This is a genomic window from Acetobacter sacchari, assembly GCF_017377715.1.
In the GTDB taxonomy this organism is placed as follows: Bacteria; Pseudomonadota; Alphaproteobacteria; order Acetobacterales; family Acetobacteraceae; genus Acetobacter; species Acetobacter sacchari.
Genome location: NZ_JAFVMF010000011.1, coordinates 1 through 57,671, shown reverse-complemented (window position 1 = coordinate 57,671; position 57,671 = coordinate 1). Strand labels below are relative to the sequence as shown.

Sequence of the window (57,671 nt, the reverse complement as noted above, 5' to 3'; positions counted from 1 at the left end):
CGTTCGGTCTCCCCGTCTTTCTTCGATCCAAAACTGATGACAGGCAGAAGATCTTCCACCTGGCTGAACATGCGCTTCTCGATCACGTCGCGGATTTTTTCATAAGAAGTCCACGACGGGTTCTTCCCCCCATTCGACGCCCGCGCGCGAAGCGAAAACTTCACGACTTCATTACGAAAATCCTTCGGGTTGGCGATTCCCGCAGGTTTTTCAATCTTCGTCAGCTCTGCATTAAGAAGATCACGATTGAGCATCTGCCCGGTGTCCGGGTCCTTGAAATCCTGATCTTCTATCCACGCGTCGGCATAGTCGAGATACCGGTCAAAAAGGTTCTGTCCGTAGTCGTTGTAGCTTTCCAGATAGGCCTTCTGGATTTCGTTGCCGAGAAACTCCGCGTAGCGGCCGGCCAGTTCCGATTTGAGCGTCGCGAGATAATTCGCCTCCACCTCCGCCGGAAACTGCTCCCGTCTGACCGCGTGCTCCAGCACGTACATCAGATGCACCGGGTCGGCCGATATTTCGGTCGAGTCATGATTGAACGTTGCGGAGAGCACCTTGTAGGCGAAGCGCGTCGAAATGCCGTCCATGCCTTCGTCGACGCCAGCGGAATCCCGATACTCCTGCATCGTGCGGGCCTTGGGATCCGTCTCGCGGATGTTTTCTCCGTCATAGACGCGCATCTTCGCATATTGTGTGGAGTTCGGATGAGTTTTCAGGCGCGAGAGAACCGCGAACCGCGCGAGCATATCGAGCGTGTTCGGCGCGAGAGGAGACTCACTAAGCGCAGACGACGTGATCAGCTTCTCGTAAATCTTCGACTCTTCCGTCACGCGCAGGCAGTAGGGCACCTTGATGACGCACACACGGTCAAGAAACGCCTCGTTCGTGCGGTTGTTGCGGAAAGTCTGCCACTCCGCCTCATTCGAGTGCGCAAGGATAACGCCTGTGAAGGGGATGGAGCCGATATTCTCTGTGCCTACATAGTTCCCCTCCTGCGTCGCCGTCAGCAGAGGATGAAGCATCTTGATCGGCGCCTTGAACATCTCCACGAATTCAAGGACGCCCTGATTGGCGCGGTTGAGTCCCCCGGAAAAGCTGTAGGCGTCGGGATCGTTCTGGCTGAAATGCTCCAGCTGCCGGATATCGACTTTGCCGACCAATGCCGAGACGTCCTGATTGTTGTCGTCCCCCGGCTCGGTCTTGGCTATGCCGATCTGTTTCAGCTTGGACGGATGCAGCTTTACGACCGTGAAACGCGAAAGGTCGCCGTCGAACTCCTCAAGCCGTTTCAACGCCCAAGGACTGGCGATTCCCGTCAGCACCCGCCGGGGAATGCCATAATCCCGCTCAAGCGCCTCTCCCATCGAGAACGGGTCGAACAGGCCCAGCGGACTCTCGAACACCGGGCTGAGATGCCTGCCAGCTTTCAGGATGTAGATGGGTTCGCGCTCCATCAGGGTCTTGACCCGTTCGCCCAAAGACGACTTGCCGCCCCCGACCGGGCCAAGCAGATAGAGAATCTGCTTCCGTTCCTCCAGCCCCTGCGCTGCGTGGCGGAAGAAGCCGACAATCTGCTCGATTGTCTCCTCCATGCCGTAAAAATCTTCGAAAGCCGGGTACACGCGAACCGTGCGGTTCATAAAGATGCGGGACAGACGCACGTCGCGGGAAGTGTCGACCATCTCCGGTTCGCCGATTGCCTTGAGCATGCGCTCGGCGGCGCTGGCGTAGCAGGAGGGATCGTCGCGGCAGAGTTCCAGATAATCTGAAAGGCTCATTTCAGTCTCGCGATGGCGGTCGCGCATCGCAGTGGCGAGAGAGAAAACGTTCGACACAGAAGCCATCAATATCGATCTCCGCGAGGGCGGATGACACCGTTCATGTCATCACGCCGAATAAGAACGGTGGTCCAGAATCTCCTGTCCTGCGCGCGAGCCGCCGCGGCGCAACCTGTCCTGTCGTGCTGTTCGTTCGGAGCGAGCCAGACGGGCTTTCCTCCGCTCGGCCTTCGGCGCGCTTGGCGCCTACGCCTGCCTGTCTCTCCCTTTCCATGTTCGCCATGAAGACATTATGAAAAGCGTTCGGACGGTCTTGTCTTTATGAACAAAAACAGGCAAACGATCCGGTTCGATCTGACCTTTGTGTGGTCACGGTATCGAAACCCCGTCGCCATTTTCAAGAAAAATCGCGAACTCTCCTTGCGGGTAGCAAGATAATTCGACACAAGCCTCGAGTATTCGGCTTAAGATTCAAAGGCTTGATAATTATTCGTCCAGTCCGCGCTCTTGGGGGACGAAAATCCTACGAGTCGCGGAACATGTGAGCGGACTAAACGGGAGTCGGCAAGTCTGGCCGCCGCTTTCAAGCTCCGCGTATCGTTCGAGTCCTCATGGCTACGGTGTCTAAATCAGGCTCTCGGGTTAAACGCCATCATTCCGCATCGGAACTTGGCGAGGGCGAGGGCGACAGCGCGCCGCCTTCCACAGAGAAGGTCATCCCATCGAAAGCAGCTTCGATTCCGCTGGGCAGTTCGCGCTGCATCCACGCCCAATCCATGGCCGTTCCAAGATGCGTAAGAATCGTACGCCGGGGGCGAATACGCCCTGCCCATTCCACTACTCGCTCCAGCCAGCCATGAGCGGAGTGCGGCTTGAGTTGGAAGCAGTCCACCATCCAGGTGTCGACGTCTTCAAGAAGCGTCAGAACATCATCCGTAAAAGAAGCGACATCAGTGCAGTAAGCAAACGAGCCGCAGCGGAAGCCCAGTGAGTTCAGCTTTCCATGATCCTGCTCGAACACGGTCAGCGAAAGTCCTGCTATGTCCAGAACCTGCCCGGCCATGATTGGCCGCGCCACGACGCCCGGCCGGAAGAAATCTTTTGTGGTCCATGGCCGGAACGCGTAATCGAACCGCGTCCGCACCTCTTCCAGCGTCTCCGAAGTTCCAAATGCCTCGATCGCCCGGCCAGCGGCCCAATTAAGCGGCCTTACGTCGTCCAGACCCGCAATATGATCAGCGTGGGCGTGCGTGTAGAAAATTGCGTCGATGCCGCCAATCCCGGTCGCCAGCAACTGAGCCCGCAAATCCGGGCCGGTATCGACCAGTATGCGTCGTCCATCCGGACCGGCCAGGACAATGGATGATCTCGTCCTCCGGTTCCGCGGTTCCGCAGGATCGCAGGAACCCCACTCACCACGCCCGTCCGGCCCTCCGATCTGCGGCACGCCAGACGAGCCGCCGCACCCAAGAACCGTGATGCTCAACTGTGCGCTCACCGAGCCACCCGTCCGTCAGTCACGCATACGTCCTCTTCGCAAAAGTTGGTGGCGCCGCTTTTAAGGTGCCGGTCGTCGGGCTTTGGTGAAGAGGCGATGAAAATTCGCAGTCGTGACGTCCGCGAAAGCCGCAGGCTCAAGCCCGACCGTATCCGCCACCGTCGCGGCGGTGAAGGCGACATAAGATGGCTCATTGCGTTTCCCACGCTTCGGCGCGGGCGCAAGATACGGAGAATCCGTCTCCACCAGCAGGCGATCGTGCGGCACGATACGCGCGATGTCGCGCAGTTCTGAAGACTTCGGGAATGTCGCGATCCCTGAGAAGCTCAGATAGCCGCCAAGCGCGAGCGCCCTGCGCGCCAGATCCGGCCCGGACGCGAAGCAATGCAACAAGAACGGAAAAGCGCCACGCGTCTCCGTCTCGTCCTCCAGAACCGCTGCGACGTCGTCATCAGCCTGACGCGCGTGAATGACCAGCGGCAGGCCGGTCAGACGCGCAGCGTGGATATGCGCCCGGAAACTCGCTTGCTGAAGCGGGCGGATCTCCGGTGCCCCATGAAAATAATCCAGCCCGCTCTCCCCGATCGCCACGACTTCAGGCGCATCGGCGAGTTCCGCTATCCGCGCGGCCTCTGGCGTCTCTTCTTCGTCCACGTGGTCCGGGTGCGTGCCGATCGAGCACCAGATCGCGAGGTCAGGTCGGGAGTGACGGGTCAGCGCCTTCTGCTCATGTTGGCGAGACAGCCGCGTGCCGATCGTCACCATGCCGTCCAGCCCGGCTTCCCGTGCGCGATCGAGCAGCAGAGGCAGTTCCTCGTTCGAAAAATGATCGAGGTGACAATGCGAGTCTATTAAGCCCACCGCATGATCCGCTCCCGGAGCCGTCATTGGGCAGTTCCTGCTTCAGGCTCGATGAAGCGCGGGAAAATGCCCTCGGGCTTCGGAAGGACGCGACCTCCCGGAAGCGGCGTATCCAGCGCAGTAAGTGTCCTCTCATCTGTCGTGACGCCAAGCTGCGTCAGCATCTTGTCCATACTGCCCGGCATATATGGCTGCAGTACGGTCGCGATGACTCGCAGGGCGTCGGCCAGAACGCGAAGGACCGCTTCCATTTTCACCGGGTCGGTCTTCTTGAGAGCCCACGGCGCCTGATGGTCGATGTAGGCGTTGCAGGCCCGGATCAGCTTCCACGTTTCCTCGAGCGCGTCCGTCAGGGCGATGCGGCCGATCTGCTCCGCCATCACCGACGGCAAGAGCGAGGCCTGTCCGAACAGATGCGTATCGGCTTCGGTAAGCGGACCGCGTTCCGGCAGGACGCCGCCGCAATTGCGCGCGATCAGCGACAGCGTCCGCTGCGCCAGATTGCCAAGGTCGTTAGCGAGTTCAACGTTCATTCTGGATATCAGGGAACGTCTGGAAAGGTCTGAATCTCCACCGAAAGGCACTTCGCGAATCAGGAAGAACCGCACTGCATCGAGACCGAACTCCGCGACGAAATCACGCGGGTCGATCACGTTGCCCACGGACTTGCTCATCTTCTCGCCCTCGACCGTCCACCAGCCGTTCGAGAACACCATCGACGGCAGATCGATCCCGGCGGCCATCAGGAAGGCGGGCCAGTAAACCGTATGGAAACGGGCGATGTCCTTGCCGACCATATGCAGGTTCGCGGGCCAGAAAGCCATGCGGGGCGCCGACGTATCGGGAAACCCCAGGGCAGTCAGGTAATTGGCGAGAGCGTCGAACCACACATACATGACGTGGTCTTCGTCGCCCGGCACCGGCACACCCCATTTGAAGCTGGTGCGGCTGATCGACAGGTCGCGAAGGCCCTGCTTCACGAAGCTTACGATCTCGTTCTTTCGTCCGACGGGACCGATGAATTGCGGATGCTTTTCGTACAGCTCCAGCAGTCGGTCCTGATACGCTGACAGCCGGAAGAAATAGGATGGTTCGCGCATCCATTCGACCGGCGCGCCAGATGGGGCGACCTTCGTTCCATCAGGTCGCGTGACCAGCTCGTCTTCGCCGTAAAATGCCTCGTCGCGCAGGGCGTACCAGCCCTCATACGCTCCAAGATAGATATCTCCGCCGGCGGCGACTTTCTCCCACAACGCCTGCGCCCCCGCCTTGTGGCGGGGCTCCGTCGTACGAATGAAGTCGTCGTAAGAAATTCCCATGACGTCCGCGACCGCGCGGAACTCGGCTGCGAAGCGGTCCGTGAACGCCTGCGGATCCTCACCGGCGGCCAGAGCAGCCTGCTCGACCTTCTGACCGTGCTCGTCCGTGCCAGTCAGGAAGAACACGTCCTTGCCGGAAAGACGATTGAAGCGCGCGACGATGTCGGCGGCGATCGACGTATAGGCGTGACCGATATGGGGTGCGCCATTCACATAGTAGATCGGGGTGGTCACATAGAAACGGCCGCTCATGTCTGCTCTTGGCTTCCCGGTTGCTCTGGTCGAGGGGTTGCGTGCGAGGCAAGACTTGACGATTCGCCGGTCCTGCCGCGTGCTTGTCGATAGAAGTCACCCATACCGGATGCGGACGTCTCTCGCGAGGGCCGACGGCGTGTTCTCCACGCAATCGCCATCTTCAGACAACGGTTTGACGGTCATGTCGGCGGATTATCGCCGCATTCCATTCGCCGTAGACGACACAGGCTCACGACGACCGTCCAGTCGCTCGCCACGACCTGATGCTAACGCCCGCCAGCGACCGACAGCGCTTCAATGACCGCTTCCTGCTTGTCTAGATTGAAGCGTTCTGTTTCCGATCGGATGCGGCCCACATTCGTCCAGCGTTCAGCCAGCGCTGCGCTCTCCTCCAGTCGTCCGGCCTGCCGCGTCGCCGACGCCAGCGCGTTCGCCAGAAGCGTGAAGAAAAGCGGGAATCCGACGTCGCTGCGGGATATTCCCTCCGCAAGGTCAAGCATCCGCGCGACACTCATGCCTGCCAAAGCTTCCTGCGCAACGCCTGCCAACGCCCCGCCTTTGTCAGCAAGCAACGCAATCGCGCGCCCCGGCGATCCCTGCGCCAGCGGGAGCACGCGCTCGATCTCCGACGGCTCCGCATCGCTCGCCTCACGCATCAGAACGGCGCGCACCGACGCCTCGTCCAACGGCGGCACGGTCAACGTCCGGCACCGGCTGCGAATAGTGGGCAGGAGGCGGCCCGGCGTCGCACAAGTCAGAAGCAGAATCGCCCGATTGGGCGGTTCCTCAAGCACCTTAAGCAGTGCATTCGCCGCGTTGCGGTTCATCGCATCGACGTTGTCGACCAGCACCACCCGCCACCCGCCCTCAGCGGCCGTCCGATGGAGAAAGGCGCCAATCGGACGAATCTCATCCGCGACGATTTCACCGCGAAAACGCTGCTTTTTCTCGTCGTAACTGCGGCCGATGGCCAGAAGGTCCGGGTGGGAGCCCGCCGTCACCTGCCTGCCTGCCGAAGAAGCCTCGTCTTCGCCGTTGAGCAAAATTCGAGCCATGCGAAAAGCCAGCGCAGCCTTGCCGATACCCTCTGGTCCGGTGAGCAGCCATGCATGATGCAGCCTGCCGGTCGTAAACGCATTTCTGAAGGCAGCAAGGCTGGCCTGGTGTCCCGTCAGGGACAAGGAGGCTCTTCGCGCCTTGTCGAGCGGACGCTCTTCCGTCGCTATCGGAGCCGCCGCGCTCGCGGCCTTAGAGCGTGAACCTCGGGGCGCGGCCATCGCTACCGCGCCTTCAGGAAAGATTCGATCCGACTGGCGACGGCGGCGGTGATCGTCTCCGGGCTGTCAACATCGGAGGATACACGAAGAAAACGCCCCGGCTCCGACGAAGCAACTGCGGCGAACCCTTCCGCCACCCGCAGGTGAAAAGACGGGTCAGCCTGCTCGTAACGATCGAGAGCAGCCACACCGCCGGTTATGGCCGCCGTACGGGCCTCTATCCGGCGACGCCCTATGGCCGGAGCGACTTCAAACAGGATAGTGAGATCCGGGGCGAGCCCCACCTCGCGGCTCAGCCGCGTGATAAGGGCGAGAACGGCCGGGTCGGCGTGCCCTTGTCCATATCCCTGGTAAGCCATCGTGGAGTCGAAAAAACGATCGCACAGAACGATCCGTCCTGCCTCGATCGCCGGACGGATCACATTGTCGACGTGGTCGCAACGGGCTGCAAAGTGAGCCATGATTTCAGCTCGCAACGAAAACGTTACGCCGCCGAACAACAGCAGTTCTCGCAACGCCTCCGCCGCAGGCGAGCCGCCGGGCTCCCGGGTCGTCAGTACGTCATACCCCATGCGGGTCAAAACCGGTGCCAAAGCGCGCAGTTGCGTAGACTTGCCCGCGCCTTCGCCTCCTTCCAGCGTGATGAAAACGCCCCGCGTCATTGCTGCTCCATTGCCCACCACACCACCGAGGGGAGGTTCGTTCAGTTATTGTCGCCGCCTTTGAAGAGCGATCGAGTGAACTGAAGGTAAATATTAATAAATTTGTTTAAAAACAACTCACTAAATGCGATTGTCAACAAAACACATTAATGAATGTGTCGCCAAAGAAAAAACCGACTGCAAATGAGGTGTGTTCAAGTCATTTCACAAGGCGTTATTTTTTATTTCAAAAACAACGCCATGCACAATCACACCTCGGCTGAATCTCCTCAGTGTCCGCCCAGCCCCAGGCGATAAGCGACACGCCCGCCAAACCCGAGCTTCCCCGTACCCTCACTTGCGATCAGTGGAACAGAGAGAGACGTCGCCGCTGGCGGCTGGGGAGCGATCGGCGCCACGCCACCCGCAGATGGCGCCGGGGTCGGCGCTGGCGGAACTGCCGCTGGCGCGCCTGCGATCGTCACGGTCAGGCGTCCAATCTCCTGTCCCGCCGCAACCGGCGCGATCAACGGGGATGAATAATCCACGCCGACCTGAACGCGAGATTGCCAGCCATGAGGCAGAACCATGGTGACGTCACGCGCCACAGCGACCGGCACGGTTCTCGCTTCGCCCATCCAGACCGGCGCCTGATCTACGATCTGCCCCTTACGGACGATCGTAGCGGTCTCAAAATTCGCGAACGCCCACGACAAGAGGCGTTCTCCCTCATGTGCGCGCTCATTCGAAGAAGCCATGCCGTTCAACGCCATGACGACGCGACGGTCGCCACGAAGTGAGGACGCGCAAAGCCCAAAGCCGCCAGCGTCGGTGTGTCCGGTCTTCAACCCGTCGGCCAGGCCCTTGTCGACAAGAACGTTACGGTTGCCCTGGCTTATCTTGTTGAACTTAAAATCTTTTTCAGAAAAATAATGGTAATACTGCGGAAAATCCCTGATCAGATGCGTCGCAATAGTGGAAACGTCTCTCGCGGACATGTAGTGGCCCTCCGCAGGCCAGCCGGTCGAGTTCATGAAGTGGCTGTTGGTCATGCCCAGCTTCGCGGCGGTGTCGTTCATCAGCGCGACGAACTGCTCCTCCGACCCCGAAATACCCTCAGCCAGCACGATGCACGCGTCGTTGCCCGACTGGATGAGCATTCCCTGAATCAGTTCCTCGACCGCCACGCTTTCGCCGAGCGGCACGAACATCTTCGAGCCCTGCATGCGCCAGGCGCGCTCGCTGACTGGCAGGGACTGGTCAAGCTTCAGCCTGCCGGACTGCAGCATTCCGAACACGACATAGGCGGTCATCATCTTGGTGAGGGACGACGGCGGCATCCGGTCGTCCGCCGCCTTCTCCATCAACACGATGCCGGAATTGAAGTCGACGATGCACACCCAGCGGGCGACGGTGTCCACCGGTCCGATCGGCGTTGTCGCGGGCGCGCCGCCAGTTGCAACGACGGCGCCGGAGTCTTCGGTCGCCTTCGACGCTGCGGGCTTATGCGTCGCATGACCGCCACGACGCGGGTGCGCGGCCAAAGCCGCGTCAAGGTTTCCAGAGAGGCCGGAAACGCCACCGGCAAGGGCGGCTGCGCCGCTGGCGAGAAGTATGCGTCGGGTCTGCACGTTCAAATCCTATTCGACGACGATATGAGCGCCGGTTAACCCGATCGCCAGTGCGCGGTCCAGAGCAGCGTCCGCCTCGTCCACCCCGTTGAAAGGGCCGACGCGCACCGTCCAGGCCGGACCGCTTCCGACTGGACTGGGCCACACGGTTCCCCCAGCCCGAATCGCCTCCATCGAGGCGTAACGTCGCTGGGTGAAACGTCCAGTCTCTACCCATAATCCACCCGGACGCGGAAATCCCTGTCGGTATGACACAGGGAACCGAGGCAAGGCGATTTCGCCCGTCAAAGCGGCGCCAGACGCGCCTGTCCTCGGGTCGACACGCACGACGCCGTGTGCTGACGTCCCGGGCGGCGGCAGGTCTTGCCGCGTTACTGTCGCAACCGGCGCCGCCTGCAGCGCAAGCATGGGGCCGCCAGGGAGAGTTTCGGCGTATCCTCTGCTTGACGCCTCGATCTCCTCGACCTCCACGCGCGCGGGTCCGGCGCCCATGCCCAGCGCCGCCGCCGCGCGAGGCGTGAGCGAGATAAGCCGCCCCCGTCTTGCCGGACCACGATCATCGAGGCGCACGTCGATCTCACGCCCATTTTCCAGATTGCGGACAGTGACGTCCACGGGCAGTTGTAGCGTCGGGTGCGATCCCGCCATCACCTGCGGATCGTAGACCTCGCCGTCGGCGGTTGTCCCGACAGGGCGGGCGCCAGCGTCCACCACGGCGAGTCCCGTTTCACGATAGGAAAACTCTTCTCGCGGGTACCGCCAAAGGCCGTCCGCCTGATAGGCGGCGCCGACGACGTAGTGAGGATGCGCGGTCGGCGGCGACGAGACCTGGCGGCAGGAGACCAGACCAAGCGCCGACGCCCCAAGGGCGCCGCTCAACCTCAGGCTCCACGCTCCTCGCCTTGCGGCATGTCGCGGCGCACCGGGCGCCCGCCGCAAAGCGTGAGCGGAAATCATGTCGTCATCAGGCCCATCAGACCGACGCCGAGCGCATAGTAGTCCGAGGGGTTGTAGCGGCGGATCACATCGAAATTGTGATAGACCATGAACGCCTCGCCGCCCGGCCCGTCAGGCCGCACGACAGCGCCAATAACGTCTTCATGCGAAAAACGACCACCGTCCTGACGCCGCACTCCGGCCGCCATCCATTGAGCCAGCGAGCGCTTATGCTCGCGCCCGATTTCCGCTTGCTGCAACGTGTCCGGCGCCTGAATCGCCTGCCCCCACGGCTCGCCCGACAGCCAGCCACAGCGTGAGAGGTAGTTTGCGATAGACGACAAAACGTCAGGCACGCTCGTCCAGATATTTGCAGGACCGGCGCCATCGAAAGAATGGGCGTAGCTCAGATAGGCGCTGGGCATGAATTGCGGCTGCCCCATCGCCCCCGCGTAACTTCCGACCATGCCGGATGGCGGGATGCCACGCTCGTTCAGTATTTTCAGCGCCTTGAGCAGCTCGGACCGAAAAAACGCGGCGCGGCGCCCGTCGAAAGCAAGCGTCGCAAGAGCGTCGATGACGTTGAAATGACCGGTCAGCTTGCCGTAGTAGGATTCGAGACCCCAAATTCCCATAATGGGCGTCTCCTCCACGCTGAAGCGCGAGGAAACCTGCCCGATCAGCGACCGGTTTGTCGCGTAGGCCGCTTTTCCGGCGTCTATTTTGCCGGTGCTGAGCACTTTGGCGCGGTACTGCGCCCAGGTAAGCGTGAACTCCGGCTGGTGACGATCGAGTTCCAGCACCTTCGCATTCGGTCGTTGCGTCAGCGACAGAGCTTCGGTCATCAGCGATGACGACAGGCCCATGCCGACCGCCTGACTGTGGACCCCGGCAAGAAATGCTTCGTAGGCGCCCGCCCCGCCGGACGCCACTGCGCGATGAGCAACTGCCCGCGCCGAAACCGGGCGGGGCGCAACAGACAGAGCCGCCACGCCGCCCAGCAGGGCGCGCGAAACAGCCCGCCGTCCGGTTTGCTTGCGTGTTCCGGTTTGCTCAGACGCGATGACAGGTTCGGGCGTGGACATCGTCAGTTCTCTTCCGGACGAAGGCTGCGGCGTTCACAGACGCCATACATGATGAAATGAACGAACGGATTGAGTTGCGCTGCGAGCACATCGGGATTCGCTTCAAGATAAGCGTTGCAATCAAAGTGCGGGTTTGGGTTCCGTCCTTCCCGCCAGCCGCATTCCATGAAATGCGTCGCGGGATCGACTCCAGCGGCCGCGACATCAGGGTAGTTCGCCGCGTACCATTCCCGGTCGAAGTAGAACAATGCAGTGGGCGTTCCGTCACGGTTCACGTCGGGCACAGGCGAACCGTCACCCGCGGCAGGCGCAACTCGCTTGCCGCCGAATGCGGCTGGAACGCCTTTTCCGCGCGCCGGCTTCGGTTTCGGATCGAGTTTTGTGGTTGACGGCTTCTGCTTGAGGGCCTGGGCGGCGGAAGCGCGTGTAGAGGAGCGCGAAGAGGTCCTGGATGTAGCGGATTTCAAAACATGATCCTGTCGCTGCATTGCTCAGCGCGCCACCATGCAAGGAGCGCGCACCCGCTCTGTGTCCTCAAATTTATGGCGGAAGCGCGGCGGCGCAGCAAGGGAGCGCGCGGATCATGCGAGGGATCGGCCTTGCGCGCTGCTCAGGCGCCCCGGCGACGATTGGCCAGTGAACGCCCGATCGTGCAAAGAGCGCGCATGTCGCTTCCTTCCCTTTCGTCCTGGCTGGCCGTTTCTGTCCACGACCCTGCGCTGCAGGCCGTGGCGATTCTTCTGGCGACTTTTGTTCTTGAGGACGGTGCGACCTTGCTCACGGCGATCGCCGTTGGCGACGGCCTTATCGCATGGCCGCTCGCTCTTTCAGCGCTATACACAGGAATCATCATCGGCGACGCCGGTCTGTACGGTCTTGGTCGCCTGGCGGCATTCTGGCCGCGCGCACGACGTTGGGCACCTGCGGAAAAGACTCGCCAGATGACAGTAATCACCGATGACTCACGCGGGTGGTCGGCCCAGATCAAAAAGCGATTCGCGCCCACCGCGCCGGAAGGCGGCGCTCTCTGGTGGCGCGGAGCGGCATTGTTCCGCGTGGTGTTCATCTGCCGATTCATTCCCGGGACGCGTCTTCCCGTCTACACGGCGTCCGGGTTCTTCGGCGCAGGGTTCATCATCTTCATGCTGGCGACCGCGATCGCCACGCTGTTTTGGACAAGCGCGCTGTTTGCGCTATCGCTTCACGTCGGCAGACCCCTACTCGACGCACTGGGGCCATGGCGTTGGCTCGGCGTCATTGGTTTTCTTGCCGCGATTGTTTTTGTCGGTCGGCATATTTCTGGCGGCGGAAAACACGCCTGACGGCGAGAACGTCGACGGATCGAAACACGATACGGATTTGCTCATGACCTTTATGCCCCGCGCGCCCCGTGATTTCGCAGCCTCCTCAAACGTTCCCGATTATGGCGTTCTGGCCACCCGCGCGTTTCAGGGCGAAGCGTCGCCGGAACAAGAGAGCCGTTCAGGGGCGGCTCGCGAAACCGGCGGACCGGTCAGCTTTTTCGAGTTCTGGCCCGGATGGCTGTTTTATACGCCCATCGTCGCCTACTGGATCATGATGGGTTTGCGTTATCGCGATTTTGGCCTGCCCACAGCAGCCAATCCGCGGATCGCGACTGGCGGGCTGTGCGGCGAGAGCAAGACATCCATTCTGGACATGGCCGGCCCGGTCGCACGTCCATGGATCGCACCCTACATCATTTTCGACACGGATTCTGAGGACCTAAAGCGCGCTGAGGCCGCTCTGACGTCGGCGTCCCTCAGCTTGCCCGTGGTGGTGAAACCCGACATCGGCTGCAACGGAACCGGGGTCAAGCTCGTGCGAACGCGGGAGGCGTTGGCCGATGCGTTGGCTGCTTTTCCTCGCGGAGTGCGCCTGATCATCCAGCGGTTGATTCCTTACGAGCACGAAGCCGGGCTGTTCTATATTCGACATCCTGACGAGCCGACCGGCCGCATCAGCTCCATCACCTACAAGGACGTGCCGTTTCTCACAGGCGACGGCGTTTCAACGGTCGAACAGTTACTGCTCTCCGATCCGCGCACCCGCCTGGTGCCGCATCTTTACCGCGAACGCCTGTCCGAGCGCCTGACTGAGGTGTTGCCTCAGGGCGCGGGGCTTCCCCTGGTGTTCACCGGCAATCACTGCAAGGGATCTGTGTTCCGCAACGGCGCAACCGACATCACGCCCGCGCTCGTGGCCGCGCTCGACCAGATCATGACCGATATTCCGGACTTTCACTTCGGGCGTGTAGACGTGAAATTTGAGTCAGTAGAGGCTCTCCGCCGGGGCGAGGGCTTCGAAATTATCGAGATCAACGGGGTCGGTTCAGAAGCGACGCATATATGGGACGCCGCCACCACGTTGCGGGAGGCCTACGCCACGCAGTTTCATCACTACGGCGAGAGCTTTCGGATTGGCGCGAAGAAGAAACGAGCCGGCTGGAAATCCTGCTCGGTGAGGGAAGGTGTAAGATTGTGGCGCGAGCAGCGTCGCCTGATGCGTTCCTACCCGCTCAACGATTGATTGTATTTAACTGACTTTATTGAATGATATTTTTAAAAATGGCCCACTATTTAACGCGTCAAGAGACTCTCTACAGTTTGGCACGACATGCTCGTTTTGCCTTGACCGGATCTTGGTCCGCCTAAATTTTCCTATCAAAAAAAATTCAGGTAACGTCTTGATTTTCAATCATTTTAAATATCTTCGATTTGATAATCAAAAGTGCATCAAATATCAGCTTTGGTCCCCAAGGAAGGCCGCATAGCAAATCCAGGCAGTATCAGCTTCGCGTCGTATCAAACAAACGGCGATGCAAAACAGTATTTTCAATAAATTAGTTCGTTAGGTGATTTCTCTTAGAAATCAGTTCACTTCATTTTCAGCTTAATCCGGCAAGCCGCCGTTACCAAAAATGTAATTACTCACCTGCTGCTCAAGACTCATGGGCTCACGTGTATTGGCGAGCACGTCTCCGGCCTTGGTCAACACGGAGGAAGCGCCCGGTTCAATGATCAGGGCGTTGTCGCCCGACATCGTGGCGCTGCCCACCGAGAGCGTGCTGTCAGTCGGGAAATGCAAACGGTCGTCAACCTCGAACGCCACCTCCGCCATTGCGCTGGCGGGATTGAGGCGAATCGTATCGACGCGGCCTACAGGAACGCCAGAGATCATCACATCCGCCCCGGGGGCGAGACCATTCGCCGAAATGAAGCGCGCAGAAAGAGGATAACGTTTTGCGCCGAAGCCAGTCTGCAGGCCATGCGCATAGAAGGCGAATCCAGCGGTAAGTGCGATCACTGCCGTGCTAAACAGCAGCGGACCGCCTTTTCTGCGTATCGCCATGAGATGTTGTCCCCTCGTCAAACCGACGCCAGCGCGTCTCAGGGCGGAGTAAGCGTGAGCGTCCCCTTCGCCGTCAAGCGCCGCGCCACCCAGAATCGGCCCGCCGACAGGTATCGCTCTCTTTAAGGGCAGTCTAAGACTTATGCCCGGCGGTCCTGCACGGAAGCGCCCCGGCGCGTCGACGCCGTGCCCATGAGACCCTCACAAACCGGATTGCCGCATGACGCTGATACAGGCCCTCGTGATCGCTATTCTCCAGGGGGCTACCGAGCTCTTCCCTGTCAGCAGTCTTGGGCATGCGGTTCTGCTTCCCGCGCTTCTTCACTGGCCCTTCAACGAAAACGACGAGACGTTCCTCCCGTTCCTCGTGATGCTCCATCTGGGGACCTCTGTCGCGCTGTTCGTGTTCTTCTGGCGTGACTGGGCCGCTATTTTCCGCGGCCTTTTCGGGTTCGACAACGCGCAGCGACGGGTGGAGAGCCTCAAGATCATCATGTTGCTGGTCATCGCCACGATTCCGGCGATTATCGTGGGCGGCCTTTTCGATCATCTTCTGAAGCATCTGTTCGGCGCGCCGCTGGCGGCGGCCAGCTTCCTGATACTGAACGGATTGTTGCTGTTGTCCGTCGAACGCCTGCGTGGCCGGATTGGCGCGGATATTTCCGACCGCCCGATCGCAAGCCTGACCTCGCGCGACGCGCTGATCATCGGCTGTTTCCAATGTCTGGCCCTGTTCCCCGGCCTCTCCCGCTCAGGCGCGACGATCGCGGGCGGCCTGCTGCGCGGCCTGCATCATGACGTGGCGGCGCGTTTCTCATTCCTGATGGCGGAGCCGGTCATCCTGGCGGCGACGGCGCATCAGGTGATGAAGATGCGTCACATGACCATCAGCCACGAGCAGATCCAGATCGGTCTGATCGCGGCGGTCGTCTCCGGAATCACCGCACTGATCAGCACCGCCGCGCTGATGCGGTATTTCCGCAACCATGACAACTGGGCGCTCGCGCCGTTCGCCTACTACTGCATCGCGGTCGGTCTGGGCGCGCTGGCGATACTCGGCGGCGCGCTGTAAGACCTGCCACGCCGCGCAACGGCGACGTTTTCGCCCCGCCCGCTTCCGAGCATGGCGTCGGACAGTGTCGTTCTTCGTTTGCACGTTTGTTCCTGTAGGATAACGTTCCGATGGGGCGCGGCGGCGACGTCGTGCGGACGGGGCTGACTCCAGTTCCCGTGATTGATGCGACCGCCACCCTGTAAAGCGGCGCTCTCGCGCATAGATGGAGACAAGTCGACGACCATGCCCAGCCCACAGCCCGGCCTGCGGTCCGACAGCGCGCCCGCCTCGCCGACCGACAAGAGTTTTTTCGCCCGGGGCGCGCTCCGGAAGTCGGTCGAGACGATTGAAAAGGAGAACGAGAGTCACGGCCTTCGCCGCAGCCTCGGCCCCGTGCAACTCACCATGCTTGGCGTCGGTTCGACCATCGGGGCGGGCATCTACGTGATGACCGGCACCGCTGCCGCCAATTACGCCGGACCGGCCATTCTCCTGTCTTTCGTAATCGCGGGCCTAGCCTGCCTGTTTACGGCGCTTTCCTACGGCGAACTGGCTTCGGCCATGCCGGTCTCAGGATCCGCCTACAGCTACGCCTATGTCTCGCTGGGCGAACGCGCGGCGTGGTGGGTCGGCTGGCTGCTGCTGCTTGAATACGGCATCTCCTGCGCCGGCGTGGCCTCAGGCTTTTCCGGCTATGCGGTCAGCCTGCTCAGCGATCTGGGCGTCCATGTGCCGGCCGCCCTGCATACAACACTCATCCAGACGACGATGACCCCCGCGGGAATGCACGCCGTAGTTGGGCCGCACATCGATGTTGTCGGCGCAGGCGTGGTTCTGTTCGTCACAGTGTTTCTGGTGATGGGGGTCGAGGAATCGGTGCGCATCAACACCGCGATCGTCATCCTGAAGGTCGGCGTATTGCTGATTTTTATGGTCGTTGGTCTGCGCGCCATCCATCCGGCTTACTGGACGCCGTTCATCCCGCCTTCGGAAGGGTCGTTCCACTACGGAATTCCCGGTATTTTCCGTGCTGCGTCCATCATCTTCTTCGCATATGTCGGCTTCGAAGCCGTTTCAACGGCATCCTCGGAAGCGCGAAACCCGCGTCGGGACATTCCGATCGGCGTGATCGGCTCTCTGCTGATCTGCACTGTCGTCTATATCTGCGTCGCCGCCGTGCTGATCGGGGTCGTGCCATGGAGAACGCTGGACGTCGCAGACCCGCTGGCTCTCGCTGTCGACGCGATCGGCTGGCCGTGGCTGGCGCTTTTGGTGAAAGTCGGCGCGGTGATCGGACTGTGCTCTGTCCTGTTCGGACTGCTGTATGGCCAGAGCCGGATTTTCTTCACAATCGCCCGTGACGGACTGCTGCCTCCCGCATTCTGTATTCTGCATCCCCGCTTCCGCACACCGTGGAAGGGCGCGATCATTCTCGGCGCGACCGTGGCGCTTGCGACGGCTTTTCTTCCGATCGACATCATCAGCGATCTGGTGAGCATAGGCACGGCGTCCGCCTTTGGCGTGGTGTGCCTGACCGTCATCTGGGACCGTAACGCACGTCCCGATGCGATTCGGCCCTTTCGGGTGCCGTTGGGCGGCGTCCGGATTCGCGGCGTGTGGATCGGCATTGCGCCGGCTCTGGGGATCGCTTTTTGCCTGATCATGGTCGGGCCGCTGTTCATCGACGTGGTGAGGGATCTGCTCGCCGGGAATCCGACGCCTGCGATTCTCCTTGCCTGTTATTTCGCATTGGGCGCCGGAATTTACCGCTATTACGGGCTGAAACACTCGCATCTTCGGGCTTCGACGACATCATGAACCCTCTGCGCCTTGACTTGGCTGGGCCACGCGGATAGTTCACCCACCACCGGCGCGATGGCGGCGTAGCTCAGCGGTAGAGCAGGGGAATCATAATCCCTTGGTCGGCGGTTCAAATCCGTCCGCCGCTACCATCGGCCGGGAATTTCTCCAGTTAAAAACGACTATTTAAGTGCATGCCTGACCGTTACGGCTTGACGGCTGAGCGTCTCATCCCTTTGCTCGATGAGCCAGGGTGATCAATTGCTGGAACTGGCGGCGGGCGCGGCAGGCGTCGTAACAACGCGCAGCAGGCGGTCCCATGTCATCACGGTCTCCCCTCGCCATCGTCACCATGACCTACAATGAGGGCGACCTAGTCTCCGTCTGGCGTCGTCATTACGCGACGCAGGTCGGGGACGCCCAGTGTTACGTCATCGATCACGGATCGACCGATGGAAGCGCTTCCGATCTAGGAGACGTGAATATCGTGCGCATCCCCCGGTCTCCGCAGGATGACAAGATGAGAGCAGGATTCCTCTCCTGCTTCTGCGCCTCTTTGCTGTGTTGGTACGACGCGGTGATCTACGTCGATATTGACGAGTTTCTGGTGGCGGATCCCGCGCGTCACAACTCGCTGCTCGGCTATGCCGCGTCCGTGGAACAAGATGGCGTCAGAACCGCCATAGGCTTTGACGTTATTCACCCGTCCAGCGAAGAGCCGACAATGGACTGGAGCCGTCCGGTCAGCGAACAGCGTCGGTGGCTGCGGTTTTCAAGCGCCATGTGCAAACCCGTTCTGATCCGCCGACCTGTGTCATGGGCGCCGGGCTTCCACTGCATCGACACGCCCCCGCGTTTCGACGACCTCTACCTCTTTCACCTTCGTTACGCCGACCGCGACGCCGGGTTGCAGCGTCTGGCCCGCACGCGCACGCAGCCATGGAAACGACAGGACGCCGGGATGCACCAGCGCATGGCGGACGATCACTGGGACGCCATGCTTTCCGGCATGGCGGGGCTGGAACGTCGTGACGACATTGTTCTGGGAGAGAACGATCCAGCCCTGCGCGAATGGCTTGCGCGCGTGATCGAAAGCGCAGAGTCCCGAACTGAAGAACTTTACAAGATTGATCTCCACCTTTCTGGCGACGCTCTCTGGCGGCTGCCGGACCGGTTTGTCGGGACGTTTTAGGATACCATCCGATCGGATGAAATGGACGGGGCGGATCGATTTCCCCGCAACGAAGAGGCGGTTCCGCCCGCTTGCGGGATGAACCCGCCATCACAATCTGCCTTAATTGCGACAGAGGCCTCGGACGCCATTAAAGAGCACTGCGGGCAACGGTACCCAACGGAACCAGCTCTCCTACGACACCCCTCCGGCGGTTTCCTCCAACGCCTCTCGCATCTCCTCGACAAGAGCTTCAAGCGCCGGGGGCAGCCATCGGGCTTCCCGGACATAGACGCCCAGATCAGTCAGCGCGTTTGCATCGTCGAGCGGCACATGCACTAGCCCGGTATCGCCCGGCTCCAGCGCCAGAGGCGACTGGAACGCGATACCTGCGCCTGCCGCCGCCATGCGGTTCATCAACTCAATCGAGCCAGTTTCAAGCACCACGTCCAGCTTGTCCCGGTATGGCCTGAGAAGCGGCTGCAGAACCCATTGCAGCGAAAGAGAGCGTGACGGAAGGATCAGGCGATGTGTGACGCATTCCGCCATCGTCACCGCCGCCTTTCCCGCGATCGGGTGACCAACGGGGGCAAGGACGCCCAGCGGGAAATTGACTCTCGCGACCGGCATGAGATCGTTCGTCGGCGGCATCGAGAACGCCACCCCCAGATCGGTTCGCCCCTGCGCGAGCGCGTCGGCAATCATGTCAGGCGCTCCGGGTTCGACATGAAGGTTGACGCCAGGATGACGCGTCATCATGCGCTGCAGCACACGCACGAGCAGACCGCCCATAACCCCGGACACGGCCATGATCCTGATGCTCCCTGCCCTCGCACCCCTGAGCGCCGCAAGCCGCTCGTCGGTACGCGTGGCGTCCTGAACCACCGTGACGATGTGGCGGGCGACAAGTTCCCCTGCCGCCGTCAGGGCCATGCCGCCCGGCAGCCTATCGAACAACGGCGCGCCGATCTCGGCTTCCATCTGCCCCAATTGTCGCGTCAGCGCCGATGGCGTCACGTTCAGCTGACGGGCCGCCTCCCGGATGGAGCCATGCTGACGTACTGCGTCGAAATACAGCAGCGCCCGGTCATGAAGCCGCAGCACGCGTCCAAGACGCCAATCCATTACGACGTTCTCTCCAAGGGCCTGGCGTGCAGCAGACGTTCGACGATTTCGGCGGCGACAAGGGCCGCGATCACTTCAGGCCTCTTGTCGCGCACTCCGCGATCACCGATCGGGCAGATCAACGTTGCGATCCGCTCGTCAGGCAAACCAATTTCACGAAAGCTGCTTTCAAACCTGCGGCGCTTCGTCGTCGATCCGATCATGCCGACATAAGCGAAATCTCCACGCTCAAGTAGCGCCACGACGACCAACGCATCCAGAGCGTGGCTGTGCGTGAGAACGAGGGCGCCAGAACCTGAAGGCGCGTCGGCGACGATTCTTTCCCAGTCGCCAGTGTCCTCGATCTCCACGCCTTGAGGAATAGTTCCGAATTCCTCAGGCCGTGAGTCCGCCCAGATCAGGCGCAGAGGCAGCGCCGACAATGATGACGCCAGCGCACGACCGACGTGGCCCGCCCCGAAAAGGATCAACGTGGGACGCTTCGCACGTTCCTGCAGCAGCGAGCGTTCGAGCGCGGCGAAGCCGTTCGCGTCGAGCCTTTCAATGCGCAGATCGACGCGCCCACCGCAACACTGTCCTATTTCCGGCCCCAGAGGCACGGACAAGGTCTTTGTTCGCACGTCGCATGAAAGCGCCTCTCGCGCCGCGCAGGTCGCCCGCCACTCCAACTCGCCGCCCCCGATTGTACCACTGGCGGCATCCGCGTTCACTAGCATGAAGGCCCCGGCCTCGCGTGGTGAGGAGCCCTGCGCCCGCGTGATCGTCACACAGGCGACAGGACGGCCATCGTCCCGCCAGCGGCGCAAGGCTTCGACCTTCTCATCCATCTGCGGGCGCGGAGGCCACGCGGGAACCCGCCGCCTGCCGCAATCTGGCGACGCAACGCAGAATCGTCTCCGGCGTCGCGGGCGCGTCGAGACGCGGACATGTGCGGTAGTCGTCGATGCTGGCCAGTGCGTCCGAGATCGCGTGCAGGACCGAAAAACCGTGCACGAACGGCGGTTCTCCGACAGCCTTGGAGCGAAAGATCGTCTCCTCGCGATTTGGCGCTTCGTCGAGCAGGCGGACGTTGAAAACGCGAGGGCGATCGGAACAGCCGGGGATCTTGTAAGTGCTTGGCGCGTGCGTCCGCAGGCGACCAGACGAGTCCCAGACCAGTTCCTCGGTCGTCAGCCAGCCCGCGCCCTGCACAAACGCGCCCTCGACCTGTCCTATGTCTATGGCCGGATTGAGCGATCGACCCGCGTCGTGAAGGATATCGACCCGCTCGATCCGCATTTCTCCGGTCAGCAGGTCCACGGCGACTTCCGAGCAGGCGGCGCCATAGGCGAAGTAGAGAAAAGGACGGCCGCGGCCAGTGTCCTGATCCCAATGAATTTTCGGCGTTTTGTAAAAACCGCTGGAGGACAGGGACACCCGTGCGAAGTAAGCCGCTTTCACGAGTTCTGAAAACGGTATGGTGCGATCGCCCACGCTGACGCCGTCGGCGCCGAACGTGACGGCGTCTTCGGCGACTTTCCATTTTTCAGCGGCGAACGCGACCAGCCGCGTCTTGATCCGCGTGACCGCATCAAGCACCGCCATGCCGTTGAGGTCCGCGCCCGACGACGCCGCCGTGGCGGAGGTGTTCGGAACCTTGCCGGTGTTGGTCGCGGTGATGCGCACGCGCGACGCGTCGAGCGCCAGTTCGCGCATGACGACCTGCGTCATCTTCGTATGGAGCCCCTGCCCCATCTCGCACCCGCCATGGTTCACCTGCACGGAGCCATCCGTGTAGATATGCACCAGCGCGCCGGCCTGATTGTAATGCGTGGCGGTGAACGCGATGCCAAACTTGACCGGCGTCAGTGCGAGTCCACGCCTGATGAAACGGCTGTCGGCATTGAAGCGCCGGGCCGCCTGTTTTCTTTCAAAATACTCGCTGTCTTTTGCAAGCGATTTCATGATGTCGGCTGCGATCGAGTCCTCGACCTGCATATGATAAGGCGTAACGTCGCGCGGCGTGCCGGACGCATAGACGTTGCGCAGACGCACTTCGAGCGGATCAAGGCCGGTGGCGTAAGCGATTTCCTCAATCACCCGCTCCGCGCCGCCAATGCCCTGCGGCCCGCCGAAGCCGCGATAGGCGGTGTTCGACTGCGTGTTGGTGCGCAGCGGCAGGGAGCGCAGCCGCACATCGGGATAGTAATAGGCGTTGTCTGCATGAAACAGCGCACGATCCGTCACCGGCCCTGACAGATCAGCCGACCAGCCGCAACGCGCGGCCAGTGTCATGTCGACGGCGCGTATCCGTCCGTCGTCGTCAAAACCGACGTCGTATTCAATGTGAAAATCGTGCCGCTTGCCGGTCGACATCATGTCGTCGTCCCGGTCGAGGCGCATCTTGGCAGGCCTGCCAGTCAGAGACGCCGCCAGCGCCGCGAGGCATGCGACGGCGTTAGCCTGCGTCTCCTTCCCTCCAAAACCCCCGCCCATTCGGCGGACCTCGACCGTCACCAGCGCGCTCGGCAAATCGAGGACGTGGGTGATCATCACCTGTGTTTCAGTCGGGTGCTGGGTGGAGGACCAGACACGCATCTCCCCGTCTTCGCCGGGGATCGCCATTGCGGCCTGCCCTTCAAGGTAGAAGTGCTCCTGCCCACCCATCGTAATCTCGCCCGAGAGACGACGTGGGGCTTCGTTCAGGCCTTTCTCTACATCACCGCGACGCATGGTCAGGGAGCGCCAGACAAGATCCCCACCCGCCGCCTTCGCCTGTGCAATGTCCAGCACGGGCGGTTCTCGCTCGTATTCGATTTTGGCAAACCTCGCCGCCGAACGCGCCTGTGCGCGCGTCTCCCCGACGACGACGAAGAGCAACTGCCCGCAGAACGAGACGTCGTCGCTGGTCAGCAGCGGTTCGTCGTGTTTGCCGACGGGGCTTACGTCGTTCTCACCGGGTATATCCGCAGCGGCGAGCACCCGAACGACGCCCGGCGCCGCGCGCACGGCGTCCAGATCCATCGACAGGATACGTCCGCGCGCCACAGTGGACAGGCCCGGCGCGAGATGCAGCACGCCCTTTGGCTCGGGCAGATCGTCGATATAGGCGGCGGCGCCTGCTACGTGCAGTTCCGCGCTTTCATGCCGCAGGGAATGCGACGCTCGCCCCTGCGGCTGGTCCACCGTTTCATCGTTCGCGATGACGCCGCCTTCAGGCATCGACGGCCTCCGTCGCGGAAGTGTAGACGGAAACGCGCGTCCCGCCGGTCGTCTCGGCGTGAAAACGGGTCAGAAGATTTCGTGCAACTTCGAGGCGATACCAGGCGCTTGCGCGCATGTCGCTCAGCGGCGTGAAGTCCTGCGCCAGCGCTTCCCGCGCCTTCTCCAGTGCAGCCTCGTCCCATGGACGGCCCAGGAGCGCAGCCTCCGCAGCAGCAGCCCTCTTGGGCGTCCCCGCCATGCCGCCGAACGCGAGGCGAACATCGTTGACCACGCCGCATTCGATACGCAGGGAAAATCCCGCCATCACAGCCGAAATATCCTGATCAAAACGTTTGGAGACCTTGTATCCGGCGAACCGGGTTCCGGGCTCCGGAAGCGGGATAAAAACGCCTTCGACGAATTCGCTGGGCGCTCGATCCTGCACGCCGTAATCAATGAAAAAACTTTCCAGCGGAATCCGCCGACGCACATCGCCCCGGCGCAGCAGAAGCTGCGCACCGGCTGCGATCAGAAGCGGAGGACCGTCGCCTATGGGTGATCCATTCGCGATATTGCCGCACACAGTGCCAGAGTTTCGAACAGGCCGGGCGCCGATCCGCCGGATCGTCTCGCGCATTCCCGGCTGGAGCGCGCACAGCGCGTCTTCCGCCCGGCTCCATGTGACGGCGGCGCCGAGCGTGACGCCCGCTTCCGTCCGTTCGATCCGGTTAAGGTCGGGCGTCTGCCCGATAAAAACCACATGCGGCAGCGCACGACCCAGCTTGGTTACCCACAGGCCGACATCCGTGGCACCCGCCACGATCCGCGCGTGCGGGGTCGCGGCCATGACCGCCGCCAGCTCGTCGGAGGACGCCGGAGTGGTGACACGCCCTTTCGCACCCTCCAGACTTGCGCCCAGCCCGTCCATGAGCGCGCTCAGGCGTTGCGCGATATCGGCCTCGATAGTGTCGAACCGGTCCGGGCCTGCGTCCAGCGCCTGCTGCATGGCGCGGACGATCGGGGCATAGCCGGTGCAACGGCAGAGATTTCCGGCCAGCGCGTCGTCGATCTCCGCGTCGGTCGGCGAGCGGTCCATCGACGCGACGCGCTTGCGAAACGCGACCATCGACATGACGAATCCCGGCGTGCAGAAGCCGCATTGCGATCCATGCTGTTCAACCATGGCCGCCTGAACAGGGTGCAACGCGCCAGAGGGGTCGCGCAAATCCTCAACGGTGTAGACCTGTGCGCCGTCCAGCATCGGCAGAAACTGGATACAGGCGTTGACTGCGTTCCATTGCAGCGCGCCATCCTCAGGCGACAGCCTTACGACGAGGATCGTGCAGGCGCCGCAATCGCCTTCGTTACAGCCTTCCTTGGTTCCCTTGCGACCACGCGTCTCACGCAGCCAGTCCAACGCGGTCACGGTCGGCCCGACGTCACGCAGCGTGATCAGTTCGTCGCCGAGCCAGAACCTGATGGCGTCCCGCATATATCCCCCCTCACATGCACGAAACCAGACTGACTGCAGCGCACACCCCAAACGCTCCCCATCCCCCCGGATGAAACGCCTGCGCCGTCCGCCGCCCGGAGGCGCTCCCGAGCCGATTTCGAAACGATCTATCGCACCCTATAGAACGGGTTGGGAAGCAGGAAAGTCTTCTCGGCGTGACCGCCTGCGAGATCGGACGGCTGGTCGCCGATATTCGCAATGATCGTATATCCCTGCGCTTCGATCGACTGGCGGACCGGCGTTTTATAGTCTGCTGCGGAGGCGACTTTCATGGCGTTCGGCTTGAGATAAAGCGCCGCAAAGTCACGATATCCGGCGTTCAGCAGGTTAGCCGTGGTCGATTTTCGCTCAACCTCGCGCCGTCCTGTCACAAAGAACACCGCCACATTGGCGGCCCGCGCCGCCTGATAGAGCGCGAGCATGGGCGGCAACGCCTTCGCTCTGCCAGAAAGCTCCCACGCTTCTGCGCCGCAAGGACCGGCAGGGAGCGTGTCGCAAGACCCTTTGGGGAAATAACCGAAATCGTCGGCCTTGGTCATGGGCCAGTTCGAGAGCGACGTTTCGTCAATATCGAGCACGATGGCGGGTTTGCTCGCGCCCGGCGCCTCTTCCTGCACCCATGCGCGCGCCGCGTCCGCGACGACCCCGACATCTTTCAGGTAGCGGCCGCTGTTATAGTAATCGAGCGCTGCGATCTTGGCGTCGCCGACATTGGCGGGCTGCTCGACGAGCGGCTGCGCAGGCGCCTGAACGGAAGACGCGACGGGCGGCGTCACGGTGGTCGCGACGCTGCTCGGGGCGCAGGCGGAAAGCGGACCGACGGCGCACGCGGCAAGGAGCGCCGCCGCGCGTAACGATGCGCCGGACACGCGGCTCACGCCACCACCAGCGGGTCGCGCGCGGCGGCGCGCAGCGTGGACGCCATCATATCTGCGTTGCCGCACGGACGCTCCACATACCGTCCTGCGCCACGCACGGCGCGAAGATCTCCATCGCTCCACGCCAGAACGCCGCGAGTGATTGTATGTCGCGCAAGGCCCGTCACAGTCATTCCTTCAAAAACATTGTAGTCCACGTTCTGATGGTGAGTGGCCGCCGATATCGTGCGGCTACCCTCCGGGTCCCACAACACAAGATCGGCGTCCGCGCCCACGGCGATCAGCCCTTTACGCGGATGCATGTTGAATATGCGCGCCGTGTTCGTCGAGGTTACGGCGACGAATTCCTGCGGCGTCAGGCGGCCGGTCCGCACGCCATGATCCCAAAGCACGCTCATGCGGTCCTCAATACCCGGCGTGCCGTTCGGAATTTTCGTGAAATCGTTCTCGCCTTTCCGCTTGGCGCCTTCACAGAAGCAGCAGTGATCCGTTGCCGTCGTCTGCAACGTGCCTGAGGCGAGGCCCGCCCACAGCGCGTCGAGATGATGGCGCGGGCGAAACGGCGGGCTCATCACGTGGCGCGCCGAGGACAGCCAGTCGTCAGTTTTGTAGACGCTGTCGTCGATCACCAGATGCTGGGCCAGCACCTCACCGTACACGCGCTGCCCGCGCGCGCGGGCTTCGGCAATGGCTCTGGTCGCGTCCTCGGTCGAGACATGAACGATATAGACGGGCGCTCCATGCACCCCCGCAATGGCGATGACGCGCTGCGCAGCCTCGCCTTCAACCAGCGGCGGGCGGGAGGCTGCATGCGAGGCCGGACCCGTCAGACCATGTGCGAGCAGGTCGGCCTGAAGCCACGCCACGGCCTCCCCGTTCTCCGCGTGGATGTTGCACAGCGCGCCGAGTTCGAACGCGCGGGCGAGTGAGCGCATCAGCACGCCGTCATCGACCATCAACGCGCCCTTGTAGGCCATGAAATGCTTGAACGACGACACGCCGTGATCGCGCACCAGCTCGCCCATCTCCTCGCTGACGCGCTCGTCCCAATGGGTAACGGCGACATGAAACCCGTAATCCGCCGCCGCTTTTTCCGCCTTGGACCGCCAAGCGCGCCACGCGTCGATCAGGGAGCCGCCCTGTTCGGGGATCACGAAGTCGATGATGGAGGTCGTGCCGCCAGCCAGCCCCGCCGCCGTGCCGGTGAAGAAGTCGTCGGACGCGACCTCCCCCATGAAGGGCATTTCCATGTGGGTGTGCGGGTCGATGCCGCCGGGCATGACCAGCAGGCCGCCCGCGTCGAGAACCTGAGCGCCGGTCGGACGCTCCAGACCGGAACCAACCGCAAGTATCGCGCCGTCGTCGCCACAGAGTACGTCCGCAGGCTGCGACGAGTCCGCCGTAATCACTGTTCCGCCCCGAACCAGCAGCATGTGGCCTCTCCCCCTGTTCTGGGTGAGTGTGCCGTCGTGTGGCGAGGGGATTCAAGAGGGCCCCCGCCAAGGCTAAGCCGCACGAGCTATCGAATAAAGACCTCAGCCCTACCGTTCGCGAAATGTCGTCCCGGCGCAAGGGACCCTACAAACCGAAGCCGCCGGTGTCTTCGTAGCCGTTTAGGTATGGATGTGACGGCGCTCGTAATACAGGCCCCGCCCAGGAGAGAATTGCTACGGTCGAAACAACCAACGCAATCGGCTCCATCGAAGGATCGGAACGTAAGGGACGGTTACCGTGATCCCGCCTCGTACCGCGTGACCTTCTCCAGCGTCGGAAGCCACGACAGCCTGTCCTTGCAGTAAAGCTCCACTGACGGCGGAAAATCGCCTGGATGCTCCAGCGTGCCCGCCTTGACGATCGCCAGATGACTCATCGACGGAACTTCGCTGCGGATGGGAGAGCCACAGTTCCTGCAGAAATGGCGCGTCACCATATCTCCGCTGTCGCCCCGCGTATCGTGGCTCCCGGTCTCGCCATGCTGTCGGTAATCTTCGGCCTTGAAAATCACGACGTGGGAGAAGGAGCTTCCGGTCTGCTTCTGGCAGTCGGTGCAGTTGCACAGCCCTGAAACCAGTGGCTCCCCTGTAATTTCGTAGGTGATCGCGCCGCAGAGGCATTGGCCGGTGATGTGAGTGCTCATGTCGTCAATCGCTCCGATGCCACGACGCGTGCGGATGTTCGCACCGACGCAGGACGTCTGTGGCCCGACGTCCTGCGTCGGCCCGCAACATAACCGTGATTCCGGCCGAACAGGAAATCCGTGCTCCCCATTCCACTGCGCCAGACCTTCGCCTTGACCGCGGGTCATGGACCTTCGCATAACACCACTCTTCGACGGGGTGGTTCTCCCTCGCCTCGCCGTTTCTTGACGTTCCCGCCCGTTGGCGTTTCGCCGACCTTACACGACAGATGGCCCAGACGATGACCGAGTCCCGAGACAAGAAGCCCGACGCCGCCCGCTCGAACGGGAACGCCGCGCCTGACATTTACCGGGAGACGGTTTTTCTGCCGGTCACGTCCTTTCCGATGCGCGGCAACCTTCCGACGCGTGAGCCGGATCTGCTGGCGCGCTGGGACGCGCTGGAGCTTGATCGGAAGATCGCCGACGCAGCCAAAGGCAGGCCCGTTTTCACCCTGCATGACGGTCCCCCCTACGCCAACGGCCATCTTCATATCGGCCACGCGCTGAACAAAATTCTCAAGGACGTCATCAACCGCAGCCACCGCATGTCGGGCTACGCGGTGCATTACGTCCCGGGCTGGGACTGTCACGGTCTTCCGATCGAATGGAAGGTCGAAGAGGAATACCGCAAGGCGAAGAAGGACAAGGACGCCGTTCCGGTCCTCCAGTTCCGCGCCGAATGTCGCGAATGGGCCGGGCGCTGGCTCGACGTGCAGATGGCGGAATTCAAGCGTCTCGGCGTACAGGCCGAATGGGCGCGACGCTACGCCACGATGGATTTCTCGTCCGAAGCAGCGATCGTGGGCGAGATCGGGCAGTTCCTGCTGAACGGCGGGCTGTATCGCGGCCTGCGTCCGGTCATGTGGAGCCCGGTTGAAAAGACCGCTCTGGCGGACGCGGAAATCGAGTACCACGACCACACCTCGACGACCATTTTCGTCGCGTTTCCGTTCATCAAGGATCCCACGGCGGCAGGCGCGCTCGACGGCGTGTCTGCGGTTATCTGGACGACCACGCCGTGGACCATCCCGGCCAACCGCGCCATCGCCTATGGCCCGGAGATCACCTACGTCGTCCTGCGCGTTGACGAGACGACGCCCGAGGCGAAGCTCGAGGCCGGAGCAAAGATTCTTGTCGCGGAAGAACTGGTCAGTTCCGTTTGCAGCGCAGCCGGAATCCTGACGCATCACATTCTCTACACCCTGCCGGGAGAGGCTCTGGCGGGCGCGCAATGCGCTCACCCGCTGCGCGGCGACGGCTATGATTTCGACGTGCCGCTGCTGCCGGGCGATTTCGTCACGACCGACGCGGGCACCGGCCTCGTCCACATGGCGCCCTCGCATGGCGAGGACGACTTCATCGTCTCCGTCGCGCACGGGATCGAAGTCCCTGAACTGGTGATGGATGACGGCCGTTACGCGCCGCACACGCCGCTGTTCGCGGGCGGCCACGTCTTCAAGGCCGCCGATCCGGTGTGCGAGGCCCTGTCGGCGGCGATGGAGCACGCCAATCAGGCGGGCGACGCCCCTGCCGGTCTGGTAGCCCGTGGGACGCTTGTTCACTCCTACCCGCATTCGTGGCGTTCCCGCACGCCGGTCATCTACCGCGCCACGCCGCAATGGTTCATCCGCATGGACGGCGAAGGCGAACTCCGTGTTTCCGCGCTGAAGGCGCTGGAAGACGTAACTTTTGTGCCGGAGCAGTCCCGCAACCGTCTGACGTCGATGGTCGAGAGCCGCCCGGACTGGTGCATCTCGCGTCAGCGCGCCTGGGGCGTGCCGATCGCCGTGTTCGTGGAGAAGGCGACGGGGCAGGTTCTGCGCGACCCGGAAGTGATGCAGCGCATCGTCGAGGCGTTCCGCACGGAAGGCGCCGACGCGTGGTACAAGGACGAGCCGAAGCGTTTCCTGGGCAACGCCTATAACGCTGACGATTACGAGCAGGTGTTCGACATCGTCGATGTCTGGTTCGAGAGCGGATCGACGCACTCCTTCGTGCTGGGCTCGGACGAGTTGCAGTTCCCTGCGGACCTGTATCTGGAAGGCTCTGACCAGCATCGCGGCTGGTTCCAGTCCTCGTTGCTGGAAAGCGTCGGGACGCGCGGCATCTCGCCTTTCAAGGCTCTGGTGACCAACGGCTTCGTTCTGGACGAGCATGGTCGCAAGATGTCGAAGTCGCTCGGCAACGTCGTCGCTCCGCAGGACGTCAACGACACTCTCGGCGCGGATATCCTGCGCCTGTGGGTGATGAATTCCGACACCAACGAAGATCTCCGCATCGGCAAGGAAATCCTCAAGCAGCAGGGCGAACTGTACCGCCGCCTACGCAACACACTGCGCTGGCTTCTGGGCGCGCTGGAAGGTTTCTCCGAAGCTGAGATCGTGCCCTACGCTGAATTGCCGGAACTCGAACGCTGGGTGCTTCATCGCCTGACGGAACTCGGCGGCCTGATCGCACGAGCGGTAGAGACTCATGAGTGGGTCGGCGTGTATCCCGCGTTGCACGGTTTCTGCACCACCGATCTGTCGGCTTTCTATTTCGACGTCCGCAAGGACGCGCTGTACTGCGACGCCATCGACAGCCATCGTCGACGCGCAACTCGCACGGTGCTCGACATCCTGCATCGCTGTCTCGCGACGTGGCTCGCGCCGGTGCTGGTGTTCACGGCCGACGACGCCTGGACGGCGCGGTTCGGCGAGCAGACGAGCGTGCATCTCGAACAGTTCCCGGACCTTCCGGGCGAGTGGCACAACCCGGAGCTTGGCGAGCGTTGGGTCACGCTGCGCGCCGTGCGTCGCGTGATCACGACGGAAATCGAGGAAGCGCGCCGAAGCGGTCTGGTGGGTTCTTCCTTGCAGGCTCAGGTGGAGTTGCCGCTTTCCGAAGCCGAAGCGGGCGCGTTCGCGGGCGTCGACTGGAGCGATCTCGCCATTGTCTCCCATACGGAAGTGTCCGTGGTTCCGGGCGCGACGTCGGTTTACCTCGCCCCGCTCACCGCCGACATCGACGCCGGAGCGCCCCACGGGCCGCCGCTGATCACCCCGGCGGTCGGCGAGAAATGCGCGCGCTGCTGGCGGGTTCTGCCAGAGGTTGGAAAGACGGCTGCGCACCCGACCCTTTGTTTTCGCTGCGCCAGCGTTGTCGAAGGCCGAACAGGCGCTTGCCCGTGACGGCGTTCGAAACAATGCCCAACACGACAGGAGAAGCCACCGGACGTGGTTCGCGCGGGGCTCTCGGCCTTGGGTTGCTCACGACGATGATCGTTCTTTCGGCGGACCAGCTCAGCAAATATTGGATCCTTTATGGCTTCCATCTGCCAGACAAAGGATCGGTACCGATCCTGCCGGGGCTAAACTTCACGATGGTGTGGAACACCGCCGTTACGTTCGGTATGTTTTCCCGCGCAGGCTCATCGGGGCGCATCATTTTCTCTGCGGTCGCACTGCTGATCGTCGGCGGCCTACTGGTGTGGATGGCGCGGTCGCGTCGGCCGCTGATTACCTGCGCGGTCGGGGCAATCGCTGGCGGCGCAATCGGCAACGTCATCGACCGGTTACGCTATGGCGCGGTGGTGGATTTTATTCACCTACACGCGGCCGGATGGTCATGGTATGTGTTCAATGTCGCTGACTCGGCGATCGTTTGCAGCGTCGCTGCGCTGATCGTCGACGGCCTCCTCCAGGACGGGCGAAAGACCGGCTGACGGCCGCAAACCTGTTGCGGATGACTAGGTAATGGGGCGTTTATGGTGCGAGTAAATTCGGCTCTTCTGTCTACGGTAGGCGTCGCCAGTCTGGCTATCTCGCTGTCCGGATGCTCCGGCGCGGACGTAAGCCGCGCCTTTGGTCTGGAGCGCAGTGTTCCGGACGAGTACACCGTCACCACGCGCTCCCCGCTGTCGATGCCGCCGTCAAGTGAACTTGCGCCGCCTTCCACCGGAGCCTCGCGTCCGCAGGACGAAAGCGAACGGCTGCAGGCGCTGGAAACCCTCTCCCCTGAGGTCGCGCTCCACGGTTCTTCCGGCAGCGCCAGCGAAGGGCAGAGTCTTCTGATCAGCGAAGCCGGAACATCTTCCACCCAACCGAACCAGGGTGAACTGGGCGCTGCCGGCGACAAAAGCTACGTTGATCAACTGCTGTTCTGGAAGGGTGGCGGCGCGGGCGGCGTCGTGGACGGCGAGTCCGAAAATCGGCGTCTGAAGGCCAACGCAGCTCTCGGCAACCCGCCGACACAGGGCGCCACGCCGACGCAGCACGAAAAGAAATCCAAGTTTATGGGCATATTCTGACCGCAAATCAGGATCAGGTCGTTTTCAGCTTTTCAGCAGAAAGGGTGCTTTAAAAACCACCCCCACCTGACAAAGCGCAACGCTTGATAGACGCTTTTTGGTTGCTGCGTTCATCCTACGCCAAACGTCTTACCGAAATCCTGCCGTTTTTTTACTTGCGGCAAGACGTTCTTCCCCACAGCCTTACGAAGAACCAGCGACGATGCGCGCGCCAATTCAGGCGCCCTCTCGTTCGCACAGAGTAGGCTGCATGGCGTCTTCTTTCCCTGAACCGCGTCCCAGTGAAATCACGCCTCGGCGCGCGTATCTTCGACGACGGAGCCTGCTGGCGGCTGCAGGGTTGCTTGGCGGTTCGCGAATCGCGAACGCGGCGGGGCTTTCCGTGCATCCAGGTCCCTTCAATGCGTCCGAGCCTCTGACGCCGCGAGAGGACGTGACGCACTACAACAATTTCTATGAATTTGGGTTGGACAAAGACGATCCGGCGCGGCTTTCCGGTGGATTTCGACCTCGCCCATGGACGTTGACGATAGACGGCGCAGTCGCCAAACCACTTACATTGGACGTAGATACGCTAATCGCGGGCGGCGCCCTCGAAAGCCGCGTCTACCGGATGCGCTGCGTAGAGGCATGGTCAATGGTCATTCCGTGGGACGGTGTGCCTCTGGCCGATATTCTACGTAAGGCCGAACCGCAGGGATCGGCAAAGTTTGTAGCGTTTCAATCGGTAGTTCGTCCGGACCAAATGCCCGGCCAGCGAGGCGGACTTGGCTCTCTCGACTGGCCCTATGTCGAAGGCTTGCGACTGGACGAGGCGATGAACCCGCTGTCGTTTCTTGCCCTCGGCCTCTACGGCGACCTGTTGCCAAATCAGAACGGGGCGCCGCTTCGCCTCGTAACGCCATGGAAATACGGCTTCAAGGGCATAAAATCGATCACGAGAATCACGCTGGTCTCGGAAATGCCGCCGACGACGTGGAATCGTATGGCGTCTAACGAGTACGGATTCTACGCGAACGTGAATCCTGAGGTCGATCATCCCCGCTGGAGTCAGGCTAGCGAACGGATTATTGGCAGCGGCGGCTTCTTTGGCGAAACGCGCAAGCCAACACAGATGTTCAACGGTTACGGGGCGCAGGTCGCGCAGCTTTACGCAGGCATGGATCTCCGGAAATTCTATTAACCCGCCGGGTGTATCCCGCTTGAGCCGCCGATGCGCCAGATCCGTTTTGAGGCCCTCCAATCCGTCCTACGGCTGGGTAACGCTCCTTCCTTGCAGCCTTGGGTGAGATTACAAGCCCACTGTTTGGCTCCGTGAGTCCTGCAGGCAGCTTTCGGGCTTGACCTGATCAGGAAAGATTGCGTTTTTTCGTTCATGTAATGCAGTCGCCGAACAATCTTGAGACAGATGCGAACGAACGTGCTCCCTACTGTAACGATCTGGCCAATTGCGTCGGCCGAGCCAACGATATTCGGACGGACGTAAGGGCGATGCGCGTCAAGCGAGGCAGATCAGAAAATACCTTTCCCGCCCTCTTTCGATCAGGCGCGGCATGAGCCCGCTGTCTGTTCGCGGCGGCCCATCGTCATCCCTGAAACGATGGTTAAAATCTCCGGCCGCACGCTGGACGCTCTATTTCGTTGCGCTTTGTCCTGCAGCATGGTGGTTCTGGTTGGGCGCACAAAACAAACTGGGCGCAGATCCTGTCCGGGCGTTCGAGGAACTTCTTGGCCTCTGGGCCTACAGATTTCTTCTGGCAAGCCTTCTGGTCACGCCATTGCGTATCGCCTTCAACATAAACCTGATCGCCTATCGTCGAATGCTGGGGCTGCTATGCTTTTCCTACGCGGTCATGCATGTGCTCGCTTATCTGGCGCTGGACCTGCGATTTGATTTTCGTATTTTTGGCGATGATATAACAAAACGTCCGTTCCTCGTTTTCGGAATGTTGACGCTGCTCTGTCTGTCGCCGCTGGCGCTCACGTCGACGAACGGGGCGATCCGACGTTTGGGCCGAAACTGGAAAAAACTGCATCGCCTCGCTTATGTGGCGCTTGTGACCGCATCAGTCCATTTCCTCATGGCGTTCAAGACATGGCACGTGGATGCGGCTCTGTTCGTGGCGTTCGGGATGTTTTTATTGATCTTTCGGGGCGTCCGGTCGTTTCAAAACCCAAAGAGACGTCGTGTCGCCTGACGTGTGATGATCGCAAGGAACTGGCATTCATGAAATCACTGACTTTCCGGGCTGTTTGCCTGACCTCGCTCTCGCTGCTTGCTGCCGGGTGCGCGCATGAAGAGGCAACAAGTTCCAATCAGACCTTTTTCGAGCATGTTTCCGTCATCGACGGTTCAGGCGCCGCCGCGCAACCGAATATGACCGTAATCATGCAGGACGGAAAAATTGTTTCGGTCACGCCCGACGCATCGGCGACGCCACCGGCTGGCGCCACCATCGTCGACCTGACAGGCAAAACCATGATTCCCGGCCTGGTCTCCGATCATGTGCATGTCGGGTTGTACGAGGGAACCGACGTAGGCTCGAAGCATTTCACGCGCGACGTAATCCTTCGCCAGTTGCAGCAGTATGAACGTTACGGCGTGACCACAGTCGTCGCACTCGGCGTCACACGCTCGCCACTGTTCGACGATCTGCGGCGCGAGCAGCATGCGGAGCAGAATCCGGGCGCCGATCTGTTTGGTGTGGATCAGGGCATAGGCGTCCCCGGCGGCGCTCCTCCCGCTGCGATGATGCATGTGGACGACGAACAGGTTCTACGGCCTGCAACGCCTGAGGCCGCTCGCGCCGCCGTCGACAAAATGGCGTCGGAAGGGACTGATCTGGTCAAGATCTGGGTGGACACCTTCACGAACGGAGTGGCTGGCAAGGCGCCGATGCCTGTCATGTCGCCAGACGTCGTAAAGGCGGTGATCACGCGTTCGCACGAGCATGATTTGCGGGTCGCCGCCCATATCCATGATCTGCACTACGCCAAGGAGATGGTCGCCGACCATGCAGACATACTGGCGCACGGGGTGCGTGACACCGCAGTCGACGCGACGCTTATCAACGCCATGAAAAGTGGTGGGGTATGGTATATCCCCACCATCAGCCTTGATGAATCCATCTATTTCTACGCTGATAACCCCGATATCCTGTCTGACCCCGAGCTGACGCAGGGATTGAGTGCGGAACTGAGGAACCGCTTCGCGGATGCGGGGTGGAGGAAAAAGACGCTCGCCGATCCGCAAACCGCTGCGGCGCGCAAGGCGGTCGTGATGAATGAACACAACCTGTTTACCTTGTACGCTGCGGGCGTGAATATTGGTTTTGGCACGGATTCCGGCGCAACGCCGTTGCGGATACCTGGATACGCCGAACATCGCGAGCTACGTCTGCTTGTTCAGGCCGGATTGACGCCGGTTCAGGCTCTGACGCTGGCTACGGGGCAAGCCGCTGCTCTCATGCATCTGAGTGATCGCGGCGTGCTGGCGACGGGCAAGCGAGCGGACTTTGTGATCCTGGACGCCGATCCCAGCAACGATATCGGCGCCGTGGATCGCATTTCTCAAGTGTGGCGCGGGGGGCGGCAGGTGTCGCTCACGCAGTAATTTTCACCAACGTGTGACCGGCGAGGGCTTCTGCCTCTTACGCAAGGAGCCTCGCTATCGCGACGGACGACACAGTCAGCAAGTCCAACCCGAACAAAACGCGCCGACTGCCCAAACCCGGCGGGCTCGCAGGTGATTCCCGCGCATCCTGCATCGTAGAAACCGGGCGCATGGTGCCGATGTGGCGCGCAATGCCGCGTGTTATCGCAGCCCGCCACTCAATTTCACGCTTCAATCTCCCTGAAGCGCAAGCTAGCGGCCATGAATCGCCATCGCAGGACCTGAGCGCTATGCTTCTCCCTTGTTCACGACTGATTGCCAGAAAACGAGGTCCATGAATGAAGCGTGACGACACGGTGCGGACGCAGACAGCGGTTCTCTTTGATCTCGACGGTACAATCGTCGACTCCCGCGCCGGAATAATTGATAGCCTGCACGGAACGTTGCGCGACCTCGGCCATGAACCAGACCCTTCGCATGACCTGAGTTGGGTGGTCGGACCGCCGCTGCGAGACCTGATCGGTGAAATCCTCAATCATTATGGCGACGATCGTTGCGACGAGGCCATGGCCTTCTATCGCGCCCGTTACGAGGCCGAGGGGATGTTCCGGACGCCCGTTTTTTCAGGGATGCGTGAGGCGATCGACGTCATTGGCTCGCACGGGCGCCGATTGTTCATCGCGACATCCAAACCGATACATCTTGCCCGCGCTATCCTAGAACAGCACGGGCTATTGAATCGGTTCGAGCATGTGTACGGCGCCCGCCCCGACGATAGCGGCGCGGAGAAGCCCGAGTTGATCGCAGCCGCCCTTCATGAGCAGGGACTGGACAAGCGCCGCGTCGTCATGATCGGCGATCGTCGCTTCGACATCAGCGGCGCCCATGCGAACGGGGTGCGCGGTCTGGGCGTGTCGTGGGGATATGGCGGTCAGGCTGAGCTTGAGGACGCGGGAGCCGAAGGGATCGTCGACCACCCAGACGATCTTCCTGCGATGGTTGAGCAGCATCTGCACGCCGCCGGTCTCCATCTCCACGACGCCTGATCGGCCCTTCTGACGCGTTCCCCTGCGTGCCGGGTCTGGCCGATGTGCGTGGAGCGTCTTGCTGAACACGCAAATTGGCGCTCATCTGTCAGCCCCGCCGCGCTCCCTTGTGCGCAGGAGGCGAAGCGGGGCGACCTGATAACAAAGGCTGGCGCGTAAAAAACTATCGCGCAGCAGAAACAGCACGATGCCGGAACCACTCCGGGTCGATGACGGGAGACAGAACGTGAGCAGCGCCGAGGGATTAAAGTTCACTATCCATCCGCATCCGAACGCTACGCCTGCGGCGCGGCGCGCCGAGCTGATGGCCGATCCGGCGTTTGGACGTGTCGCAACCGATCACATGGTTGTCGTAAAATATAAGGATGGCGTCGGCTGGCACGATGCGGAAGTCCTGCCGCGCGGCCCGATTACCCTCGACCCGTCGGCGGCGGTTCTGCACTACGCTCAGGAAATTTTTGAAGGCATGAAGGCGTTCCGCACCAAGGATGGCGGTGCCGCGATTTTCCGCCCCGAAGCCAACGCCCGCCGCTTCCGCGCCTCCGCGGAGCGCATGGCGATGCCGCAAATTCCTGAGGAACTGTTCCTCGAAGCGGTCAACCAGCTTGTGCGCGCCGATCGTGACTGGATTCCCGAAGGCGAGAACGCCAGCCTTTATATCCGACCGTTCATGTTCGCCAACGACGCGTTCCTCGGCGTCAAGCCGGCGTCAGAATATCTGTTCATGGTGATCGCCTCCCCCGTCGGGGCGTATTTCAGCGCAGGCGCCGTGACGGTGTGGGTCTCCGAGACCTATACGCGCGCAGCCCCCGGCGGCACGGGCGCCGCGAAATGCGGCGGCAATTACGCAGCCAGCCTGCTCGCGCAGGCGGAGGCGAAAGCCCAGGGCTGCGATCAGGTCGTGTTCCTCGACGCCGTGAAGCATACGGATGTCGAGGAAATGGGCGGAATGAACGTGTTTTTCGTTTTCGAAGACGGTTCACTGGTCACGCCTCCCCTCTCCGGCACCATCCTGCCCGGCATCACGCGTGACAGCGTCATCACTCTCGCGCGTGAGAAAGGACTGACCGTTCGGGAAGAAGCCTACTCGATCGAGCAGTGGCTGGCCGACGCACGATCCGGTCGTATGACGGAAGCGTTCGCCTGCGGCACGGCGGCGGCTATTTCGCCTATCGGCGTCGTCAAGACGCGCGAGGGAGAGGCCCGCATCGGCTCCGGCACCGCAGCAGGGCAGATCACCGGCGCACTTCGCACCGCTCTTGTCGACACGCAGCGCGGCCGCTCCACCGATGCGCACGGCTGGGTGAGCCAGGTTTTCTGACCGACGCAATCATCCTCGGGAACACAGGCCGCCCCTGCGTTCCCGAGGCAGTGAAATACATAATACGTTACCAATTCGAACTGTCCGGACATCTCGACCTTTCGCCCGATCGTAGCTTATCGTGAACGCGTCCTCTCCGGATTGAATCGTGACGGAGGACGTCGCGGCAAGGAATTCCTGACGCGTCTGAAGACTTTTCCATCAGGCCGGGACGATCCTGTGACCGGCCAACCGATCAGGGTGCGCGATGCTGTCGACCAATCAGGACGCCTACTTCATGCCGTTCACGGCGAACCGGCAGTTTCGCAAGACGCCGCGCATGTTGGTCGGCGCGGAAGGCATGTATTACACGGACGACGCTGGCAACCAGGTGCTGGACGGCTGCGCCGGTCTCTGGTGCGTCAACGCCGGGCATCGCCCCCGCCGCGTGGTGGAGGCGCTTCACAAAGTCGTCGACACGGTAGATTTCGTCCCGAACTTTCAGATCGGCTATCCGCTGGCTTTCGAGGCGGCTTCGCGCGTCGCCGCTCTCGCTCCCGGCGATCTTAATCACGTATTCTTCTGTAATTCGGGCTCAGAAGCCGGAGATACCGCGCTCAAGATCGCCCTCGCCTATCATCGCCTGCGCGGCGAAGGATCGCGCACACGTTTGATTGGCCGTGAACGCGGTTATCACGGAGTGGGCTTCGGCGGCATGTCTGTCGGCGGAATCGGCTCGAATCGCAAGATTTACGGCCCACTTTTGCCAGGCGTCGACCACCTTCCCCACACCCACGACCTGTCCCGCAACGCGTTCTCACGCGGGCAACCGGAATTCGGCGCGGAATACGCTGACGCGCTGGAGCGGATCGTCGCTCTTCACGACCCGTCCACGATCGCAGCCGTGATCGTGGAACCCATGTCCGGATCGACCGGGGTGCTGGTGCCTCCTGTGGGGTATTTGCAGAGACTCCGTGAGATATGCACGAAGTATGGAATCCTCCTGATATTCGACGAGGTGATTACCGGCTTTGGACGCCTCGGTGGCTCCTGCTTCGCAGCCGAAAGTCTGGGCGTGATTCCGGATATCATCACCTGCGCCAAAGGTCTGACGAACGGAACGGTGCCTATGGGCGCGGCCATCCTGCGCGATCATGTGTTCGAGGCGTTCATGCAGGGACCGGAAAACGGCATCGACATTCCTCATGGCTATACCTATTCGGGTCACCCGCTCGCGGTCGCAGCGTGTCTGGCGACGCTCGACACCTATCGTGAGGAAAACCTGTTCGAACGCGCAGCGGAAATCGCGCCGTATTTCGAGGAGGCTGTGCATTCCCTGAACGGGCTGCCGCATGTGGTGGATATCCGCAACATCGGCCTTGTCGCGGGCGTAGAACTTGAGCCGCGCGCGGGCGCTCCGGGGACCCGCGCCTACGATGTGTTCCACCGCGCGTTCCATGAAGGGCTACTGCTGCGCTACACGGGCGACATCATCGCACTCTCGCCGCCACTGATCATCACGAAGTCGCAGATTGACGAAACCTTCGAAAAGCTGGGCAAGCTGATCCGGGAGGTCGCCTGATCTCCCGCGCGGCATCGACGGCGCAAGCTCCGCGCACTTCGTCGATGGCGTCGCAATGACGGGGGCGTTCGGGAAGTCCTTGAGCGGTCGCAGGGCGGTGTTGCAGGGGTTGAGCGCAGCAGCGCTCTCCACGAGTTTTGAACGCGGCGTCCGCCGCGCCATGGCGTTACCCGCATACCGCCGAACACATTCCATCGAAGATGTCGAACACGTCGTCATCCTGATGCAGTCGGGACGGTCGTTCGATCATTATTTCGGAGCGCTTCAGGGCGTGCGCGGGTTCAACGACCCGCACCCTGCGCGCCTTTCGTCCGGCGCCGCCATCTGGGCGCAGCCCGATGGAAATGCCGCCGTGTTTCCTTTCCGGCCTGACGAACCGGATCTGGGAGCCCGTCCACTCTCACGCCCTTCCGATGATTGGGAGGCCATGCAACGTGCGGCTGGTTACGGCCATTGGAGCGACTGGGCTCAGGCCAAAGAAGCGGCCAGCATGGTCCATATGCTCCGCGACGACATTCCGTATCACTACGCACTGGCGGACGCTTTCACGGTCTGTGACTCCTATTACTCGTCCGTACTGGGGCCTGCCGGTCCAAACCGGTCCTGCATGTGGAGCGGTTGGGTCGGCAACGACGGCAGGAACGGCGGGCCGATGCTGGACGACGCGGGCGACGGCTACTCGTGGCGAACCTGCCCCGAGCGACTGGACATGGTTGGGGTGTCGTGGCGCGTGTATCAGGATGCCGGGCAGGGGCTGACTGCAGAAGGCCATTGGGGCGCATCTCCCGAAGCCTTTGCCGGCAACGGCGGCGATAACACCCTGCTCCGTTTCAAGCGATTTCAGGCGGCGGCGGATGGGACGCCCCTCGCCCGCGCCGCCCGAAGCGGCGCCCACGCTGGTAATGGAAACGCGCTGCTCGCCGATTTCGAAGCCGATGTGAAGAGCGGCGTATTGCCACAGGTTTCCTGGATCGTCGCTCCGGAAGCGTATTCCGAGCGCGCGGACTGGCCTGCAAATTACGGGGCCTGGTACGCAGGACGTGTCCTCGATATCCTGACATCCAATCCTGATATCTGGGGACGTACGGCTCTATTTCTGACATATGACGGAAGCGGCGGATTTTTCGACCACGTAGTTCCGCCGCTCCCCCCGTTCGACACGACGCGCGGCGCATCCACGATTGCAACGGACGACGAGTTTTTTCCAGGTTCCGCCAAATTCGCGGCAGGCCCTTACGGCATGGGGCCGCGCGTGCCCATGCTGGTCATTTCACCCTGGAGCCGCGGCGGATGGGTAAATTCACAAGTGTTCGATCACACCTCGCTCATCCGTTTTCTTGAAAGACGGTTCGACATGGGCGGATCGGCTTTCGCCGAAGATAATATAACGCCATGGAGGCGCGCGGTCGCAGGAGATTTGACGTCTGCGTTCGATTTTTCATCTGCGAATGACAAATCTCCGGCATTGCCGTCCACAGCGCCATTCGCTCCGAAAAATCATGAACGTCGTGATGTTCCATCCCCCCGCCCCTCGGACCTTCAGCGAATGCCCGAGCAGGAAACCGGTACACGTCCGGCACGCGCCCTTCCTTACGATCTGCATGTGTCAGCGACGCCGCACCGCCGCAGGGATACGCTATCGTTGAATTTCGAAAACAGTGGAAATTCTGCAGCAATTTTTCAATTACGCGATGGACTGGGCATCTCATCCCCACGCTTCTACACGGTTACAGGTGGTGAGAATCTGCGCACCTCCTGGGACGGTTTGCAGGAACGAGCCTACGATGTAGCTGTTCATGGGCCGAACGGATTTTACCGCTCATTCAAGGGAGCTTTCGCCGATGCGTCTGCAGCGCAGGTAGGCGTCGCCACAAAAACCGGCCGCGACCACCACTCGCTGGTGGTGATCCTGACCAACCATGGCGGTCGGCGAGCGCATATGTTGCTGACCGACATCTACACTGGCGTTTCCGTCCAGCATGTCATTCCTCCGCATGAAGAAAAAAGCGTAAGCGTCTCTGTTACCGATACCAGTGGGTGGTATGATCTGAAGATCGGCGAGGTCGAGGATCGTTCATATGAAACGGTATTGGCTGGGCATGTGGAAGACGGTCATCCCAGCAACACGGATCCGGGCATGGGCAAGGTGCTCGGAGCGCGACCTCCGCCCGGTGGCCCATTTGGCGACGCTACGCGTAAATCCTGAAACCAGCGGGCGCGGATAACTATTCGCTCGCGCCGCTCCCACTTTCGTCGTCATCGTCCGAGCCGTGGGCGTCTGCTGTCGCGCTGTTTCCCGCTTTGCGCTTTCCCTGACACCGCGAACGGCCCTGCTTCCTGAAGCTGACTGAACCGACCCTGCGGTTCTCCAGGACGCCGGCAGACCCGATCAGATCGAGATTCCGTGGATTACCGAAACCTCGACAGCCGCACGGTCACGGGATCATGCGGCTATAACTGATGCATGTCCCTGTTCAAGGCCGCGCGCGCTGGCGGCGTCGGGAATGGCGCCCCGGTCCCGTCGAAGCAGTATCGTTGCTGAACAATCTCGCCATGAATGCTTCAGAGGACGACGTCGTTTCAGCGGCGCCTTCACCGCGCGCAGCTGGGTCGGCGTGGTCATCTTGTGGGCTTAACCGTCGAATTCATTCTCGACATATTATGTTGCGAATCACTATCACTTGCAATAATAACTCGAGGCCGTTTTTGGCGGATGTCTCCTTTGCGCGGTCACAAAAATGCACAAGAAGCCGATGCTCGCTCTCAGATTTTCCCTGGATGTAAAGACTGTTCCAAAATTTCTCCTCGGCGGCGCAGCCATGACCGGGCTTTTGGCCGGTCACGCATATGCCGCCAATGCCCGGTATGTCCGCGCGCGCGCTCCTCAACAGGACGTCAACAAGGCCGCCGCGACGGCAGCGCCCCCTTCCCCATCAGGCGCGAGCGGAAAAGCTTCATCCCCCCCGCTTCACGGCGCTCTGGCGGCAGCAAAGCCCGAGAGCATTAATGTTCTCGGCCGCCGCATGGTCGCTACCAGCGCGTCGGCAGGCACAAAGACCGACACTCCGCTTCTGGAGACGACACAAAGCGTGTCGGTCGTCACCCGCGCCTTCATGACGGAACGTCTGGTGCAATCAATCGGCGAGGCTCTGCGCTACGCGCCGGGCGTCAATCCGGATACCTATGGCGCAGACTCCCGCTTCGACTGGATCCGCATCCGCGGCTTCGATGTTACGACGTATGGTATGTACCTCGATGGCATGCGTCTTACCGCAGGCACGACCGGACCCGTTCAGGAGCAATATGGACTGGACCGTGCAGAGGTGCTGAATGGACCGTCCTCGGTGCTCTACGGACAGGCGGCGCCGGGTGGGTTGGTAAACATGGTCAGCAAAAAGCCAAGTTCCACGCCGTATCATGAACTGCAGTTCGTCGCCGGTTCCTGGGCGCGATATCAGGGACAGTTCGACATGACCGGCTCCATCCCGGGAACCGGGGGAGCTGTAGACGGACGTATTGTCGGGCTGGCGCGCGATGCGGATACTCAGGTCCATTATGTGAAGGACAACCGCATCTATGTTGCGCCCTCTTTTACCTGGCACATCACCCCGAAGGACGATTTCACCTTCCTGTCGTCTTATCTGCATGATCATACGTCAGGGGATCAGTTCTATCCGGCCTATGGGACGGCGCTTTACAATCCGAATGGAAAGCTGAGCACATCCAGCTTCCTTGGATCACCTGATCTCGACAAGTGGGATCGGAACCAATACGCGGTCGGCTTTCTTTACGAACATCGTTTCAACAGCAATTGGCGTTTTCAGCAGAGCTTCCGATATCTCGGGCTCGATCTGAACTGGTCACAGGCCTATAGCACCAGCCTGAGCGCAGACATGATCCATATAAACCGTCTCGCGTTTCGTGAGGTGGCGTCTGGGCAATTATACACGTCCGACAGTCGTCTTGTCGGTCATATTCATACCCGTCCAGTGGATCAGACCGTATTACTCGGATTCGACTATTCTCGTTACGATCTTGCTCAGGATTATGGTTACACGACCGGCACGCAGCTCAATATTTTCAATCCGGTGTATACAATCCAGCCCGCCATTAAAATGACGACCCACATCGTCCAGCAATCAGAACAAAAAGGACTTTATTTTCAGGATCAAATCAAAATCACGGACCGCATCCTGGTGAACCTCGGCGGGCGTTACGACTGGACGAATACTGCGACTTTGACCACGACCAGTTCGAGCGCAGTCACAAGTGGCCAGAACAACGGAGTTTTCACCTATCGCGGGGGCATCGGTTATCTTTTTCCATTCGGCCTCATGGCTTACGCGTCGTATGCACGCTCTTTCCAGCCAGTTACGGGCGTCAATTTCTACGGACAGGCTTTCAAGCCGACCTACGGGAAACAGGTAGAGGTCGGCGCGAAATATCAGCCGAAGGACAAATCGAGCTTCCTGACGGCTTCGCTCTTTGACCTTACCCAAACGAATGTGAGCCAGACCGATCCATCAAACGCTCTTAACACAATTCAAACCGGCGAAGTTCGCGTCAAGGGCTTCGAAACGTCCGCAAACGTCAGCCTTGGATCAGGGTTCGACCTTGTATTCGCCTATACATATCTTGATCCGGTTATTCGTAAATCCACCATAGGCCAGAACGGCAAGCGCCCGACTCTTATTCCACGTAATACCGTCTCTCTATGGGGCGACTACCAGATGCAGCCCGGGCTGATACCTGCTTTGACTGGTCTGGGTGTTGGCATGGGGATGAGATATATCGGCAACATCGAAGGCGACAACAACGATACGTTCGCAACACCGGCTGTCACCCTCTTCGACGCCGCCGTCCACTATGATTTTGGACGAAGCAACCGGTGGCGCATCGGACTGAATATCAACAACCTGTTTGACAAAACCTATGTCGCCAGCTGCTCGGGAACGACGACATGTTATTATGGGCAGCGTAGGCAGGTGCTCGGTAGCGTTCGCGCAAGCTGGTAGCGCTCGCCCGCGATAAGCCGTTTCACGTCACAACGCCCGCCAACGAAAAACGCGCCCGTATTCCCAAGGGAACGCAGGCGCGTCTCGTGGCAGGAAATTTTACTTTAGTCGCCTTATGAAGAGCGTCCTCAGGCCTTGGTGGTCGTAAACGCGAAAGCCGTCGGCGTGCCTACCGGCGTAAACGTCCAGGTGAAATCCAGCGCGCCTGTCGTGGGATCAACCTTGAACGAGGTGATCGAATCACTGCGCTGGTTGGCGACGAAAAGGAATTTTGCAGCGGGATCGAAGCTCAGCGACCGTCCGTAATCCGCACGCGCCCACACCTCGTCCAGAAGCGCCAGAGAACGATCGGGCTTGACGCCGAACACAGCTATGGAGTTGCCCAGACGGTTCGTGACGTAAAGGAATTTTCCGTTCGGATGCAGCATGATTCCAGCGGCGATGGTGCTGCCTCGGAAATGCGACGTAACGGTGGAGATGCTCTGACGTGGCGAGATCGCGCCGGTGTCAGTGTCATAATCCGCAACGACCACGCGGGAATTCTGCTCGCCCAGAATGTAGATCGTCTTTCCGTCCGGGCTGAAGCAGAAATGCCGAGGCGCCGAGCCCGGCTCCATTGCGTGGAACGGTATTTTCGCGGGCGTCAGCGTTCCGTGATCAGGATCGAGCGTGAACACGTAGATACGATCGAGCCCGGCGTCGGCGACAAGGACGAAGCGTCCCGCCACGTCAGCCTGCACCATGTGCGCATGGGCGCCTGAATGGTCGCTGACAGCGTAATTTCCGGGAGGGTTGTCCTTCGCCCGCTCAGGCATGCGCGGCCCGGAGTTCTTCACGAGGGCCGTCCGCTCGCCAAGGCTTCCGTCGTCCTTGATTCGAATGACGGCGACGCTGCCACTGGAATAATTGGCGACCAGCAGGAAGCGGCCCGACGGATGAACGCTCAGATGCGCCGGATTGGCGCCAGCCGACGTCACGGTGTTCAGCTTCGTCAGCACGCCGGTGCGCGGATCGATGGAGAACGCCGTCGCTGCCCCGCTGTCCTTGTTCGCCCCGTAATCTTCCAGTTCGTTGCAGGCGTAGAGAAAGCGGCGATCATGGGAGAGCGCGAGGAACGACGGATTGTCGGTGTCTTCGAACACGGAAAGATGGGTCAGCACGCCGTTGTCCGGATTCATCTCGAACAACGTCACGCCCTTCGCGTTGGCTTCCGGCGGCCCGTGCTTCGTGTAACCCCCAACGTAGCACAACACACGCTCTCCGCTTGACTGCGCCGCTGCGGCTTCTGGCGTAGTCTTGGGCAGCGCTCCTGCGGGCAAGGGTTCGGCGGGAGGCGTCGGCGGAGGCGCCGCTGGTTTCGGAGCTGCCGCCGATGCACGCCATGCGGCGCCAGCGACCCCGGCGGCGACAAGTGATGAGCCGAGAACCCGACGGCTGATATTCCAGTTTTCCATTGTTCTTCCTTATTGACCTGCCCGGCGCACGTAGTTCAGGGGTTTTCCGGCAACCTGCAGGCGGCCCCTATTGGTCCAGAGTAACGTGTCCATGTCTGCGTCTGGCCAAAGAGAGGTATACCCACGTAGCCGCGCAGCTTCATCACATTCGGGCGCGGTGACCAGATTTGCGCATCATAAGTTTTGTCGGAGTCCGGGTCGAGAATATGCCCCTCCCACCGGCCGGACGTATCGTCGCTTGGCCTGAAATCCGTCAACATCGTCAGGCCGCACTCGGACTGACCGTGCTTGCCACGCGGAATCTCGGGGCCGTCGTACTGCATTCCGACAAGGGCGCCGCAGATCGTATCGCCGCAACTGCGGATGCTGAAGACGCCATCATGCTTCTCACTCAGCCACAGCCCCCCAAGCGTTCCGGGGTCGAGCGGGGCAGCCGTTGACGTGGCGTTGGCGCCCGCCTGCTGTGCGCTGGCGGAGGATATGTCGGCTACGGCAATCGCGAAAAAAGCGAACGCCGCGCGCCGGACGTTATCACCCGTCAGAGCGCGCAACCCACGGAATGCTTTGGAATGGTACGCCCTCATCTTCCAGCGCTTCGCGTTGTTCATCGGACATGCTGCCATAGATCGCCCGCTCATCGGCTTCCTTGCGGTGCATACGCAACGCTTCATCAGCGAAACTGTCGCCAACATGCTCCGCATTTGTCTCGACCTCGCGACGCAGACGCTGCAGGGCGGCAAGCAACGCGTCCGGGATCGGGCCCGCGGCATGGCCGGACGCGGGAACTTCACCCGAGCCAGAAGACGGCCTGGCGGCCTGAGGGGCGCGAGACGGAGCCGTGACGACCGACGGCGCCATCAGCGCCCGCACGACGTCGCTCGCGCCGCATTGCGGGCAGGAAAGAAGGCCGCGCGCCGCCTGATCGTCGAAGGCTGTCGAGTTACGGAACCACCCTTCGAATTCATGACCGGCTGCGCACCGCAGCTGATAATGAATCACCGCCCCTTACTCCCGCGCAATCCCCCCATGGCGCTCAGGCCTGACCCAGCAAAGGATCGAGCGCCCCACGCCGCTCCAAGGAGAAAAGATCGTCGCAGCCGCCAATACCCTGCCCGTCGATAAAAATCTGCGGAACGGTGGTCTGCCCGCCCGAACGCTGTATCGCCGTCTCACGTTCCGGCGTTCCTCGAGGAGCATTGATTTCGGTAAATGCAACGCCCTTATGCTCGAGCAAGGCGACGGCGCGGTGGCAGTAGGGGCAACCCGGCTGCGTGTAAATCTCTACGCTAGGCATCGTAACTCCGGCATTTTCTCGCCCCGACGCATCTGTCGGCGCTTCAGCGCGCGTGTCGTTCGACATCGCGTCTGGCCATACGTCGGAACGAGCGATCTGCTTTACACCATACCGTGTCTTGCGCCTCTGTCACAGGCGCCATGCATGTGATGCGTAACGGCGTGAATCTTACGGCCCCTCGTTCAGCCATGCGGGCGCGTCCGCGTCCTCAGTTTCAGGGCGTAGCGTGCGGGCTGCGGCCAAAATCCCGACGCTCGCAGCGCCTGCAGCCAACAGCACGGCGCTGCACGCCGAAGCCGTCGCCCCGGTCGTCAGCACGTCATCGACCAGAACCACTCTGCGGCCCGCCAGCAAGGCCTGTCTCTTAGGGTTGATCACAATGGCTTCGGTCATTTCCCGTGCCCGCTCAGCAGCGGAAAACCCGACAAGGCGAGCCGTAGCGCGCGGGCGCCGAGGAGCGTCGACCAGCACCGGAACGCCGGACATCCGGCTGACGGCTCGGGCCAGCAGCGCGGCCTGATTATAGCGGCGCTGGAGCAAACGACGCCAATGCACGGGCACCGGAACGAGCAGATCGGCGTCCACCAGCATGTCAGCCCCCGCCCGCGACATCTGCCGCGCGAGGAACGCGGCATTCTGCGTCTGATCGGCGTATTTCAAGGCGAGAATCAGATCCCGCGATGCGTCGTCGTAGACATAGGCGGCTCTGGCCTGCACCCAGACTGGAGGCCGACGCTCGCAGCGAACGCAGCATGACGTCGCCCCAAGATGGGAGTCTGCGGCCAGAGGGACGCCACAGCGGTCGCAGCGTGGCGCACCGATCAGACGAAGCCGTGCGAAGCAGTCAGGGCAGAGCGCCCCGGCGCGGTCGACCTCTGCGCCGCAACTCACGCAGGTCGGCGGCAGGACCAGGTCGAGCGCGAATCGTCCGACCGAGCGGGCGCCGCGCATCAGAGCGCCCCCAGCGGCAGATTCCATTATCGGCATCAACGCTCTCCTGCAGGCCCGCAAGTCGACACTCGGCGCTCATACCTCTCAGCGCGCGCCTCTATATCCTCTTGGCACAGACGCTGAGCGCGCGCACATGGTGGCTTCATGGACGAAGATCATCTCATTTTCGACCGCCGGGCCGTCCGCCTGCATCGGGATCGAGCTTCCGCGACGCTTGGCGGCGTCTCTCCTGTTCTGCGGGAGACCGCCGAAAGGCTGCTCGAACGGCTGGACGACGTCACGCGCAGCTTCTCTCATGCGCTCGACATCGGCGGTCGTGGCGCGGTCGCCACGGGCCTGAAGGCGCGCGGCGTCGCGGTCACAAGTTGCGATCTTTCACCCCGTATGGCGAGCCTGGCGGGTCCTGGCTCCGTCTGCGCTGACGAGGAGGTCCTGCCGTTCGCGCCAGCTGCGTTCGATCTCGTCGTAGCCAATCTCTCGCTGCACTGGGTGAACGACCTTCCGGGCGCTCTGGCGCAGATACGGAATGTCCTGAAGCCCGACGGCCTGTTTCTCGCCAGCATGCCGGTCCTGCCGACATTATCAGGCCTTCGGGAGACGCTCGCCGAAACCGAACTCGCGTTGCGCGACGGCGTATCGGCGCGGGTGTCGCCGTTTCCGGCCCTTCGGGACTGTGCGGCGTTGCTGCAACGCACAGGTTTCGCATTGCCGGTCGTCGACGCCGATACACTGGATCTGCGATACCGCACGGCGCTGGCGTTGCTGAAGGATCTACGGGCGGCGGGCGAAACCAATGCCGTGCGTCTGCGCGATCACAGAACGCCACCGCTGGCTCTTTTCCCCGCCGCGCTCGCGGCGTTGCAGGAACGAACGCCTGAGGGAGACAGTCTCTCCGTGCCTCTGCACATGGCCGTGATGAGCGCCTGGGCGCCTGCCGCCAGCCAGCCCAAGCCTCTGGCGCCGGGGCAGTTCAGCACGTCCTTGCATGATGTTTTTGGCGATGCGGCAAGCGCTGCACCGAAAAACCGGAAATGAGAGCAGCTTTCTCCGGCTGAAGTTTCCGGTTCAACTTTCGCCAGCGCGCGTTCCGGACCTCACGCCTCTGCGGCGTCAGCCGCCGGAGCCGCGGCGTCTTCGGCGCGAGCGCGGGCCGCCATGCGCTCGACGGCGACCGGCAGCGTCTTCGCAATAAGCGGCAGCAGGGGCGCAAGCGGCAATCCAGTGCAACTGGCGATAAATTTGGCCTGATCAGAAGTCAGCAGGCGCTGGACTTCCTCGACTGTCAAAGGCTCCGCCGGCTGGCCGTTCGCCCAGCACCGGGCCTTCTCGCCAAGTCCGACTTTCTCGCACTGCTGGACGATATGCTCGACACCCGCCTTTCCGTGCTCTGAGGCCAACATTTTACGCACGGCTTCAGCCACCGCGTCGTTGTTGGTTACGCTGTTCAGAGCCTTGTCCTTAAGGCCTTTCAGAAATCCGCTCATACGCCATGCTCCCTGTCAGCATGGTATGCGCGCCATGCCTGTTTTAATGTAATATACCTACCAATTCCCGACGAAGACATACAAGTCAATGTTAAAACAAAACCGTACAACCCCATGGGGATGCACAAATTTTTATTATAACACTACAAAACTGCCGTTAATTTACTATCTCGCCAGAAGATACTGTTGTCTTTGGCTCATTGTCGGCGCGACAACCCCGATCAGACCCTAATCGCTCTGCCATCTCGACAGATGACGTCACCAGGCCGAAAGTCCAATCGACGAATCAGTGAGTCGTGGGCGTCAATCGCCTGCGTCGCCTGCCCTATTCCAAAACGACGACAGAGAATCATGCGAGATATCGTTATTCACACAGAAGCCGACTTCGCCGCCATGAGGTTGGCGGGGAATCTCGCCGCTGCGGCGCTCGACATGATCGGCGAACATGTAGGCGAAGGCGTCACCACTGCGGAACTGGATCGCATCTGCCACGAATTCGTCGTGGCGAACGGCGGCATACCGGCGTCTCTTGGGTATATGGGCTACAGTCACGCAACCTGCATCTCGGTGAACGAGGAGGTCTGTCACGGGATACCCGGTTCGCGAACTCTTTCGACAGGCGACATACTGAACATCGACCTCGCCGTCATCGTCGATGGCTGGCACGGCGATACGAGCCGTATGTACGCCGTCGGCAATATCAGTTCGCAGGCCACGCGGCTGATCAAGGCGACCTATGAAGCCATGATGGCGGGGATCAAATTAATTCGCCCGGGAGCAAGACTCGGCGAAGTCGGCTGGGCCATGGAAAAATACGCGCGGTCTGCACGGTTCACCGTTGTACGGGATTTTTGCGGACACGGCGTTGGTCGCGTGTATCACGCAGCGCCGGACGTACTGAACTACGGGCGGCCTGGACGGGGCGCGGTGCTGCGTCCGGGTATGTTCCTGACGGTCGAGCCGATCCTGAACGTTGGCGGCGACGGCGTCGAAATTCTTGAAGACGGCTGGACCGCCGTAACCGAGGATGGCGGGCTGTCCGCCCAATGGGAACACACGGTCGCGGTTACGGAGACCGGCTTCGAGATATTCACCCTATCCACCTGGGAGAAACGCACGGCGTCCCCCCAGGCAGATAAGTTACCTAGATAAGCCCCTCGGCCTTCAAGGCGGCAATGACCGCCGGTCTGGCGCCGACACGATCCCTGAATGCCTCGACCGTAGCGAAACGGGAAATGTCGAAAGATTTGGCGCGAGCCCAACTGAGGATTACGAAGGCATATGCGTCCGGCTGCGTGAATGTTTCGCCAAGGATGTAAGGCGCTCCCGGAGTAAGGAACGCCTCAAACTGCGTAAGGCGCAGTTCAATTTTGGCGGCGCCTGCGACCCTCGCTTCCTCAGTCGGGTTCGGTGCAAACAGCGCGCTCATCGCGTTATGCAGATCGCCGCAGAAACCAAGAGCCTCCTGAAGGCGTGCGCGCTCCATGGAGCCGTAAGCAGGCTTAAAGGCCGCCACATCGCTGTGGTCGCCAAGATACTGCATGATTGCGGCGTTCTGGGTCAGGACGACGCCCGGCTCGATCTCGAGCGCAGCAACCGCGCCACGAGGATTGATCTTCAGGAAGTTCTGCCCGGTTTCCGTGGTCTTCGCCCGGAGATCGACTTTCTCAATGGTGAACGGCGCGCCGATCTCCTGGAGAACAATATGAGGCGCGAGGGAACACGCTCCGGGACTGTAATACAGCTTCATTTCGACCTCTATCCTTGCGGAACAGCCTTCCTACCCGTGAGGAAGGGCGGCGAATGGATACGACAGGACTGCGCGTTGCGCCATCAGCGCGTCCGAATCTCAGGTCGTGCGCCGACCGAGAACATGCGTTTCCTGCACGGCAAAGTCCTCATCCATCACGACGAAATCGGCCCGCAGCCCCGGCGCGATTCGGCCGCGGTCATGTAGCCCCAGATAACGCGCCGCGTTGCCGCTCACCAAGGCGGCGGCGCGGGGCAGCGACATGCCGCCGGTCGTCACCGCATTGCGGAAAGCGACGTCGAGCGTAAGGACGCTGCCTGCAAGCGATCCGTCGGGAAGACGCACGACGCCATCACGGATCATGACCGCCTGCCCGCCCAACGTGCTCTCCCCTTCCGGGCCGCCCGCGCCGCGCATGGCGTCGGTCACGAACAGCAGGCGCCCGGGCATGTTGCGTTCGACCAGCCTGAAAGTCGCCGGGTGGACGTGATGCGTGTCGAAAATCATCTCGCCATAGGCGGCGTCACTGCAGATCAACGCCGTGACCGGACCGGGGCGACGGCCTTCTATCGGCGACATGGCGTTGAACATGTGTGTCGCGCCGGGGACGCCGCCCGCCGCGCAGATCGTGCAGATGGCGCGCGCGGCGCCATCGTAATCGGTCGTGGTGTGCCCCAGGCTGACCCGCACTCCGGCGCGCGAAAACCTGCCGATGGCGTCTTCCGCGTGGTCCAGTTCAGGGGCCAGCGTCACCACCTTCACGACGCCCGTGGACAGAGCTTCCTCGACAAGCGCTGGCTCAGGGGCGACGGCGAAAGGCGGCTGCGCGCCCAGCTTGTGCGGACTGACAAACGGGCCTTCTAGGTGGGCGCCGTAAATATCAGGACCGTTCTCGACGCCCTGCGCCCTCACCTCCGCGACAGCGCGCAGCGCCGACATGACGTCGGCCCAGGGGCGCGTGATGGTGGTCGGCAGGATGGTGGTCGTTCCATGCGCAAGATGGAATCGCGAGAGGCGGCGGATCGCGTCCGGCCCGTCCATTGTGTCCGCGCCGTCCCCGCCGTGCACGTGTCCATCGATGAATCCCGGAAGGATCAGTCGGCGCGGCGCGGCCGGAAACGGTTCGATCGAGCGAATGACCGAGTCGTAAGTCACGCGTGCCGGGAGCACCTGATCCGGGAGTACGACATGCCCTTCGATGGTCGTCATGGCGGCGCTTTCGTTCCTGTGCTCGTGCTGTCGCAACAGCGGTCGTTCATGCTGCGGTCGCAACATGTGCGTTGCGGTTACACCACAGGGTTATCGGTATTGGAATATCAGGCCTCGAACCACGCTCCGCCGCGCGCGGCCGTTCATTCGCCTTTTGTTTTGCCTGGGACAGGCGATGTGTTCGCCACGTCCGGCAAAGGGCATGACACCGCTCCGGGCTCGTGCTTCTATAAAATCATGAATTGTTACGGGGGCGGCGGGACGGCGACGTTTCCTTCGCGCCGGTGACGCCCGCTTTTCCGGCCACGGAGACAGCCCAGCCACAGGCGAGCGGATCGGCGATAGCGCGCCGATACATGCGCTCTACCTGAGCGGGGCGGAGTCGCCGCCGCCAATGGAGAAATCGACACCGATGACCCCTTCCCGCTTTCTGGTCACTGGCGGCGCCGGCTACGTCGGCAGTCATGTCGTGCTTGCCCTGCTGGACGCCGGTCACGAAGTCGTCGTCTTCGACAGCCTGCGTACCGGCCATCGCGCGGCGGTGCCGCCGCAAGTGCGCTTTGTTCACGGCGACCTCGCCGATCTGCCGTTGCTCGACAGCGTTCTGGCGGACGGGCCATGGGATGGCGTCCTTCATTTCGCGGCCCTCTCCCTTGTCGGAGAAAGCATGGCGCAACCGCTGATGTATATGTCCGCCAATGGAGCGTTGGGTTTCAACCTGATCGACGCATGCGTGCGGCACGGGGTGAAGCGCTTCGTGTTCTCCTCCACCGCAGCCCTGTTCGGCTCTGCCGGGGACGCGCCGATCGACGAGACCACGAACATCGATCCTGGCTCACCATACGGCGAGAGCAAACTGGTGGTCGAGCGGGCGCTCTACTGGGCCGACAGGATTCATGGACTGCGCAGCGCGTGCCTGCGCTATTTCAACGCGGCGGGGTCCGATCCGCTCGGGCGCGCGGGCGAGGACCATCGACCGGAAACGCATCTCATCCCCCTCGTCATCGACGCAGCGCTTGGACGACGGGACGCCCTGACACTGTTCGGACAGGATTACCCGACGCCGGATGGAAGCTGTATCCGCGATTACATCCACGTCTCCGATCTGGCGCAGGCGCATCTCGCTGTGTTGCCGCTGCTCAAGGAACGCAGCGTCACCTTCAACGTCGGCACCGGACGTGGCGCTTCGAATCTGGAAGTCATTCGCAGTGTGGAGCGCGTCAGCGGCCTGACCGTGCCGTGGAACCTTGGAGCACGACGTCCCGGCGACCCAGCCAGCCTTGTGGCGAGCCCCGCCCTGTTGATGCGTGAAACCGGCTGGCGCCCGGAATACACCGAACTGGACAAGACGGTCGCAACCGCCCTCGCATGGCGGCAGGATCATCCGGTAGGTTACGGCGATGAGTGAATATTCACCGACCGACAACTCTGAAGCCGGATCGACGCTCGACGCTCTGATACGCGGGGCGGTCGCGATCAGGGAGCGAGCGTATGCCCCCTATTCCCGCTTTCACGTCGGCGCGGCCTTGCGATGCGATGACGGCCGCATTTTCGTCGGCTGCAACGTCGAGAACGCGGCCTATCCCGAAGGCGTCTGCGCCGAAGCGGGCGCCATTTCGGCAATGGTGGCGAACGGCGGACGGCGGATCGTTGAAGCCGTCGTCTGTGGCGGCGATGGCACCCCCTGCCCGCCTTGCGGCGGCTGTCGGCAGAAACTGAGAGAATTTGGGACTTCGACGTTAAACGTCACGATGGTCGACGGTTCGGGGCGCGTGCTGTTTGTCCGCAGTCTGGCGGAGTTGCTACCCGACAGCTTTGGACCTGAGAATTTAAGTTGAGAAAGTTGTGTATTTTTTCTTGCGTTTTTCATTAAGCGGGGTTTCAGCGGCCATTGCCGAAGCGACGATATCTGGCGGCGTTTATGGCGGGAGTGGTGCATGCGATTGCAGCCCATTCTGCCCAAGCGTCGCCCGCCCTTCCCGGCGTCGGCGCCTCCGACGCTCGCAGCGTAGCCAACCCCGACTTGCTCCCGTGGAGCGCTCTGGGGCGGGTCCAGACAGCGCTCGGTGGCCGCTGCACAGGATTTGTGATTGCGCCCGACGTCGTGGAAACAGCCGCGCACTGTCTCTACCTCCCCAAAACTGGACATTACATTCAGCCGGAAGACATACATTTCCTGCGCGCCTATAGTCGCGGGCGGTATGCCGCTCATGCACGTGTCGCGCGTTTCCTCGTTCCACCGGGTTACGATCCGCGAAATGAGGCCGCGACGGCGGCGTATGATCGGGCCACCCTGTTTCTCGACGCGTCCGTCGCAGACAGGCAGCAGACGCTGACAGTGACGCAGGGCCTGCCACAGCCGGGGACGCCTGTGACAATAGGCGGTTATGAACAGGACTATCAGGAAATCCTGATCCGAGACCAAAACTGCCAGGTTACGGCCCTCGTTTCCGATCAGGCAGGGCACCCAATGATCGCACATGACTGTGCCGCGACGCGGGGCAGCAGCGGCGCGCCTGTCCTGACGCATCGGGGCGATCACTGGGTCGCTCTTGGGGTTCAGGCGCTAGCCAATTCCGGGCGCGGAGGCGTCGCCGCGCCGCTGTCGCAGTAGCCCGGACGGTGTGCGCTATTTTGTGAACGCCACAATGCTAATAGAAGTTATCTCATGCGTTGATAAATAACGACGGAAGGCAGAAGAATGGGCAAGCGCCCGTGGATGCTCTGAATAGTCGGGTCACACGAGATGCGCCGCCGGAGTATCGGGTCATGAAACCCCTCGCCAATCCCGCGCCGCTTGGCCTTGCGGCCTTCGGAATGACGACCATTCTGCTCAATCTTTGTAACGCCGGTTTCCTGCCGCTGAACTCATCGGTGCTCGCGATGGGCCTCGTCTTCGGCGGCGCTGCACAGATTTGCGCCGGACTGCTGGAATACCCCAAGGGCAATACGTTCGGGCTGACGGCGTTTACTTCGTACGGCGCCTTCTGGATTTCTCTCGTTGCGTTGATTTTCATGGCGAAACTAGGCCTCGCCGCAGCAGCCACCGCACCTGCTATGGCGGCATACCTTGCTGTATGGGGCGTCTTCACAGCGTTCATGTTCATCGGAACCTTGCGCGCCAACCGCGTCCTGCAGTTTGTCTTCGCGTCTTTGACGGTCCTGTTTTTCCTTCTCGCTGCGGGAGAAGCCACAGGCAATGTCGCGATCACCCGTTTCGCAGGATTCGAAGGCCTGATCTGCGGCGCATCGGCGCTGTATCTCGCGATGGCCGAGGTGATCGAGGAACAACTCGGCCACGCAGTTCTTCCGGTGGGAGCCCCTCCCAAGGTGGCGGCCCTGCATCTGGCCGCTGAAAGAGCGGCCGCCTGAACAGGCCGACGCCGCGTCGAAACAGGTTCGACGCGGCCACATTGCCCCCGTGGGTAAAGACTTTTCCTTTAGAGAGCGTGTTTCAAAACGCTTTGTAAGGGAGAAATTTCCCGCTCATGTTCAGGCTGACCCTGTCACCTGCAGGGTTAGCCTCTCGCGCGATTTCAAATTTGAAATCGATGGCGCTCATGATGCCGTCGCCAAATTCCTCGTGAATGAGTTCTTTGATCGCCGGTCCGAATACGCTGACAATTTCATGCAGGCGGTAGAGCAAAGGATCGGCGGGCGGCGCGCCGGAAAGCGAGCCTTTTGACGGCGGAATCTGCAGCCATGGCAACGCGGTCTCGTCGAGATCAAACAGCGCGACAATCTTTCCGGCTTGCACCGAAGTGAACGCCATCTGCCCCAGGCAGGCCGCGACCGTCCATTCCTTGCTCTGCTCCACGGCTGTGGCGACATCGCCCCAACTGACGCCTTTGGCGACGCGGGCTGTGATAATCGCGCCGGTGACATCCTGCCTGTTTTTGAACGCCGTCATTTCGGTATCTTTCCTCCCCTGTTGCCGGTCCAGTTCGAAGGCTTCCATATGGAGTGTAGCGCATGGTAGACGACGAAGTTGGTGGTGAAATTCTTTGATATTCGCTCGTCTCACAAACATGGCCGCTACGGGGGAGCAGAATGTCCGATTTTGAACCCTTAACCGCTGTTTTTAGCCTGCAACTTGAGGATGTATGACGGACGCTGCCCGCTTATTGCGGATGTTCGAGCATAATCAGTCACTATAGGAAGAGCGGCCGTCTTCATTGATCTAGCGAGTGGCCGGATCAAACGAGAGGCGGCAAGGCGTGATTCTTGATTGTGTTCCAGTCTGCGCTCTGCAGCAAATGTTCTATGCCACCAACGTCGGTGGGGATTGAAACTCTCGAAATAATCTTGAATCATTGTGCGTATATTATGAGTATCGACCTCGATACTACAAATTCCGTACCCCTGCTGATTCAGCTGATCAATGGTACGATTGTGAAATTTATTGATATCTTCGAGCTTGGTTAGCGGCTTTTGCTTACGCTTGGCTAGGTGGTCAGTATATCGTTCGAATTCGTTGCCGTAGATACTTTGCATCACATTTATCCGGTTCTCGATCAAGTCGACGACTGCGGCCTTTATATTGCGTGGAATAAAGGGATCGGACGTTATCGGTTTAAGCATGTGCATCAGCCGTAAGACATTCGGCAGAATCGGTATTCCGTAATCGTACCGCCGCGCTGCGAAGATTTCTTCTTTTAAATCTACTAGATCATCGTCGATAAAAATTTCGTTGATTTCTTTGATCGTATCGTGAACAGGGTTGGTTCGTGACCAGTGCGTCAGCGACGTATCGTCAAACTCACTGAATAGGTCTTCGGATAACTGTTGCAATCGATCCATGACCCGCTTTTGATATTCCGTCGCGACCGTGTTCAATAGACCGCGCCTAGCGGCCCGATATGTCAAAACCGCAACTGAAGTGCCCACAATATAGAAAGCAATTTGGACAGCTTTGAGTGTGTCGTCGAGCTTGATGGAAGACAGATCCATTTTGCGTTACTCGAAGCATTTGCAAGATGTAGCTTTGCTCTGCCCATAGAATTCCATTTGTCTACTCCCGATAAATGTGATGCAACTAGTCAGCGGAAGCGCTCCGTGTCGCCACTAGTTTTTGTAGTCTAAGAGCCTGTTTGGAAAATCACGGGTGAGCATTTCTGCGCATGAGATTGGCG

General features: G+C 61.3%; 50 protein-coding genes and 1 tRNA gene (1 of these 51 running past the window's edge). 23 read left to right on the top strand and 28 right to left on the bottom strand.

Features of this window, described 5'->3' with window-relative positions:
- From J2D73_RS11340 to J2D73_RS20810, 10 genes are all read right to left on the bottom strand, one after another.
- Nucleotides 1-1,844 carry the 5' portion of a PrkA family serine protein kinase gene (locus J2D73_RS11340; RefSeq protein ID WP_207881668.1) on the bottom strand. Its footprint begins 103 nt before the window's first position, so only the first 1,844 of its 1,947 coding nucleotides appear in the window; the start codon lies at nt 1,842-1,844; the stop codon falls past the left edge of the window.
- A gap of 586 nt (nt 1,845-2,430) precedes the next feature.
- Nucleotides 2,431-3,264 (bottom strand): MBL fold metallo-hydrolase, encoded by an 834-nt coding sequence (locus J2D73_RS11335; RefSeq protein ID WP_207881755.1) that lies wholly within the window; start codon nt 3,262-3,264, stop codon nt 2,431-2,433.
- Between the two features lie 72 nt (nt 3,265-3,336).
- The gene (locus J2D73_RS11330; RefSeq protein WP_207881667.1) at nt 3,337-4,164 is read right to left on the bottom strand and encodes a TatD family hydrolase; all 828 of its coding nucleotides are present in this window, start codon (nt 4,162-4,164) and stop codon (nt 3,337-3,339) included.
- Entirely contained in the window at nt 4,161-5,708 is a 1,548-nt protein-coding gene (metG, locus tag J2D73_RS11325) for a methionine--tRNA ligase (RefSeq protein ID WP_207881666.1), read from the bottom strand. The genes J2D73_RS11330 and metG overlap by 4 nt, the downstream gene beginning before the upstream one ends.
- Nucleotides 5,709-5,977: 269 nt before the next feature.
- Nucleotides 5,978-6,988, bottom strand: a complete 1,011-nt coding sequence (locus J2D73_RS11320) for a DNA polymerase III subunit delta' (protein ID WP_207881665.1) — start codon at nt 6,986-6,988, stop codon at nt 5,978-5,980.
- Between the two features lie 2 nt (nt 6,989-6,990).
- A complete protein-coding gene (gene tmk, locus J2D73_RS11315; protein ID WP_207881664.1) occupies nt 6,991-7,650 on the bottom strand; it encodes a dTMP kinase in 660 nt (219 codons plus the stop codon).
- 269 nt (nt 7,651-7,919) lie between these two features.
- Entirely contained in the window at nt 7,920-9,260 is a 1,341-nt protein-coding gene (locus J2D73_RS11310; RefSeq protein WP_207881663.1) for a serine hydrolase, read from the bottom strand.
- 9 nt (nt 9,261-9,269) lie between these two features.
- Nucleotides 9,270-10,139: a septal ring lytic transglycosylase RlpA family protein gene (locus J2D73_RS11305; protein WP_243429881.1), complete on the bottom strand. Its 870-nt coding sequence runs from the start codon at nt 10,137-10,139 to the stop codon at nt 9,270-9,272.
- Between the two features lie 74 nt (nt 10,140-10,213).
- Nucleotides 10,214-11,281 carry a lytic murein transglycosylase gene (locus J2D73_RS11300; RefSeq protein WP_207881661.1) on the bottom strand — a complete coding sequence of 356 codons (1,068 nt, stop codon included), beginning with the start codon at nt 11,279-11,281 and terminating at the stop codon, nt 10,214-10,216.
- 2 nt (nt 11,282-11,283) lie between these two features.
- On the bottom strand, nt 11,284-11,769 hold the full coding sequence (locus tag J2D73_RS20810) for a hypothetical protein (protein ID WP_243429880.1): 486 nt from the start codon (nt 11,767-11,769) through the stop codon (nt 11,284-11,286).
- Between the two features lie 177 nt (nt 11,770-11,946).
- Between J2D73_RS20810 and J2D73_RS11290 the strand changes: the two genes are divergently transcribed.
- Together J2D73_RS11290 and J2D73_RS11285 are read left to right on the top strand one after the other, a co-directional pair.
- Nucleotides 11,947-12,603, top strand: a complete 657-nt coding sequence (locus J2D73_RS11290) for a DedA family protein (protein ID WP_207881660.1) — start codon at nt 11,947-11,949, stop codon at nt 12,601-12,603.
- A gap of 43 nt (nt 12,604-12,646) precedes the next feature.
- Entirely contained in the window at nt 12,647-13,828 is a 1,182-nt protein-coding gene (locus tag J2D73_RS11285) for an ATP-grasp domain-containing protein (protein ID WP_243429879.1), read from the top strand.
- Between the two features lie 363 nt (nt 13,829-14,191).
- Here J2D73_RS11285 and J2D73_RS11280 read toward each other — a convergent pair whose 3' ends face one another.
- Nucleotides 14,192-14,650, bottom strand: a complete 459-nt coding sequence (locus J2D73_RS11280) for an MlaD family protein (protein ID WP_207881659.1) — start codon at nt 14,648-14,650, stop codon at nt 14,192-14,194.
- Nucleotides 14,651-14,870: 220 nt separating this feature from the next.
- Here J2D73_RS11280 and J2D73_RS11275 point away from each other — a divergent pair, with 220 nt between their 5' ends.
- The 4 genes from J2D73_RS11275 (at nt 14,871) to J2D73_RS11260 (ending at nt 18,696) form a co-directional block, all read left to right on the top strand.
- Nucleotides 14,871-15,722 carry an undecaprenyl-diphosphate phosphatase gene (locus tag J2D73_RS11275; protein ID WP_086643343.1) on the top strand — a complete coding sequence of 284 codons (852 nt, stop codon included), beginning with the start codon at nt 14,871-14,873 and terminating at the stop codon, nt 15,720-15,722.
- A gap of 225 nt (nt 15,723-15,947) precedes the next feature.
- Complete coding sequence (locus tag J2D73_RS11270; RefSeq protein ID WP_207881658.1) at nt 15,948-17,522, top strand: amino acid permease; 1,575 nt, start codon at nt 15,948-15,950, stop codon at nt 17,520-17,522.
- 59 nt (nt 17,523-17,581) lie between these two features.
- Nucleotides 17,582-17,656 (top strand) — tRNA-Met (locus tag J2D73_RS11265).
- A gap of 167 nt (nt 17,657-17,823) precedes the next feature.
- Nucleotides 17,824-18,696, top strand: coding sequence for a glycosyltransferase family 2 protein (locus J2D73_RS11260; protein WP_207881657.1), 873 nt, complete (start codon nt 17,824-17,826; stop codon nt 18,694-18,696).
- 174 nt (nt 18,697-18,870) lie between these two features.
- Here the strand turns inward: J2D73_RS11260 and J2D73_RS11255 are convergent, their stop codons facing one another.
- The 7 genes from J2D73_RS11255 to J2D73_RS11225 all read right to left on the bottom strand — a co-directional run bounded on the left by J2D73_RS11255 (nt 18,871) and on the right by J2D73_RS11225 (nt 27,679).
- A complete protein-coding gene (locus tag J2D73_RS11255) occupies nt 18,871-19,800 on the bottom strand; it encodes a LysR family transcriptional regulator (protein WP_207881656.1) in 930 nt (309 codons plus the stop codon).
- Nucleotides 19,800-20,627, bottom strand: coding sequence for a xanthine dehydrogenase accessory protein XdhC (gene xdhC, locus J2D73_RS11250; protein ID WP_207881655.1), 828 nt, complete (start codon nt 20,625-20,627; stop codon nt 19,800-19,802). The genes J2D73_RS11255 and xdhC overlap by 1 nt, the downstream gene beginning before the upstream one ends.
- Nucleotides 20,620-23,001 carry a xanthine dehydrogenase molybdopterin binding subunit gene (gene xdhB, locus J2D73_RS11245; protein ID WP_207881654.1) on the bottom strand — a complete coding sequence of 794 codons (2,382 nt, stop codon included), beginning with the start codon at nt 22,999-23,001 and terminating at the stop codon, nt 20,620-20,622. The genes xdhC and xdhB overlap by 8 nt, the downstream gene beginning before the upstream one ends.
- Nucleotides 22,994-24,475: a xanthine dehydrogenase small subunit gene (gene xdhA, locus J2D73_RS11240; protein WP_207881653.1), complete on the bottom strand. Its 1,482-nt coding sequence runs from the start codon at nt 24,473-24,475 to the stop codon at nt 22,994-22,996. The genes xdhB and xdhA overlap by 8 nt, the downstream gene beginning before the upstream one ends.
- Nucleotides 24,476-24,603: 128 nt before the next feature.
- Complete coding sequence (locus J2D73_RS11235; RefSeq protein WP_341535077.1) at nt 24,604-25,374, bottom strand: HAD family acid phosphatase; 771 nt, start codon at nt 25,372-25,374, stop codon at nt 24,604-24,606.
- Nucleotides 25,371-26,807 (bottom strand): dihydropyrimidinase, encoded by a 1,437-nt coding sequence (gene hydA / locus J2D73_RS11230; protein ID WP_207881652.1) that lies wholly within the window; start codon nt 26,805-26,807, stop codon nt 25,371-25,373. The genes J2D73_RS11235 and hydA overlap by 4 nt, the downstream gene beginning before the upstream one ends.
- A gap of 293 nt (nt 26,808-27,100) precedes the next feature.
- Nucleotides 27,101-27,679: a GFA family protein gene (locus J2D73_RS11225; RefSeq protein ID WP_207881651.1), complete on the bottom strand. Its 579-nt coding sequence runs from the start codon at nt 27,677-27,679 to the stop codon at nt 27,101-27,103.
- Nucleotides 27,680-27,792: 113 nt separating this feature from the next.
- Here J2D73_RS11225 and ileS point away from each other — a divergent pair, with 113 nt between their 5' ends.
- The 11 genes from ileS to J2D73_RS11170 all read left to right on the top strand — a co-directional run bounded on the left by ileS (nt 27,793) and on the right by J2D73_RS11170 (nt 44,397).
- Nucleotides 27,793-30,723, top strand: a complete 2,931-nt coding sequence (gene ileS, locus J2D73_RS11220) for an isoleucine--tRNA ligase (protein ID WP_207881650.1) — start codon at nt 27,793-27,795, stop codon at nt 30,721-30,723.
- Nucleotides 30,724-30,737: 14 nt separating this feature from the next.
- Entirely contained in the window at nt 30,738-31,256 is a 519-nt protein-coding gene (gene lspA / locus J2D73_RS11215; protein ID WP_207881649.1) for a signal peptidase II, read from the top strand.
- A gap of 42 nt (nt 31,257-31,298) precedes the next feature.
- Entirely contained in the window at nt 31,299-31,841 is a 543-nt protein-coding gene (locus tag J2D73_RS11210; protein ID WP_086643352.1) for a DUF3035 domain-containing protein, read from the top strand.
- A 250-nt stretch (nt 31,842-32,091) separates the two neighbouring features.
- Complete coding sequence (gene msrP / locus J2D73_RS11205) at nt 32,092-33,024, top strand: protein-methionine-sulfoxide reductase catalytic subunit MsrP (RefSeq protein ID WP_207881648.1); 933 nt, start codon at nt 32,092-32,094, stop codon at nt 33,022-33,024.
- Between the two features lie 370 nt (nt 33,025-33,394).
- Entirely contained in the window at nt 33,395-34,039 is a 645-nt protein-coding gene (gene msrQ / locus J2D73_RS11200; protein ID WP_207881647.1) for a protein-methionine-sulfoxide reductase heme-binding subunit MsrQ, read from the top strand.
- 29 nt (nt 34,040-34,068) lie between these two features.
- Nucleotides 34,069-35,454 (top strand): amidohydrolase family protein, encoded by a 1,386-nt coding sequence (locus J2D73_RS11195; protein WP_207881646.1) that lies wholly within the window; start codon nt 34,069-34,071, stop codon nt 35,452-35,454.
- A gap of 338 nt (nt 35,455-35,792) precedes the next feature.
- Nucleotides 35,793-36,500 carry an HAD hydrolase-like protein gene (locus J2D73_RS11190; protein ID WP_207881645.1) on the top strand — a complete coding sequence of 236 codons (708 nt, stop codon included), beginning with the start codon at nt 35,793-35,795 and terminating at the stop codon, nt 36,498-36,500.
- Nucleotides 36,501-36,726: 226 nt separating this feature from the next.
- Nucleotides 36,727-37,821: a branched-chain amino acid aminotransferase gene (locus J2D73_RS11185; RefSeq protein WP_341535076.1), complete on the top strand. Its 1,095-nt coding sequence runs from the start codon at nt 36,727-36,729 to the stop codon at nt 37,819-37,821.
- Nucleotides 37,822-38,068: 247 nt separating this feature from the next.
- Nucleotides 38,069-39,382 carry an aspartate aminotransferase family protein gene (locus J2D73_RS11180; RefSeq protein WP_207881643.1) on the top strand — a complete coding sequence of 438 codons (1,314 nt, stop codon included), beginning with the start codon at nt 38,069-38,071 and terminating at the stop codon, nt 39,380-39,382.
- Between the two features lie 55 nt (nt 39,383-39,437).
- Nucleotides 39,438-41,588, top strand: coding sequence for a phosphocholine-specific phospholipase C (locus tag J2D73_RS11175; protein ID WP_207881642.1), 2,151 nt, complete (start codon nt 39,438-39,440; stop codon nt 41,586-41,588).
- A gap of 613 nt (nt 41,589-42,201) precedes the next feature.
- Nucleotides 42,202-44,397, top strand: coding sequence for a TonB-dependent siderophore receptor (locus J2D73_RS11170; RefSeq protein ID WP_207881641.1), 2,196 nt, complete (start codon nt 42,202-42,204; stop codon nt 44,395-44,397).
- 128 nt (nt 44,398-44,525) lie between these two features.
- Here J2D73_RS11170 and J2D73_RS11165 read toward each other — a convergent pair whose 3' ends face one another.
- The 5 genes from J2D73_RS11165 to J2D73_RS11145 form a co-directional block, all read right to left on the bottom strand.
- Complete coding sequence (locus J2D73_RS11165; protein WP_207881640.1) at nt 44,526-45,851, bottom strand: lactonase family protein; 1,326 nt, start codon at nt 45,849-45,851, stop codon at nt 44,526-44,528.
- Between the two features lie 35 nt (nt 45,852-45,886).
- The gene (locus J2D73_RS11160; RefSeq protein ID WP_243429878.1) at nt 45,887-46,402 is read right to left on the bottom strand and encodes a DUF2147 domain-containing protein; all 516 of its coding nucleotides are present in this window, start codon (nt 46,400-46,402) and stop codon (nt 45,887-45,889) included.
- The gene (locus J2D73_RS11155) at nt 46,383-46,850 is read right to left on the bottom strand and encodes a DUF1178 family protein (RefSeq protein WP_207881639.1); all 468 of its coding nucleotides are present in this window, start codon (nt 46,848-46,850) and stop codon (nt 46,383-46,385) included. Before J2D73_RS11155 ends, J2D73_RS11160 begins: the two co-directional genes overlap by 20 nt.
- A 34-nt stretch (nt 46,851-46,884) precedes the next feature.
- On the bottom strand, nt 46,885-47,145 hold the full coding sequence (grxC, locus tag J2D73_RS11150; RefSeq protein WP_207881750.1) for a glutaredoxin 3: 261 nt from the start codon (nt 47,143-47,145) through the stop codon (nt 46,885-46,887).
- 168 nt (nt 47,146-47,313) lie between these two features.
- A complete protein-coding gene (locus tag J2D73_RS11145) occupies nt 47,314-48,132 on the bottom strand; it encodes a ComF family protein (RefSeq protein WP_243429877.1) in 819 nt (272 codons plus the stop codon).
- Nucleotides 48,133-48,240: 108 nt separating this feature from the next.
- On the opposite strand from J2D73_RS11145, the gene J2D73_RS11140 reads away from it, so the two are divergent.
- Nucleotides 48,241-49,131, top strand: a complete 891-nt coding sequence (locus J2D73_RS11140) for a methyltransferase domain-containing protein (RefSeq protein ID WP_207881638.1) — start codon at nt 48,241-48,243, stop codon at nt 49,129-49,131.
- A gap of 59 nt (nt 49,132-49,190) precedes the next feature.
- On the opposite strand, the gene J2D73_RS11135 is transcribed toward J2D73_RS11140, so the two are convergent.
- Complete coding sequence (locus tag J2D73_RS11135; protein WP_207881637.1) at nt 49,191-49,580, bottom strand: YidB family protein; 390 nt, start codon at nt 49,578-49,580, stop codon at nt 49,191-49,193.
- A gap of 351 nt (nt 49,581-49,931) precedes the next feature.
- Between J2D73_RS11135 and map the strand changes: the two genes are divergently transcribed.
- A complete protein-coding gene (map, locus tag J2D73_RS11130) occupies nt 49,932-50,732 on the top strand; it encodes a type I methionyl aminopeptidase (RefSeq protein WP_207881636.1) in 801 nt (266 codons plus the stop codon).
- Here the strand turns inward: map and J2D73_RS11125 are convergent.
- Both J2D73_RS11125 and nagA read right to left on the bottom strand, forming a co-directional pair.
- Nucleotides 50,725-51,330 carry a glutathione S-transferase family protein gene (locus J2D73_RS11125; RefSeq protein WP_207881635.1) on the bottom strand — a complete coding sequence of 202 codons (606 nt, stop codon included), beginning with the start codon at nt 51,328-51,330 and terminating at the stop codon, nt 50,725-50,727. The genes map and J2D73_RS11125 overlap by 8 nt on opposite strands.
- A gap of 99 nt (nt 51,331-51,429) precedes the next feature.
- Nucleotides 51,430-52,539: an N-acetylglucosamine-6-phosphate deacetylase gene (gene nagA, locus J2D73_RS11120; protein ID WP_207881634.1), complete on the bottom strand. Its 1,110-nt coding sequence runs from the start codon at nt 52,537-52,539 to the stop codon at nt 51,430-51,432.
- A 412-nt stretch (nt 52,540-52,951) separates the two neighbouring features.
- On the opposite strand from nagA, the gene galE reads away from it, so the two are divergent.
- From galE to J2D73_RS11100, 4 genes are all read left to right on the top strand, one after another.
- Entirely contained in the window at nt 52,952-53,947 is a 996-nt protein-coding gene (galE, locus tag J2D73_RS11115; protein WP_207881633.1) for a UDP-glucose 4-epimerase GalE, read from the top strand.
- Nucleotides 53,940-54,377 (top strand): cytidine deaminase, encoded by a 438-nt coding sequence (locus tag J2D73_RS11110; protein ID WP_207881632.1) that lies wholly within the window; start codon nt 53,940-53,942, stop codon nt 54,375-54,377. The genes galE and J2D73_RS11110 overlap by 8 nt, the downstream gene beginning before the upstream one ends.
- 83 nt (nt 54,378-54,460) lie before the next feature.
- A complete protein-coding gene (locus J2D73_RS11105; protein WP_207881631.1) occupies nt 54,461-55,153 on the top strand; it encodes a trypsin-like serine peptidase in 693 nt (230 codons plus the stop codon).
- A gap of 155 nt (nt 55,154-55,308) precedes the next feature.
- Nucleotides 55,309-55,911 carry an acetate uptake transporter gene (locus tag J2D73_RS11100; protein ID WP_207881630.1) on the top strand — a complete coding sequence of 201 codons (603 nt, stop codon included), beginning with the start codon at nt 55,309-55,311 and terminating at the stop codon, nt 55,909-55,911.
- A gap of 82 nt (nt 55,912-55,993) precedes the next feature.
- On the opposite strand, the gene cynS is transcribed toward J2D73_RS11100, so the two are convergent.
- Complete coding sequence (gene cynS / locus J2D73_RS11095) at nt 55,994-56,449, bottom strand: cyanase (RefSeq protein ID WP_207881629.1); 456 nt, start codon at nt 56,447-56,449, stop codon at nt 55,994-55,996.
- A 158-nt stretch (nt 56,450-56,607) separates the two neighbouring features.
- The gene (locus J2D73_RS11090; RefSeq protein ID WP_207881628.1) at nt 56,608-57,489 is read right to left on the bottom strand and encodes a hypothetical protein; all 882 of its coding nucleotides are present in this window, start codon (nt 57,487-57,489) and stop codon (nt 56,608-56,610) included.
- Nucleotides 57,490-57,671 lie beyond the last annotated feature (182 nt).

Coding starts and splice junctions, on each gene's coding strand:
- J2D73_RS11330 (WP_207881667.1), bottom strand. CDS start 4,164: ATGACGGCTCCGGGAGCGGATCATGCGGTGGGCTTAATAGACTCGCAT.
- metG (WP_207881666.1), bottom strand. CDS start 5,708: ATGAGCGGCCGTTTCTATGTGACCACCCCGATCTACTATGTGAATGGC.
- J2D73_RS11320 (WP_207881665.1), bottom strand. CDS start 6,988: ATGGCCGCGCCCCGAGGTTCACGCTCTAAGGCCGCGAGCGCGGCGGCT.
- tmk (WP_207881664.1), bottom strand. CDS start 7,650: ATGACGCGGGGCGTTTTCATCACGCTGGAAGGAGGCGAAGGCGCGGGC.
- J2D73_RS11300 (WP_207881661.1), bottom strand. CDS start 11,281: ATGTCCACGCCCGAACCTGTCATCGCGTCTGAGCAAACCGGAACACGC.
- J2D73_RS20810 (WP_243429880.1), bottom strand. CDS start 11,769: ATGCAGCGACAGGATCATGTTTTGAAATCCGCTACATCCAGGACCTCT.
- J2D73_RS11290 (WP_207881660.1), top strand. CDS start 11,947: ATGTCGCTTCCTTCCCTTTCGTCCTGGCTGGCCGTTTCTGTCCACGAC.
- J2D73_RS11285 (WP_243429879.1), top strand. CDS start 12,647: ATGACCTTTATGCCCCGCGCGCCCCGTGATTTCGCAGCCTCCTCAAAC.
- J2D73_RS11280 (WP_207881659.1), bottom strand. CDS start 14,650: ATGGCGATACGCAGAAAAGGCGGTCCGCTGCTGTTTAGCACGGCAGTG.
- J2D73_RS11275 (WP_086643343.1), top strand. CDS start 14,871: ATGACGCTGATACAGGCCCTCGTGATCGCTATTCTCCAGGGGGCTACC.
- J2D73_RS11270 (WP_207881658.1), top strand. CDS start 15,948: ATGCCCAGCCCACAGCCCGGCCTGCGGTCCGACAGCGCGCCCGCCTCG.
- J2D73_RS11260 (WP_207881657.1), top strand. CDS start 17,824: ATGTCATCACGGTCTCCCCTCGCCATCGTCACCATGACCTACAATGAG.
- J2D73_RS11255 (WP_207881656.1), bottom strand. CDS start 19,800: ATGGATTGGCGTCTTGGACGCGTGCTGCGGCTTCATGACCGGGCGCTG.
- xdhC (WP_207881655.1), bottom strand. CDS start 20,627: ATGGATGAGAAGGTCGAAGCCTTGCGCCGCTGGCGGGACGATGGCCGT.
- xdhB (WP_207881654.1), bottom strand. CDS start 23,001: ATGCCTGAAGGCGGCGTCATCGCGAACGATGAAACGGTGGACCAGCCG.
- xdhA (WP_207881653.1), bottom strand. CDS start 24,475: ATGCGGGACGCCATCAGGTTCTGGCTCGGCGACGAACTGATCACGCTG.
- hydA (WP_207881652.1), bottom strand. CDS start 26,807: ATGCTGCTGGTTCGGGGCGGAACAGTGATTACGGCGGACTCGTCGCAG.
- J2D73_RS11225 (WP_207881651.1), bottom strand. CDS start 27,679: ATGACCCGCGGTCAAGGCGAAGGTCTGGCGCAGTGGAATGGGGAGCAC.
- ileS (WP_207881650.1), top strand. CDS start 27,793: ATGACCGAGTCCCGAGACAAGAAGCCCGACGCCGCCCGCTCGAACGGG.
- lspA (WP_207881649.1), top strand. CDS start 30,738: ATGCCCAACACGACAGGAGAAGCCACCGGACGTGGTTCGCGCGGGGCT.
- J2D73_RS11210 (WP_086643352.1), top strand. CDS start 31,299: ATGGTGCGAGTAAATTCGGCTCTTCTGTCTACGGTAGGCGTCGCCAGT.
- msrP (WP_207881648.1), top strand. CDS start 32,092: ATGGCGTCTTCTTTCCCTGAACCGCGTCCCAGTGAAATCACGCCTCGG.
- msrQ (WP_207881647.1), top strand. CDS start 33,395: ATGAGCCCGCTGTCTGTTCGCGGCGGCCCATCGTCATCCCTGAAACGA.
- J2D73_RS11195 (WP_207881646.1), top strand. CDS start 34,069: ATGAAATCACTGACTTTCCGGGCTGTTTGCCTGACCTCGCTCTCGCTG.
- J2D73_RS11190 (WP_207881645.1), top strand. CDS start 35,793: ATGAAGCGTGACGACACGGTGCGGACGCAGACAGCGGTTCTCTTTGAT.
- J2D73_RS11180 (WP_207881643.1), top strand. CDS start 38,069: ATGCTGTCGACCAATCAGGACGCCTACTTCATGCCGTTCACGGCGAAC.
- J2D73_RS11175 (WP_207881642.1), top strand. CDS start 39,438: ATGACGGGGGCGTTCGGGAAGTCCTTGAGCGGTCGCAGGGCGGTGTTG.
- J2D73_RS11170 (WP_207881641.1), top strand. CDS start 42,202: ATGACCGGGCTTTTGGCCGGTCACGCATATGCCGCCAATGCCCGGTAT.
- J2D73_RS11165 (WP_207881640.1), bottom strand. CDS start 45,851: ATGGAAAACTGGAATATCAGCCGTCGGGTTCTCGGCTCATCACTTGTC.
- grxC (WP_207881750.1), bottom strand. CDS start 47,145: ATGCCTAGCGTAGAGATTTACACGCAGCCGGGTTGCCCCTACTGCCAC.
- J2D73_RS11145 (WP_243429877.1), bottom strand. CDS start 48,132: ATGCCGATAATGGAATCTGCCGCTGGGGGCGCTCTGATGCGCGGCGCC.
- J2D73_RS11140 (WP_207881638.1), top strand. CDS start 48,241: ATGGACGAAGATCATCTCATTTTCGACCGCCGGGCCGTCCGCCTGCAT.
- J2D73_RS11135 (WP_207881637.1), bottom strand. CDS start 49,580: ATGAGCGGATTTCTGAAAGGCCTTAAGGACAAGGCTCTGAACAGCGTA.
- map (WP_207881636.1), top strand. CDS start 49,932: ATGCGAGATATCGTTATTCACACAGAAGCCGACTTCGCCGCCATGAGG.
- J2D73_RS11125 (WP_207881635.1), bottom strand. CDS start 51,330: ATGAAGCTGTATTACAGTCCCGGAGCGTGTTCCCTCGCGCCTCATATT.
- nagA (WP_207881634.1), bottom strand. CDS start 52,539: ATGACGACCATCGAAGGGCATGTCGTACTCCCGGATCAGGTGCTCCCG.
- galE (WP_207881633.1), top strand. CDS start 52,952: ATGACCCCTTCCCGCTTTCTGGTCACTGGCGGCGCCGGCTACGTCGGC.
- J2D73_RS11110 (WP_207881632.1), top strand. CDS start 53,940: ATGAGTGAATATTCACCGACCGACAACTCTGAAGCCGGATCGACGCTC.
- J2D73_RS11105 (WP_207881631.1), top strand. CDS start 54,461: ATGGCGGGAGTGGTGCATGCGATTGCAGCCCATTCTGCCCAAGCGTCG.
- J2D73_RS11100 (WP_207881630.1), top strand. CDS start 55,309: ATGAAACCCCTCGCCAATCCCGCGCCGCTTGGCCTTGCGGCCTTCGGA.
- cynS (WP_207881629.1), bottom strand. CDS start 56,449: ATGACGGCGTTCAAAAACAGGCAGGATGTCACCGGCGCGATTATCACA.
- J2D73_RS11090 (WP_207881628.1), bottom strand. CDS start 57,489: ATGGATCTGTCTTCCATCAAGCTCGACGACACACTCAAAGCTGTCCAA.